Below are 57,671 nucleotides of genomic sequence, written 5' to 3' on the forward strand. Positions count from 1 at the left end.
TCTTTTTGAAATTCCTTAATGTTTTTGGCTTGAAAAAAATACGCTTGAATGTTGTCTGCTAAGCTGTTTTTAGCGTTCATCAAGGCGTTTTTAACCCTGTCGCTGATATAAGAAGAACTGCCTTTAATGTCTAAAAAATAAAAAATAAGAAAAATCCCTAAAAGCCAAAGGAATTTAAAATAAAAACGCATGCATTATTCACTAAAACCCACACGGCTGAGTAAATCCAAATCTTGTATGGCTTCTCCTGTGCCTTTGGCTACCGCCAATAAAGGCTCATCGCCCACATACACAGGGAGCTTAACCATATCGCTTAAATACTTGTCTAAGCCCTTAATCAAAGCCCCACCGCCGGTAAGCACCACGCCATTTTGCACAATGTCTTTAGCCAAATCCGGCTTCACTTCTTCAAGCACGCTCCTTAAAGCGCTAGAGATTTCTCTCACTTGATCTTTAATGGCTTCAAACACATCATCAGAGCTCAATTCAATCGTGTGCAACAACCCGCTCACTTGATCCCTCCCTGACACTTCCATGGTAAGAGGCGGATCCAATTTGATCGCGCACCCGATTTCAATCTTAATCTCTTCGCCGGTGCGCTCCCCTATCAACAGATTGAATTTCTTGCGAATATATTCCACGATGCTTTGATCCAATTTATCCCCGGCCACTCTAATGCTTTTAGAAATGACTAGCCCTCCTAGGCTAATCACACCAATTTCAGTCGTGCCACCGCCAATATCCACGATCAAACTCCCTTGAGGCTCTTTGACTGGCAAGCCTGCTCCAATCGCGGCTGCCATAGGCTCTTCAATCAAAAAGACTTCTCTAGCCCCCGCGCTTAAAGCGCTCTCTTTAACCGCATTCCTTTCCACGCTTGTCAACCCATAAGGCACGCACACCATGATGCGCGGGCGAATCCATGTTTTTCGTTTGTGCGCTTTTTCAATAAAGTAGCGGATCATTTTAGCGGTAATGTCATAATCGGCGATCACGCCATCTTTCATGGGGCGAATCGCTCTGATGCTGTTAGGGGTTTTGCCTAGCATTTCCTTAGCCTCGCTCCCCACTGCCAAAATGTCATAAGCTTTAGAATCAAACAATCCCATGCGCACCGCCACAATAGAAGGCTCATTGATAATAATGCCCTGCCCTTTGACCAACACGATCGTGTTAGCCGTGCCTAAATCTATGGCAATATCATGCGAAAACAAACCGATTAATTTGCTAAAAATCATGCCCTTTCCAATCCTTTATCGTTAAATTTATAAGCGTGTTCCTTAAGGAAGAATTTTAGAATGCGTTTTAGCAATGATCAAAGGTTCAGCCTGTTTTAAAACACAATCTTTGGTGATACGCACTTCCGATCCTTTAAGCTTGGGTAAATCAAACATAATATCCAAACAAAAATCTTCAATGATCGCCCTTAAGCCCCTAGCCCCGGTTTTTCTTTCTAATGCGAGTTGAGCGATTTCTTTAATGGCTTCTTCTTCAAAAATCAAATCCACTTCATCCATTTTGAAAAGTTGCTGGTATTGCTTGATGAGAGCGTTTTTAGGTTTTTGCAAAATATCCACCATCGCTTCTAAACTGATACTATCTAGCGTGCTTAAAACCGGCAAACGGCCGATAAGCTCAGGGATAAGCCCATAAGTTACCAAATCATGGGTTTGGACTAAATGCAAAATCGCTTCTTGCTCTTTTTTGCTCATCTTTTCTTGAGTGAAACCCAACACATTTTGCGTGGTGCGTTTTTTAATGATTTCCGCTAACCCATCAAACGCTCCAGCGCAAATGAATAAAATGTCGCTCGTGTCAATTTGAATGAAATTGCCCTCAGGGTGCTTTCTGCCGCCTTTGGGGGGGATATTCACTAAAGAGCCTTCAACGATTTTCAACAACGCTTGCTGAACGCCCTCGCCAGAAACATCTCTAGTGATGGAGCGGTTTTCTGACAAACGGCTGATTTTATCAATCTCATCAATAAACACAATGCCTTTTTGGGCTTTTTGAACATTCCAATCGCTCGCTTGCAACAATCTTGTAAGGATATTTTCCACGTCTTCGCCCACATAGCCCGCTTCAGTCAGGCTAGTCGCATCGCTAATGGCGATAGGAATATCCAAATGCTTGGCGAGAGTTTGCGCCATTAAAGTTTTGCCCGACCCTGTAGGGCCGATCAATAAAATATTAGACTTGCTCAACTCCACTTCTTCTAAATGTTCTAACTCTAAATCGCTGTCTTGGTTGTCTTGTTTTTTGAGTTTTTCTTTAAAAGATAAGCGTTTGTAATGGTTATACACGGCTACGGAAAAAACCTTTTTAGCCTGCTCTTGGCCTATCACATAATTGTCTAAAACCGCCTTAAGCTCTTTAGGGGCTGGAATGTGAGAGAGCAAAAACTCTTCTTCATAAGCACTGGATTCCATTCTTCTTAATCGGTCTCTTTTGAGCGCCAATAAAGAATCCATTCTGTCGTATTTGTGCAATTCCCCATGCATCACATCTATACAATATTCGCACACGCACACATCTTTACTCAGGTTGCTCGCAAAAATAATGCGGCGTTTTTTGGGATCTCTGGATTCTGGTTTTTTGCAAAAACTGCAATAAAGCGTTTCGTTCATGTTATTCCTCTTGTTTTTCTTCGCTAGAATATTCGCTTGACTTATACGCCACGCCCCTAGAACTCTCTAAAATAAAAGAGCAAATCTCTTTCACAAAAGGGTTATTGGCATGCTCTTCTAATTCTAATTTAGCGCTCTCTCTTAAGGAGGGGATAGGGCTAAACAATCTTTTATAAAGTGCATGGATGAAATCAATATCCTTACTCTCTAGCAATTGGCGCATCCGGTGGCGGTTTAGCCCCCTAATAAAAGCGCGATTGCCCTCTACGGTGCAATAAGGAGGCACATCTTTGCCTAAAGCGCTCTTACCGGCTATCATGCACCCTTTAGCGATACGCACAAACTGATGGATTGCGGTAAGACCGCCAATATTGACATAATCGCCTATTTCAATATGCCCTGCTAAAGTTACGCCATTAGCCAAAATGCAATGACTGCCAATCACGCAATCATGAGCGACATGCACATAAGCCATGAGCAGGTTTTTATCCCCAATAATGGTTTTTTTAATCCCCCCTTCAGTGCCGGGATTTATCATGCAAAATTCCCGAATAAGGTTGTCTTCTCCAATAATCAGTTCGCTGTATTCGCCCTTATATTTTAAATCTTGAGGCTGTGTGCCTAGCACGGCAAAAGGGAAAATTTCGGTGTTTTTCCCGATGAAAGTATGCCCTTGTAAGGTTACATTGTTATGGAGTTTCACGCCATCATTGAGCTTGATGTGATCCCCAATAACGCAAAATTCCCCAATTTCTACGCCCTTGCCTATCTCTGCTTTAGGAGAAATGATGGCTGTTTTTGCAATCTTACTCATTTTTATTCTCTTTCTGCGATCATGGCTTTCAATTCGGCTTCAGCGACCACTTTGCCATCCACTTGAGCCGTGCCGCCCACTTGCCAAATCATGCCTTTATGCTTTAAGACTTCTAAATGGTATTCTAATCTGTCGCCTGGGGTTACAGGAATGCGGAATTTAACCTTATCAATCGTCATGAAATACACGATTTTTGTTTTGGCTATTTCAGGGTCAAACCCCCACAAGCTAGTGAAGGCTAAAAACCCTCCCGTTTGCGCCATGCCCTCTACGATCAAAACGCCCGGGAAAATGGGCTTATTAGGGAAATGCCCGTTAAACACATCTTCATTAAAAGTGATATTCTTATAAGCGGCAATTTTTTTATTGGCTTGTAACTCTGTAATTCTATCCACTAAGAGCATGGGATAGCGGTGAGGTAAAATCTGTAAGATATGCTCTATAAAAAATTGAGATTGTAAGTTTTGATGATTTTGTTCCATAAAATAAACTCCTTGTTTTGGATTCAATTAAAGCGCTGTTTTTAGCGTTGGTTATTCTAAAAAATAACCGCTATTATACCATAAGAAAACCGCTCGCTTGTATTTGCAAAAACACCGATGCATTGCGCCATAAGCTTCAAGAAACGCTTTACACAGACACCGCTCATGCATTATTCATGCATCATTCATGCGTGTGGCTTAGAATATTCTCTCTTAAATGATAGTGTGGGTATTTGTTAGAATCCAAAACCACTTGCCCCATGAGTTGCTTGTCCAAATTGAAAATTAAAGGGGCTAAATAATTCACGGTGGAAAGCTCAATGGGGGTTTGAACGACCATGATATTAGCGACTAGAACGCTCTTGGCTCCCTCTAATTCTAAAAGGATTTTTAAGGGGGTAGGCACTTCAAATTCGTATTTTCTTAAAGCAAAGGGATTGACCAGCGTGAAAGACACCACGGAATTCTCTTCTGCGCTATTCAAACGCAAAAAGACTTCATCAATCTTTTGCAAACGCATTTTATGAATGGTTTCAAACCCCAAAATAGGCGCTTTCACATCAAAAATCATAGGCGATTGCATTCCCTTTAAAAAAGCACAAAATCTTCTCCTTAAAGAATAAAAGACCGCCTTAAAACCAGCGCTCAATGATTTCTAAACTAAACTCTGTATTATATCAAACAATTTTGGTAAAATCAATTTTCGCTAGTTTTGGATATAATCCCAATAACTTAACCATGATGGAAGTTTAACCGAATCATTATAAAATATAATAAGGAGTAAGAAATGAGCAAAATAAAACCACAAATCAAGAAAAATAATCCCAGCAAATCTCATTACAGCACTGGGTGGAATGTTTTTGGTGCGGTGTGCTTGATTGGAGAAATGGTTCTGACATTATTCGGTGGGAATCGGTGGGAATAAGAAAGATAAGAAAAAATAACCATGAGTTATTCAAAAATTTAATTTTATAAGACAGGTGGCATGCGTTTAAAACATTTTAAAACTTTCCTTTTTATCACAATGGCAATCATTGTTATAAGCACCGGTTGTGCGAACAAAAAGAAAAAAAAAGACGAATACAACAAACCGGCGATCTTTTGGTATCAAGGGATTTTGAGAGAAATCCTTTTTGCTAATTTAGAAACAGCGGACAATTACTATTCTTCTTTACAGAGCGAACACATCAATTCCCCCCTTGTCCCAGAAGCGATGCTAGCTTTAGGGCAAGCGCACATGAAAAAGAAAGAGTATGTTTTGGCGTCTTTTTACTTTGATGAATACATCAAGCGCTTTGGGACGAAAGACAATGTGGATTATTTGACTTTTTTGAAATTGCAATCGCATTATTACGCTTTCAAAAACCATTCTAAAGACCAGGAATTTATTTCTAATTCTATTGTGAGTTTAGGCGAATTTATAGAAAAATACCCTAACAGCCGTTACCGCCCCTATGTAGAATACATGCAAATCAAATTCATTTTAGGGCAAAATGAGCTCAATCGCGCGATCGCGAATGTCTATAAAAAACGCCACAAGCCTGAGGGCGTGAAACGCTATTTAGAAAGGATAGATGAGACTTTAGAAAAAGAGACTAAACCCAAACCATCGCACATGCCTTGGTATGTGTTAATTTTTGATTGGTAGGATATTTCAAAACCATACACATTATAACAGAGAGATGAAAAATGACTGAAGATTTTCCTAAAATTCTGCCTTTATTGGTAGAAGAAGACACTTTTTTATACCCCTTTATGATAGCCCCTATTTTTTTGCAAAATAACGCCAGCATCAAGGCGGTGGCTTACGCTAAAAACAATAAATCGTTAGTCTTTATTGCATGCCAAAAAGACAAATTGAATGACAATGAAGCCCCTTATTATGATGTGGGGGTGATTGGATCTATTATGCGTGAAGCCAACATGCCTAATGGGCGCGTGAAATTGCTCTTTAATGGCATCGCTAAGGGGCGTATTTTAGAGCCTGCTAAAGAAAACGAGCAGGGCTTTTTAGAAGCTCAAATAAGCCCTATTGAATATTTAGAATACGATAAAGAAAACATTCAAGCGATCGTGGAAGTGTTAAAAGAAAAGGTGATCACTCTAGCCAATGTCAGCTCACTCTTTCCTCCGGATTTGATCAAGGCTTTAGAAGACAATGACGATCCTAACCGCATCGCTGATTTAATCGCGGCAGCCTTGCATTTAAAAAAAGATCAAGCGTATTCTCTTTTTGCCAACAACAACACCGAACAGCGCTTGTTGGATTTGATTGATATTGTGATAGAAGAGACTAAAACCCAAAAGCTCCAAAAAGAAATCAAATCCAAAGTCCATCAAAAAATGGAGCAAACCAATAAGGAATATTTCTTAAAAGAGCAGCTCAAACAAATCCAAAAAGAGCTTGGCACAGACAAACAGCGAGATGAAGATTTAAACCAATACTACCAAAAACTAGAAAACATCAAGCCTTTTTTAAAAGAAGAAGCGTTTAAGGAGATTAAAAAGCAAATTGACCGACTGAGCCGAACCCATGCGGACAGCTCTGATAGCGCGACTTTACAAAATTACATTGAAACCATGTTAGATGTGCCTTTTGGGCAATATGGGAAAAAAGCGCTTGACATTAAGCATGTGAGAGAACAACTAGACAAGGATCATTATTCCTTAAAAAGGCCTAAAGAGCGCATTGTAGAATACTTTGCCACCATGCAGCTTTTAGAAATGCGCCACAAGAAAAAGCCAGAAAAAAAAGACAAAGCTAAAGGCACGATTTTATGCTTTTATGGGCCTCCTGGCGTGGGTAAAACGAGTTTGGCTAATTCCATTGCTAAAGCGATAGAGCGCCCTTTAGTTCGGATCGCTTTAGGGGGCTTAGAAGATGTGAATGAATTAAGAGGGCACAGACGCACTTACATAGGCTCAATGCCCGGGCGCATTGTCCAAGGGCTTATTGAAGCCAAAAAGATGAATCCGGTCATGGTTTTAGATGAAATTGATAAGGTGGATAGGAGCGTTAGGGGTGATCCAGCGAGCGCTTTATTAGAGATCTTAGACCCTGAGCAAAATACCGCTTTTAGGGATCATTATGCGAATTTCAGCATTGATTTGTCGCAAGTGATTTTTATCGCTACCGCTAATAATATTGACAGAATCCCAGCCCCTTTAAGAGACAGAATGGAATTTATCAGCGTGTCCAGCTACACGCCTAGCGAAAAAGAAGAGATCGCTAAAAACTACCTCATCCCCCAAGAATTAGAAAAGCACGCCTTAAAGCCTAGCGAAGTGGATATTAGCCATGAGTGTTTGAAACTCATTATTGAAAAATACACCAGAGAAGCGGGCGTTAGGGATTTACGAAGACAGATCGCAACGATTATGCGTAAAGTAGCTTTAAAATACCTAGAAGATAACCCGCACAAAAAAGGGCGGACCAAAAAAGGCGAAGATAAAAAAAGCGAAGATCAAAAAGGCGAGAACAAAGATTTCTGCATCTCTATCACGCCTAACAACATTAAAGAGTATTTAGAACGCATGGTGTTTGAAATTGACCCCATAGATGGAGAAAATAAAATCGGTATTGTCAATGGTTTGGCATGGACTCCAGTGGGCGGTGATGTGCTTAAAATTGAAGCGCTTAAGATTAGAGGCAAGGGGGAATTGAAACTCACTGGGAGTTTAGGCGATGTGATGAAAGAATCCGCCATTATTGCCTTTTCTGTTGTCAAAGTCTTATTGGATAACGAAACCTTAAAAGCGCCTAAAATCCCTAGCGAAACCGATGCAGAGAATAAGAAAAAGAAAAAAGCGCTGAAAGTTTATAACGCTTATGATTTGCATTTGCATGTCCCTGAGGGGGCTACGCCCAAAGATGGCCCGAGCGCTGGGATCGCTATGGCGAGCGTGATGGCGAGCATTTTGTGCGATAGGGCTACAAGAAGCGAAGTGGCAATGACGGGCGAATTGACTTTGAGCGGGGAAGTTTTACCCATAGGAGGGTTGAAAGAAAAATTGATCGCCGCTTTTAAAGCCGGCATTAAAACCGCTCTCATTCCTGTCAAAAATTACGAAAGGGATTTAGACGAGATCCCTGCTGAAGTGCGAGAGAATTTAAACATCGTTGCGGTGAAAAACATCGCTGAAGTGTTAGAAAAAACTTTGCTTTAAAAATTTGGCATGAAAGCAGGCATTATTGGTTTAGGGCTTATGGGGGGGAGTTTAGGGCTGGCCTTGCAAGAATGGGGGCGTTTTAAAAGCGTTACAGGCTATGATCATAACGCTTTGCATGCTAAATTGGCTTTGACTTTGGGGCTTGTAGATGAATGCGTGGAATTTGAAAAGATTTTAGAATGCGATGTGATTTTTTTGGCCATTCCGGTTGAGGGCATCATTGAATGTTTGAAAAAAATGACTCCCGTTAAAAAAAGCGCAACGATTATTGATTTAGGGGGCGCTAAAGCGCAAATCATTCGCAATATCCCTAAAAGCATTCGTCAAAATTTCATCGCCGCGCACCCCATGTGCGGGACAGAGTTTTATGGCCCTAAAGCGAGCGTTAAGGGACTGTATGAAAACGCTTTGGTGATATTGTGCGATTTAGAAGATTCAGGGACCAAGCAAGTAGAGCTCGCTAAAGAAATCTTTTTAGGCATTAAAGCGCGCTTGATTAAAATGAAATCCAACGAGCATGACACCCATGTGGCTTATATCAGCCATTTACCCCATGTTTTGAGCTACGCTTTAGCCAATAGCGTTTTAAAGCAAAACGATCCAGAGATGATTTTATCTTTAGCGGGTGGGGGTTTTAGGGATATGAGCCGTCTGTCTAAAAGCTCGCCTTTAATGTGGAAAGATATTTTCAAACAAAACCGAGACAATGTCTTAGAAGCGATTGAAAAATGCGAAAAAGAAATCGCGCAAGCTAAGGCTTGGATAGAAAATAACGATTATGAAAGCCTTTCAGAATGGATGGCGCAAGCGAACAAACTCCAGGAGTTCATGTAAAATAATTTAAAATTTGCGTATTGTTGTTTTTAGAGTTGCGAGAAGCAGGTAATAATCGTTTTTATCCCATTCTCCAACACCTATGAAACGCTTCCAACAAAAACCAATTTTAGCCGTTTAGGGATTTGATTCCTTAAACCTTTTTATCAAAAATACCGGTGTTTTTATAGGCATTTTAGTTTTAATACTTCTTAGCGTTGTTAAGATACTTAGGCAATTCATTCAACTCATTGTTTTTATTGTTCTTAAAAACCACCTGCTTTTCAACCCGCTCATATTCTTTACAATCTCTTCTCATTTCTTGTAAGGGATAGTTTTGGTTGTCATTAGGGATATAAAAACATTCGCTTTTAGCGTTTTCATAGCTGTCCGTTAGACTTGTATCATAGTGGTACCAAAATCCGCTAGGGATAGCGATGTTTTTAGAGCTAAAAGTCCTATAACCTTGTTTGATGATGGTGAGTTCTTCTACTAAAACTTGATGGTATTTCCTGGCCAAATTACGGCCCTCTTTTTCTACTAATAAAACAGAATGCCTGTTGGTGTTTTTGGCTTCAGGGGTGATATTAGTCATTCTGTAAGTCTCTCTTAAAGGGTTAGACGCAAAATCAAAAGAAGCGTCATTCGCCACAAAATGCCCCCTATCAAAACCGCTTCTGGTGTAATCTTGTGTCGTGGCTTGTTGGTATTTGGCTAATCGTGTGTCCGTCTTAAACTCATAGCGTTTTTCAATATTATTTTTATCCACTAAATCCCCAAACAACACGCTCACGCCATAAATAGGGTTTTTTAACTCGCTAGAATAACACACCGAATAAAAGTTATTTTTTAAGACCTTACAATCAATGTTAGTGAGCATGCCATTAGCGTTATAAGCGGTATTGCGATTTTTAGTGGGGTTAGCGCTATTGACTTGATCCTTGATTTCATTAAGTTTTTTAGCGGTGTAACTGTTAATAGCCTTAGTGAAATTATCCAACATGTCCGCTTGGAGCCAACTCATAGCGATCAGGCTAAAACAGAGAAGGTTTTTAAAGGTTTTCATGTTTTGCTCCTTGTTGGTTGGCTTGAATACTACAATAATATTTTTAATCGTTTGTTTTTACCCACTAAATAGGTTTTGATGCGTTAAATAGCGCGCATTGAATGATTGAATTTAAGAATAAAAAATTTCATTGTATTTTTTAGTGATCTTATCTATCCCCCATACGTCTTCGTCAATATCGCCCAAGTTCAAATAGTCTTCGTTAGAGTCTAAAAGCACGCAACAAATCCTTTTTTGCTCGTTTAAATCTAAATTTTGGAACTCTTCGCTATGGATTTCACCAATTTTACAATCGGCGCGTTTTAAAAAACGCTCATTAAGATCGTTAAAGATTTTTAGGCATTCACTCGCGCTGTTAGCGTTAAGGATTTGTTTTTTAATTTCTAAATTCACTTCTTTCAATTCAGCATAGACAAAACTCCCGCCCCCCTTAAAATCGCATTTTTTAGAAATGCCCCCTTGCTCGCCCTCTATGACTTTTTTTAACCTTTCTTTGGTGATCGTTTCTATATAGTCCATTTGCTCGATGCCGATGTAACGGCGTTTCATTTTGTGCGCCACCGCGCAAGTCGTCCCGCTCCCAGCAAAAAAATCTAACACGAGGTCGTTTTCGTTGGTAGAGACCTCTAAGATTCTTTGAATTAAACTTTCTGGTTTTTGACCTTTAAAATTTTCATCATCAATTACTATAGTTTCATCAACTCTTGAAACTGAACTATCAATAGCAATTGAATTTAATTTATCCCACTTATTACTATTCCATGTATCTTCTAATGGATATTTTTCACCTCTATTTTCATGATTTATAAAAGTTAAAAAATCATCTACTTTTTCTTGTGGAAAAGAAAATTTTTTAAAAGCATTTTGCACTTCATTTTTTGTTAATAGCTGTAAAAAATCTTTATTTTCTATATAAGTCTTATTAAAAAGATAATTATCACTTTTAGAATAAAATAAAATTGTATCATGGTTTCTTATATATTTTTTTGCAACCGTTTTGTAGCCCGATAAAAAACCCATTCTCCATATAATTTCACTTCTGAAATTTTCTCGTTTAAAAATTTCGCCCATTAACACCTTACAATAATGCACTTCATTATAATCTAAATTAATATAAATACTCCCATCATCGCTTAAAAACTCCCTAGCCGCTTCAAGCCTGTTTTTCATAAACACTAGCCATGAGCTGTGGTTGAAATTATCGTTGTAATTAAAGCTGTCATTACCGGTATTATAAGGGGGGTCAATGTAGATGCATTTCACTTTTTTAGCGAATTTCTTTTTTAAAGAATGAAGAGCGATCAAATTGTTGCCTTTGATAAGGTAGTTTGTGTTCTTATCTTTTAAAGCGTTTTCTAAATCGCCTTCTCCATGCATTTCAAAACGGCACAACGCCTTTTTCTTTAAAAGCGTGTCAATTTCTTTTTTATGCAATACCTCATGGTAAAAAAGCTCGTTAGATTTGGTGCTGTTATCTTTAGCACTACCCAGTAAAACATTGTCTTTAAAAGGGAAATTCAAAACGACTAATTCGCTGGATTTTATAGGACGCTTAGGATTTCCTTGTGGATATAAGCCTATTTTATTTTCAAATCGTGTGAAAGAGCGATCTAATTCTTTTGTTTCTAAACATTCCAATAACGCTTTTTGATTGAATACAAGCGAATTAGCGATAATTTTAAAAAAAGCGTTTTTGGTCGTCAGCGTTTTCATGCTCAAGCATGAAAGTTAAAAGCTTTTCATCATTCTGTAGGATTAAAGTTACTAAGCGCTCTTTAGTGAAACGATTGATTAAAATATCTAGTAGGGTTTTTAGCGGGTTTTTTAACATTTTTGATCCTTAAAAATTTGATTGAAAGCGGTTGCAAATTCGTCATTTACTACTTTATTATTATGGAGCGTGAAAAACGGCAAGCCTTTTAAATGGAGTTTTTTGTTATGGCTTTTAAGTGCGGCGTTTTCTAGCATTTCTAAAAATTCTTTTTTCCAAGCACTAGAAGGCTCTAAATGTTCGCCTTTAGCTTCCATGTAACAAGTGAAGCCTAAAAATTCATCGCTATGCGTTTGGGCAAAAAGGATAAAATCCGGCTCAAAACCTTGCGCGTAATAAGGGCTATTTTCTATATTGCAAAAAACTTTTAATTCAGTGAAATGGTCATTCCTTAAAACGCACCATTCTTTGAATTTCTTGTCTAAAATCTCTTTATTATCGTTGATGAAATTTAAAAAATCCCTTTCTAAATCGCTGTCTAGTTTTCGCATGTCTTTAAAAAGCAGCCATTCGTAAAAGGGAATGCCTTTTTCCCATTCGCTAGCGCTAAGGCTTTTATTATGCGTTTCAAATTCTTTCAATTCTAGTGCGCTCATCTCGTATTTATCTTGCTCTTTTAAAAGCGTGTCTTTTAAGTTTTCAATGATATAAACAGCGAGTTTTAAAAGGTTTTTATTGTCGTCAAACTTTTGGTCTTTATGGAAGTTTGTTTTTAATGAAGAGACATACCGCTCTATAAATCCCACTTTATTGTTAAAGGGATGTTTTGTAAAGGCTTTTTTAAGCGTCTTGAAATCCAGGTTTTTTAAATTAAGGGCTTTTAAAAAATAATTTATAGGGATTTTATCTAAGGTGTGGGGTATATAATAAGTTTTATCGCCTTTATTTTCTTCTTTAAAATCCACTTGCTTTTCACGCACATCAAAAACAAATAAGGGGACATGCAAACTTTGGAGTGTGGCTTCAACAGGGTCTGAATAGTCTTTATTGAATAGGTTTTTCTTCTTGTCTTTTGTATTGCTCGCATAGTAGCATTTGAAACGCTTGGTGGGCGTTAAAGGGATAGTCTGTTTTTCATTTACAAACCCTAATCCTAAATCTTGTAACTCGTTGTTTAATTTAGCGATAAACTCGCTGTCATAAACGGCATGGTAGTCTAACCTTTCTAACGCGCTTAAGGGGTTGGAAAAATCAAACTTGCGTTGGTAAAACTCTATGCGGCTTGGCTTGAAATCGTTGTAGCTAAAGGGGTAGTATCTCGCTCCTCGCCCTATGAGCTGGGCGTCTTTAATGGTGTCTTTTTGGCTCGCTTTATTTTTAAGCCTGACAATGTCAAACAAATTTAACACATCCCAACCTTCATTGAGCTTATCCACGCTAAAAATCACTCTTTTAGGGTTGTCTCTGTCTTCTAGGGAGTTCAATAAAAGCATGCTCTTTTCTAATTCTTTTTCGTTATTGGTGTTAATCTGGGTGCTTTTTTTGAATTTCGTTTGCAAGAATGCGGTAAGGTTAGGGGTGTATTTTTGCTTGTCAAAAAAGTTTTTAGCGTCTTTAAAAAAAGCGTTGTGGCTGTAATGGAAAAAATTTTCTAAATCTAAAGGGCTTAAATTTTCTAAAAAGGCGTTGAAGCGCTCTTGATTTTCCTTGCTGTCTTCAATTCTCTCGCTTTTAAACAAAATGCATGGTTTAAAGTTTTCAATATTATGGTGTTGGGCTAATAATTCTTTATACAAACTGGAAACGCATGCCCCTAAAAAGCGTGTTTCTAATTCTTTATTTTCATAGGAAAGGGAATAAATGTTTTTGCAAAATTTATCTTCGCTAAATTCTTTTAAGGTGTAAGTTGCCACCTTTAAGTTTTTATATTTTTCTTCAACGCTTTTTTCTTTAGGGATAGTGGCGCTAAATTCCAGCAATAAATTGTCTTTATTTTGTTCTAGCGCTAATTTCACCACGCTTTCCCAATTGCGTTTTTCACTAGCCTCACTATCATTTAATTTCTTTTTAGTCTCTGTGTTTAAATGGTGCGCTTCATCCGCTAAAAAAACCAATTTCTGATCTTTTAAATCCTCTATGGTGATAGCGTTTTCCTTAGCTTTAGTGAATAATGAAAACAAGCCTTGAATGGTGCTGAAATAAATGTTGATAGCGCCGTTGTGGCTCTCGTTTAAATTATTGATGCTTTTAATTTCTGTGTTTTCATCATTGATATTGATATTTTCACTAAAAAGGTATTTTGATGAGGCGCTGTCTGTGAAATTCAATTTCGTTTTTTCTAAAATGCTGGTGCTATTCACAAAAAAGATAAAATTTTGATAGCCTTGCTTGCAGCATTCTAAAATCAAACCCGCCATCACTAAGGTTTTACCGCTACCGGTGGCCATTTCAAACATGAAATGCTTTTGAGTTGGGTTGGATTGTCGTTTTTCTAAATAATTACATATCGCTTTTTTTTGATAATCTCTAAGCTCGTTTTTTAAATTACTGGTGATGTGGGTGGGTAGCTCTATTCCTCTATTGAGAGCGTTATTGGGTGCGTGATATTTTAGTGCTGATTGGGGGGGGGGGGGGGGGTAACCTTGAGTGAATGAATCTTGCATGAAATCCCTTAATGAAAAAGTGAGGAAATTATAGCGTAAAGTTTTGAGATTGACTTTAGAAGCGCTAGCGAACAATTAAATTAAAATCAAATAAAGTTTTAGTTTTAATATTTAATGGAATAAAGCCTTTAAAATCAAAAGCGCTTCTTTTTCTTTGCTATAATCAATCTCAAAAAACCAACTTTTTTAAAACAAAGGAATGATTATGCAAGAGATTTTTTTATGTTCCATTTCCAATGTGCGCAGTGGGGATTGTAAGGAAGATTGCGCTTATTGCACGCAAAGCTCACACCATCAAGGAGCGATCAAGCGCTATAAATTCAAAGATGAAAAAGTGGTTTTACAAGAGGCTAGAGCGTTAAGACAATTAGGGGCTTTAGGGTTTTGTCTGGTTACTTCAGGGCGCGAATTAGACGATGAAAAATGCGAATACATCGCCAAATTAGCTAAAGCCATCAACAAAGAAGAATTAGGCTTGCATTTAATCGCATGCTGCGGGCGCGCAAATTTGGAGCAATTAGAGTTTTTAAGAGATGCGGGCATTCATAGCTATAACCATAATTTAGAAACTTCGCAAAATTTCTTCCCTAAAATCTGTTCCACGCACACATGGGAAGAAAGGTTTATCACATGCGAAAACGCTTTAAGGGCGGGATTAGGCTTGTGCAGTGGGGGGATTTTTGGGCTTAATGAGAGCTGGGAAGATCGGATTGAAATGCTTAGGGCGTTAGCTTCGCTCTCTCCGCACACCACGCCCATTAATTTTTTCATTAAAAACCCGGTATTGCCCATTGATGCAGAGACTTTGAGTGCGGATGAAGCCCTAGAATGCGTGCTTTTGGCTAAAGAGTTTTTGCCTAACGCTAGGCTTATGGTGGCTGGGGGGCGTGAAGTGGTGTTTAAAGATAACGACAAAAAGGAAGCCAAGCTTTTTGAATACGGCATCAATGCGGTGGTGTTAGGGGATTATTTAACCACCAAAGGCAAAGCCCCTAAAAAAGATATAGAAAAACTGCTCTCTTATGGCTTGACAATGGCGACAAGCTGTCATTAATGAGAGAACTTTTTAAAAGCGTTAGAGGGTTTTTGCGCCTTCTTAGAATGATTTTCCCCGAGCGTCTGAAAAACGCCTTTTTGGGCTTGAGCGAATTGTTTTACTACGCTTCCAGCTTGAGTTTTTATACGATTTTGTCTTTATCGCCTATTTTGTTGTTTGTGTTTAGTCTTTTTGTGTCTCATTACATGCAAGCGCACAGCGGTGAAATGGAAGCCTTGATTTTCCCTAACGCTCCTAAACTCATTGGCGCGATTAAGGATTTTTTAGAAAATTTTAAAAAAACAGACATGACTTTAGGCACGCTTGAAGAGGTGTCTATTGTGGTGGCGTTGGTGCTTTTTTGTGAAAACTACCGCTCCATCGCGTCAAAAATTTTTGATGCAAAGCCCAGAGATTATGCGCATTTTAAGGGTAAAGAAATCTTTTTATTTTGGGGTTTTGGCACGACTTTAGTGTTTTTATTCGCTCTGCCTTTGGTGGTGTTTTTTGACATTAAGATCCAAGTGTTTTTTGAAGATAAAGATTCAAATTTGTTGCATGTTTTAAGATGGATAGGCACTTACGCGTTTTTTTTGATCCTTTTTACCATTCCCACGAATAAGGTGTTTAAACATTATTTTTGGGTGTTTTTATGGGTGTTTTTTACGAGCGTTTCTTGGCATGTGTTAAAATGGGCCTTCACTTATTATGTGTTGTATAATCGCACTTACCATGAGCTTTATGGGAGCGTTTCTATTTTGTGGTTTTTGATGAGCTGGGTGTATGTGAGCTGGCTTGTGATTTTAATTGGCATGTATGGGTGCAAGGTGTGCGATACATTCGATCCTAAAGAAGTGTTTAAGAAATTTTTAGGCTTTTTTAAAAAAGAAACTTGATGAAAAAAGTTTTCTTTTAGATCGGTTCTAAAAATCCAAAACACAAAAACCATTCAAACGCAAACCCCACAACACCCCAAACTAAAAAGTTAAAAACAAAAGAAATAAAAAGCAACACCAGTGGAATAAAGAATAAAAATCTAAAACGCTAAAAGCGTTTTTTACAATCAAACTAAAGATCTTGGTTATAAAGCGATAACTTTTTAAAGAATAAAACTTTCTAGAAACATTTCTTATCACTCTTTGGAATTTAACGCAGTTTAGGGATTTTAAAAAACTTCATAAACTTCCTTTAAAAAGAAGCTTGGATAAGAGTTTTATAAATAATTACATTCTTTAGAGAATAAAACTTTTTTCTAAATCCATGTTTAATTGGTGCGGACTCTTTCCAAAGATATTAAACTTTCTAAAAAATTGGATTTTAGATCTTATGTTATGACTTTAAGTTTTATTTTGCCATCAAACTCGCTTTCTTAAAACCCTAAAACCTTTGAATAAATCAACAAAACAACCAAAAATAAAAAAAATAAAAAAGCAACAGAAAAATAAAGCACTAAAATATAATCAATAATGAAATTAAATAAAAAGCAAGACTAAAAAACATTTCCCTATCCTTGCACCGACCTACATTCCCACTCTTGAAAAGAGCAGTATTATCAGCGATGAAGAGCTTGACTTCCAGGTTCGGAATGGTTAACTGGGTAGTTCCTCTTCTCTAAAGGCACAAGGAAAAGGGAGCTAAAGATAAAACGCATTTACCCTTAACTCCCCTTTCTCTTTATAGGGAGCTGTTTTTTAACAAAGAAGATCGTTAATAGCTTTTAACTTTAAACCATTGAGATGGTATCTCATTCCTCATTAAAGTTTAACCCTATAAAAGTCTTTATAAAACTCTAACTCTCTTACACTCAGTAAGGCAGTGGTAACCCATTCGCACTTATTGCCGTTATCTTATACAAAAAGCAAAAAACAAGCCAAACGCTCTATTAGTAGTAGTCAGCTAAACGCATTACTGCGCTCACACATCTACCCTATCAAGCACATAGTCTTTGTGCGAGCTTCAGGGAAAGTTTATCTTGGAGTTGGCTTCCTGCTTAGATGCTTTCAGCAGTTATCACATCCGTGTGTAGCTACCCAGCGATGCTCTTGGCAGAACAACTGGTGCACCAGTGACACGTCCATCCCGGTCCTCTCGTACTAGGGACAGCTCTCCTCAACTTTCCTACGCCCACGGCAGATAGGGACCGAACTGTCTCACGACGTTCTGAACCCAGCTCGCGTACCGCTTTAAATGGCGAACAGCCATACCCTTGGGACCTGCTCCAGCCCCAGGATGCGATGAGCCGACATCGAGGTGCCAAACCTCCCCGTCGATGTGAGCTCTTGGGGGAGATCAGCCTGTTATCCCCGGGGTACCTTTTATCCTTTGAGCGATGGCCCTTCCACACAGAACCACCGGATCACTATGACCGACTTTCGTCTCTGCTTGACTTGTATGTCTTACAGTCAGGCTGGCTTGTGCCATTACACTCAACTTGCGATTTCCAACCGCAATGAGCCAACCTTTGCAAGCCTCCGTTACTTTTTAGGAGGCGACCGCCCCAGTCAAACTACCCACCAAGCATTGTCCTGCCTGTGGATAACACAGGCCAGTTAGCTAACAGAAACATCAAGGGTGGTATCTCAAGGATGGCTCCATAAGAGCCAAAGCCCTTACTTCAAAGCCTCCCACCTATCCTGCGCATGATATTCCCATTAGCAGTGCTAAGTTGTAGTAAAGGTCCACGGGGTCTTTCCGTCTTGCCGCGGGTAGGAGGAATTTTCACCTCCACTACAATTTCACTGAATCTCTGGTTGAGACAGCTCCCATCTCGTTACGCCATTCATGCAGGTCGGTATTTAACCGACAAGGAATTTCGCTACCTTAGGACCGTTATAGTTACGGCCGCCGTTTACTCGGGCTTCAATTCAACGCTTCATCTTGCGACTGACGCATCCTCTTAACCTTCGAGCACCGGGCAGGCGTCACACCTTATACTTCCTCTTACGAGTTGGCAAAGTGCTGTGTTTTTGGTAAACAGTCGGGAGGGACTCTTTGCTGAGACCGCATTGCTGCGGCACACCTTATCGCGAACTTACGGTGCTAGTTTGCAGAGTTCCTTAACCAGAGTTCTTTCACGCGCCTTAGAATACTCATCTCATCTACCTGTGTCGGTTTGCGGTACGGACGACTATGGATATGCTTAGAGGCTTTTCTTGGCACGACGGTATCAGCGATTCTCCCTTTGTCCTAAAAGGACTCAAAGAGCCTGTTTGGGTTTCAAATACAGAGGTGGATTTGCCTTCCCTCCAATCTACGCCCTTAGACTAGCGCTTCCATCAGCTAGCTCGCTTAACCCTATGCGTCCCCCCATCACGCTCCATAGTCGGTATTGGAATATTAACCAATTTGCCATCACCTACCCCTTTCGGACTCGGCTTAGGACCCGACTAACCCTACGATGACGACCATCGCGTAGGAAACCTTAGATTTACGGCGGATACAATTCTCATATATCTTATCGTTACTCATTCCTGCATGCTCACTTCATACCACTCCAGCACTCCTTACCGGTATACCTTCAACGCTGGTATGAACGCTCTTCTACCACTGTGTTTAACACAATCTACAAATTCGGTGTCTATCTTAGCCCCGTTATATTTTCAGCGCATGACCACTAGACCAGTGAGCTGTTACGCTTTCTTTAAAGGATGGCTGCTTCTAAGCCAACCTCCTGGTTGTTTGAGTAGCCACACATCTTTTTCCACTCAGAATAGAACTTAGGGACCTTATTTGGTAGTCTGGGTTGTTCCCCTTTTGACGATTGATTTTATCACCCACCGCCTGACTCCCAAGATACGATAAAAGGTATTCGAAGTTTGATAGGGTTTGGTACCGCGGCGAGCAGCCCTAGCCCAATCAGAGCTCTACCCCCTTTTATTATCACTTGAGGCTATACCTAAATATATTTCGAAGAGAACCAGCTATCACTAAGTTTGTTTGGCCTTTCACCCCTATCCACAGCTCATCCCAACCCGTTTCAATGGGTACGAGTTCAGTCCTCCACGCGCTATTACACGCGTTTCAACTTGGCCATGGATAGATCACTTAGCTTCGGGTCTGCAGCATCTGACTTGTTCGCCCTGTTAAGACTCGCTTTCGCTACGGCTTCGCATTCGCTTAACCTTGCCAGATACCACAACTCGCAGGATCATTATGCAAAAGGCAGTCCATCACCCTGATAAATCATAGGGCTCTGAATGATTGTAAGCAGATGGTTTCAGGTTCTATTTCACTCCGCTCACTGCGGTTCTTTTCACCTTTCCCTCACGGTACTTGTTCGCTATCGCTCAAAGAGTAGTATTTAGGGTTGGAGAGTGGTCTCCCCGGCTTCAACCTGGATTCCTCGTGTCCTGGCCTACTCTGGATCCTGCTACCTAAAAACGCCTTGTCGCATACAAGGCTATCACTTTCTATGGCTTACCTTTCCAGGTAACTCTGCTAAAGCGTTCTCTTGGATGTTGCAGTCCTCAACCCCGAATGCAAGCACTCGGTTTGCCCTTTTCCCCGTTCGCTCGCCACTACTTAGGGAATCTCGTTGATTTCTTTTCCTCTAGTTACTGAGATGTTTCACTTCACTAGGTTCGCTCTCTATTAAAGAGTAACTAATATCTCTATTAGTTGGGTTGCCCCATTCGGACATCTACGCATCAAAGCTCCTTGACAGCTCCGCATAGCTTATCGCAGTCTAGTACGTCCTTCATCGCCTCTCTTTGGCAAGGCATCCGCCATCTGCTCTTAAAAGCTTGTTTTAAATTTTAAAATATCCTTTAAAACCCGCCCTTTTATAATGAATAACGACAATTGCACGAATATTCTTCAGCGCTACCACTGCCTTAATGAATATAAGACAGAGTTATTGTAGTTTTACTTTACTTTTACATAGGCTATTAACAATGTTAAATCAAATAACTTCGTTTTTCTTTAAAAACTTGCTACAATCGCTCTGTTAAACCCTTTAAAGAAGACTAAAAATGCTTGATCCCTAATCTTTTTTAAGTGCCAAGTTTAATCAGTCAATGAGCTTTTTATTTTTAAAAGCTTTTTGGCTTTTATGACTTGTTTAAACTTGTTTAAAAGCTTTTTGGCTTTTAGAACTTGTTTGAGTGGTTTCAAATTAAAGAACTTTTTAAAGCTTGTCTTTAAAAACGAAATGTAATTATAGACATGCAATGCTTAAAGTTTGCTTAAAGTTTTGAGAATTTTGGAAGAAAATTTAGAGTTTGAAAGGAATTTTAAAGTTTGAAAGGAATGGATAAGCGTTATTGGAAATGATGGGGGAGCGATTGGAATGGGGGGCTAAAAAATAAAGCTTTAAAGATTAAACGCATCATTAAAATAAGATAAAAACGCATCATTAAAAAACAAAACGCATCATTAAAAAATAAATACGCACCATTAACCATTGATTGAATACCACTAGATACAATGCTCCATGTCATCTTTTTTTCAAAAAGGGGTAGAAATGGCATTCAACCATTCAAGCAATCAAGCAATCAAGCAATCAAGCAATCAAGCAATCAAGCAATCAAGCAACGCTACCCTATTATTATAACTTTTACCAAAACCGATTTAAAAATCCCCTACTCTTTATTATTCCCCCTATTATTAACCCTTTTATTCCCTCTCTCATTAATCCGTGCCACAATTTTTTTAAACCATTTGATTCCATAAGCCCCATTTTTAAATCAGTGGGGCTTACAGAGTTAAATTCAAAGGAGAAGTGATGGCTCAGTTAGAAGATTTAAAAGCGCATGAAAAATACAATTTGTTGTTGTGCTTATTCCAAAGTAATTATTACAACGATCCAACAAATACGGATTTAGAAGGCAAGCCTTTCAAACAAGCTTGTGAGGAATGCACTTTGACTTTTTTTCGCCCAAGAATGGATAAAGTGGCTCAAGAAGAGGATTTTCAAAAGGTGCGTAAAGCGGATTATGCTGTTGCTATTGTGTATGAGAAATCAACTAAAGAAGCTATAGTCCAACGGAGCGTTTTTGCTCTAAAGATTGACCATGATCGCATTGGAGTTGATGGTGGGGGATCGTTAGGGATTTATGGCGTTTGCGCTCAAAAAGGGAGCCAGGAATACGAAGAATTGGTCAATAAAAACGCATATTGTTTGACAAATTACCTACAACTTCAAAATTCAATGAAATTGATTGAGCGAAAAAATGAAGGGTTATGGGTTTTACCCATAAACCTATGAAAGGATTTTAATGGAATTGTTAAATTTAGACGGAGTGATTGAAAAAGGCATGTTTGAAATCCCTAGCTATCAAAGGGGGTATGCATGGCAAATAAGGCAATTAAAGGATTTTTGGAACGATTTAGAGCATGTGTCCAAACTGGGAGATAAATTCCATTACATGCATAGCTTAACCTTAAGAGAGTCTGAAAATGAGCTTGAAAGCAGTGCTTTTGAAATCATAGACTGCCAACAACGATTGGCTACAAGCCTGATTTTACTGGGCCTTTTAGCCAAAACCACCCAAAACAAAGACCCAAAGTATTCTTTAATCAACCTTGAACCCATTTTATCCTATAGGTATTATGGTTTGAGTGAAGCTTTTAGGGCGATCATTGAAGAAGAAAAAGATTTAAAAGCGTTCAAAACTTCTTTTTACGCTAAAAATCTTATTGAGGCTTACGAATTCTTTAAAGAAAAAATCAGCGATACGCCTATGGAAACGCTTGAAAAAATGTTTGATGCCCTTATAAAGAAAATGCTTTTTAGCGTGGTGGGATTGAACGATAACCGAATCGATCCGTTCAGTTCTTTTGAAACGATTAACAATCGTGGCAAGGATCTATCCACTTTAGAATTGTTAAAAAACCGCTTGCATTTTGTGGCGCACAAGATTTGTAATGGACAAAAATTAGAAACACTTCAAAAAGAGATCAATAATACCTACACGATCATTTATTACGATTTGAGATCCTTTGAAGACGATCATTTAGAAAGTTTTTTAAAGCATTTTGTGGCGTATTATTATGGCGAGAATAGCAAGTTTAAAGAGAGATTATTGAATACAGCGTTTGACGCTCATAAAAAATATACCCATAATACACCCTTTAGCGATGAATATGACAAAATAGACGAGCTGTTATTTTATCTGTCTTATTCTTCTAAAGTTTGGAATTTCTTGCACACGCTTGATGATGAAGAGCTTAGGATTGAAATCACGCCTAAAACGCGCGGCTTGTTAGACAAAATGCGGCGCTTAAACGCTTTGAGAGATAACGCTTTTCTTCCCTTATTGCTCTCTCTTTTAACCATACAGCTTGTTGGAAGAAGCGCTAATGAACAGCCTTATACCACCCAAGAATTAGAGGGTTTATTAGAGTATTTAGAGCGTTTCGGGTTTTTAGTCTATGGGGTTGCTGGTAGGGATACAGCTAAAAATGAATGGATTGAATTGGCTTTTATAGCGTTCAGAGCGTATAGATATGGGGAAGAAAATATCGCCATTGAAGATCTTCCAACGCTAGAAAAGAGTTTTTTCAAGGGCAAGTATAGCGGCTTGGAATTGCTTGAAGAGAGTATCCTTTCTAAAAAGAATGCTGAAAAATGGTATAAATGGGACAAGGCATTGAATTACTTGCTGTATGAATACGAGCTATACCATAACCCTGAAACGACTTTGAATTTTGATGGCAGTATAGAAAGCATTGAGTATATCCTGCCTCAAAAACCCGATCAAGGCTATAGCGCTAAAGAAAAAGATTGGGCCAAAAACCCTAACATCGTGCATGCCTTAGGGAACTTGCTCTTAATCCTTAAAAACGCTAACAGCTCTTTAAGCAACAAGCCTTTTGAGGAAAAAAGAAAAGAATACCTTAAAGGCTCTTATAGCGAAAAAGAAGTGGCTAAAAACGCTTCTTTTGGGGTCGCGCAAATCAAAGAAAGAAGCGAAAAATTATTAGACTTTTTAATCGCGCGTTATCGTATCGCTGAATTGGTGGGTGAAAGTGCGCTTAAAGCTTTTAAAAACGCTCTTTTAAAGGACATTGAATGATGCGATACTCAAAAATAAAGGGTCTATTTTTAGCGCTTCACACCCCAACAAGGAGGAACAAGCCATGCCAAAAAGATAAAAACATTAAAAAAACATTGAACGGACGATTATAGCGGATTTTAAAACAAATTTTTATCAAGGAGTATTTTATGGGTTTTCAAAACGAAAATAAGTTAGAGTTAGGCGCGTCAGTCAAAGCCACGATCAATAACAAAGTGGTGGAGGCTAAAGTCATTAATATTGGGTTTAATCGTGTAACCTTAAGGAGCCAAAAAGGCAACGAAGCCACTTACGCTTTCAATAGCGACAAGTTCTTAAAATGGTTTAAGGAAGTGCCTTTGAATGAAGTTGCGAAAAATCACGCCGAAAAAAGCGCTGATGACTTGTTAAAAGGGCTTAAAATCGTTACGAGCGGACCGAGTGTTAAGGAAAGGACTTCTACTGCTAAAGAGAAAGAAAATCGTTTCAAATTGGACTTTGATTTTGCTGATGAGAATGAGGGCGGTTTTCTCACTATGGCGGAGCTTTATGCTAACGAAAAAAGAAGTATGCGACTTGGTGTGTTGTTCGCTCCGATGAGTTATAATGGGGCAGGGTTTCAAGCGAGTTTAATCATTTTACATGCGCTCTCTTATATGGCTGATTTAAAGCATCATAGCGATGCGGAGTTTAATGCTATGATTGAAAATAGGGACACTGAAAATTGTATGTTTGATAGCTTTGATGATATGCTCATGGGGGATGTCCATAGTTTCTGTCGTGTTATTGAGCATTATGCCTTAAATTTAGAGAGGAGCGACGGTAAGGGTAAAGGTATCACTTTGGAAGAGTGGGCGAAGTATTTACCTAAAAATAAAGAAGAGGCAAAATTTGTGGCACAACTCTTATGCGATGGTGGTATCAATAAATACGATTTAACATGTGCAGGCTTGACACCTAATGTGTTAGCCGACAATCTTTGGTCTTATGGATTTAGGGACGAGGATTATGATGATGAGGGAAATGTTGTTGCTAGAGGTGAGGAGGCGGTAAATTATGAGGGGTAGCCCCCCCTGTGGGGTCTCCTTTTTTAATCTCTTTTCTTGCTCTTTTCATTCTCTCTCTAATTTGTCCGTTTAATTTGGAACGGCTTTAATCTTAAAACCCTATCTTTGCACGTTATTTCGCATTCAAAAGGCGTTTTTCTTTAAATTCCTGGTATTCTTTGATCGCATAATTCACAAAGGGTTTGATCGCAATCCCGCCCCTAGAGACAAAATCCCCATACACTTCCAAATACTTTGGTTCTAGCAATTGGATTAAATCCAGTAATATCGTATTGATACAGCTCTCATGAAAACTCCCATGGTTTCTGTAACTGAATAAATAGAGTTTGAGAGACTTGCTTTCTACCATTTTATTTTTAGGGATATAGCGGATGTAGATAGTGCCAAAATCCGGCTGAGAAGTGATGGGGCAAAGGCTTGTAAATTCCTTGCACTCTAGCGTGATTAAGGGGTCTAAATTGGGGTTTGGGTTAGGGAAAGCTTCTAATAGCTGGCTGTTGTATTCAAAAATATAGGGCGTTTTAGCGCCTAAGGATTTGAGGTTTAGTTCAGGGGTCATTAATCTTTCCTTGATTTAAGTTATAATAAGGCTATTTTAACCCATTTTTTAGGAAACTCATGAACAAACGCATAGAAACGATTACGGCTTTATTAGATGAAAAAAAGGCTTTTGATATTACGCATATTGATTTGTCTAAAACCCCCTATTTGGTAGAAGATGTCATTATCGCCACCACGCTAGCGAATAAGCATGCCCTTTCTTTATTAGATGCGCTTAAAAACACTCTTAAACCTTTAGGGGAAGTCTTTTACCAGATAGATGAGTCTAATGAAGAGTGGATCATTTTGGATTTAGGGGATTTGATGATCCATCTTTTCACCGAAGAATGCCGTAAAAAATTTGACTTAGAAGGGTTTTTGAACGCTTATAAAAGGGAGCTTCCTTATCAAAACGCCTAAGAAACTCATCGCGCTTCTAGGGCCTAGCGGGAGCGGGAAAAGCGCTCTTTCCATTGAATTAGCCCAAGAATTGGACGCTGAAATCTTTTCTTTGGATTCTTTGAGTATTTATAAAAATATTGACATCGCTTCGGCTAAACCCAGCCTGAAAGAACGAAAAAACATCAAGCATTACGCCCTAGATCACCTTAACATTGATGAAAAAAATAACGCTCCCCTTTTTAAAACCCTTTTAGAGGACGCTATGAGGGTGTCTTCTAAAGAAATTTTACTCATTGTGGGAGGGAGCAGTTTTTACTTAAAATCCATTTTAGAAGGTTTGAGCGATACGCCAAAAATTAGCGGTGAGGAGGTTGTAAAAATAGAGCGAGAAATCAGCGCCCTAGCTAACCCTTACGCGTTTTTAAAATCCATTGACCCTAACATGGCTTTTAAAATCCATCCAAACGACACCTACCGCATCCACAAGGCTTTAGAAATCTTTTATTCCACCCACACGCCCCCAAGCGAGTATTTTAAGGCTAACCCTAAAAAACCCTTTGAGCATGCTATCTCATTATTCGCCCTTTCTATTGAAAAAAGCGCGCTTCATAGCAACATCAAACAGCGCACCAAGAACATGCTCCATTCAGGGCTTATTGAAGAAATCAAAGCCCTTTATGCCAAATACCCTAAAGACTCGCAGCCTTTTAAAGCCATAGGCGTTAAAGAAAGCATTCTTTTTTTAGAAAAACAACTCACTTTAAAGGAGCTAGAAGAAGCGATTATCTCTAACACCATCAAATTAGCCAAGCGCCAAAACACTTTCAATAAAACCCAATTCAATAACCTTTATGTAGGGGGCGTTAAAGAAGTTAGGCATGCGATTTTAAAACACTCAAAAAGCGATATAAGGGAGCGATAAATGGATACGCAAAATTTACCCGATCAAGTTATCCCTATTTTTATGAGTTTTGATAAGAATTACGCGCTAGGGGCAGGAGTTTGCCTTTATTCTTTACTCTCCCATGCGAGCAGACACACAAGCATGATAGACTTTAGCCCCTTAAATCAAAGCAACCAACTTTTAGGCGCTAACATCGTGTATAAAATCCATTGTTTGATTAAAGGAGTCACTTTAGAGCAGCAAAACAAGCTTTTAAAAACCCTTGAGCCTTTTAAAACATTCGCTTCATTAGAGTTTATAGACATCAATTCGCTCGATCATTCCATAGAAAGTTATCTCAATGAGTCTTGCTCCAAGCGTTATGGCGGGCTTCTCATTTTATGCCGGCTTTTGCTCGCTTCGCTCTTCCCTAATTATTCTAAAATCATTTCCATAGATGTGGATACGGTGTTTTTGGGCGATGTTGTAAGCGCTTATTTTGCGCTGGATAATGAACCCACTAAATTGCTTGGCATGGTGAGAGACACATTTTCTCACCTTCCTTTTGAAGCTTTTTGTCATTTTATTGAGCGTGCTTGTAAGAATTTTAAGATTGATTTTTCACGCTTTAGCCAAAACGAATTACAACGCATCCATCAGGGCTTTAACATGGGCTTTTTGGTAGCGAATTTAGATTTGTGGCGCGAAAATGGGTTTGAAAAGATCGCTTTAGAGTTTTTGAAAACTAGGGGGAAAGATCTTTTCTACCCTGAGCAGTGTTTAATCAATATGGTGTTTTTAGAGCGTATTTTAGAATTGCCTATTTATTATAATTGCTATTCTGATTCTTTCAGCCAGCACTACCCTAAAAATATTATCATGCTCCATTTCATCCAATACAAGCCGTGGCGTTCTGTGAGTTCTTTGAATGGGCGTTTGATTTGCTATGAAGCTGAAGCGGGTTTTTGGCTCGCCAACCTTTTTTGCACCCCTTTTAAAAACGATTTTTTTAAAGAACGCCTTGAAATGGCTAAAGACCAACAAATGCAATCTTTTAAAACCCATATCCGATCAAAAACGATTAGGGATTATTTTTATTTTAGGATAAAAAATATTTTGAAAAAAGTTTTCAAACTTTCTTAAAGGGCATTCATGGAAAAATTATTGAAGTTTTTAAAATTCTTTGCCAGTAGCGTAACTCTAGATGAAAAGTTTTTAATATTCCTTCTTTGCAACGCTCTTTCTAACGCTTACAAAAATAGCGATTTGTTTTCTTTCTCTAAAGGCTTTTTAGGCGCTTTTTTAATCGGGTTTGTGGTGTATTATGGTTGCGCGCTAATCCCTAAAAAACGCTTGCGGTATTCATTAGAATGGCTGTTTATAGGAAGCGGTATTATTTTTAGCGTGGCAGAAATTTTTACGCTGTTTATGTTTAAAATGTCTTTTTCCAAAGGCTTGATTGACACGCTTTTAGCCACAAACAGCCCTGAAACGATGGCGTTTATAAAAAGCTATAAAAATTATTTGCTTTACTACGCTTTTATTTTGATCGCTTTATTGATTGTTATTAAAATCATTCGCTTTAGAGCGCTTGTGCCTGGTGTGATAGCGGGCGTTTTAGGGCTTTCTATCCTCACCATAGGGAGCGTTCGTAACATTAAACACCTTACAAAGAACGATGCGATTTTAAAAAGATCACTCTTTTCTCTTTCTTTAACTAGGGGGTTTTATTCCGCCTATTTGAGCTTAACTGATCGCCAACAAGCCATAAAATTTTATAGCTTTTTAAATAACCTTTATTTACCAAGCGATTATCTTTCTAGCACGGGCGATGTTTCAAATGTTATCTTAGTCATCGGCGAAAGCGCGAGCAGAAATTTCATGCAACTCTATGGCTATAACGCCCCTAATAATCCCTTATTGAGCCAACTCGCCAACGAGAGAGAGAGAGAGTAACAACCTGTTCGTGTTTTCTGACACGATAAGCAAAGAAGCCCACACCTCTGATGTCTTTGAAAGCCTGCTCAATTACAGCAACGCTGAAACGAATAAGCCTTGGTATCATTATCATAACATGATAGACATTTTCAAGCGATCCCATTATGAAACTTTTTGGTTAGAAAAACAAATCGTCGATCAATGGGGGATCACACAAAATCTAGTCTCTAATCGTTCTAAAAACCGCTACTATATTTTAGGAAACTATGGTGCATACGATGAAGAGCTAGTGAAATTTTATTCTAAAAATGTCCAACCCCAATTAAAAAGCAAGAATTTTATCGTGTTCCATTTGCTTGGCTCTCATTCTTGGTATGCCGATCGTTTCCCTAAAAGCTTTGCCAAATTCAAACCAAGCGATTTGTCTTTTTCTAATTTGCATGTGAGCAATGATAGAGACAAACAAATCGTTGCTGATTATGTCAATTCGCTTTATTATAACGACTTTGTTTTGAATGGGATTTTTAACCTCTTTAAAGATAAAGACGCTATTGTGTTTTATTTGAGCGATCATGCTCAAGATATTTTTGAAAGCGGCTCCACTTATGGGCATAGGTGTTCTAAAGCGGGCTTAGAAATCCCTTTTATGATTTACGTGAGCGATATTTTTAAAGAAAAACACCCCGAGAAAGTGAAGTTGATTAAAAACGCTTTAAATAAACCTTTCATGAGCGATGATTTAATCCACTCTCTTTTGCCTTTGGTAGGCATTCACACTAAAGATGAGATAGAGAGTAAAAACCTTTTTAGCCCTAAATTTAACGCCCAAAGAAAAAGGATCGTTTGTTATGGCAGCATGGATTATGATAGGACTAAATAATGATAAGGCTCTGCTCTCATCAATAGGGGTAAGATTGATTTTAAAAAAGCTTTTCAACCCTACCTTAAAATTTTCACTTCTTCTTCCAAATGAATGCCGTATTCTTGTAACACTCTGGCTTTGGCGAGTTCTATCAGATCTAGGGCTTCTTCAAATTCTGCACCCCCCAAATTCACCAAAAAATTCGCATGCTCTTTGGCAAAGCCCACTCTTTTCAAACAATAACCTCTTAAGCCCACGCCCTCTAAAAGCCTGCCCGCATAATCGTTAGGCGGGTTTTTGAAACAGCTCCCAAAATTAGGCAATTTGGGGTGGCTTTTGCGCATGCTTTGACACGCTTTTAAAACCCCTTCTCTAAAGCCATGCGTTTTTTTAAACCTCGCCCTTAAAACAACGCCGCTAAACCCGCTGCTGCGATAGCCCAACCCCAAAGCTTCTTTTTCTAGCCATTGATTATTAATGCAAGCGCTTTCTAAAACATTTTTGATTTCAAATTCTTTCATGCCGGCATTCATTTTAACTAACGCTCCTAAAGTGCCAGGCAATTGCCCTAAAAATTCCAAACCCTCTAAATCATTCGCCCTAAAATAATTAAAAATTTTAGACGCATTGGCCGCTCCCCCTACCTCCACCCACTCACCTTGATCGCAAATATAATCGTAGTTTTTTCCTAATAAAGCGAGATTTTTCACGCTAGGAGCGATTAAAAGGTTGTTCGCTAAACCTATGATCTGGTGTTCTTGAGAAATTTCATCATCGCTTTCTAAAACGCTCACTTTTAAAGGCGCGCCGATCTTCACGCTGCTGTAACGAGAAAAATCAATAATGGTTTCTAGCATTTTCTAGCCTATGATTTTAGGAATGAGCTTGATTAAGGTTTTGGTGTAATCTAAAAGCATGTTCGTCATCCACGGCATGGTTAAAATCAACACCCCAATCACGGCTAAAATCTTAGGCACAAAAGACAAAGTCATTTCATTGATTTGAGTGGTCGCTTGAAAAATACTGACTAATAGCCCCACCACTAAGCCCGCTAGTAATACCGGTAAAGAAATCATCAAAGTGATTTTATAAGTCTCAATGGCGAGTTTCATGAGTTGTGATTCCATAACATTCCTTTTATCTTAAGATTTCTTCTAATTGCTGAAAGCTTTGTTCAAAAGGCTGTAAAGCGTTTTCATCTTGCGCTAAAAACTGCTCCATTAAAGCCTTTTTCTTAATCGCTTCATCAAGCTCTTTATCGTTCCCCATTTGATAAGAGCCGATGCGAATGAGCATTTCATTTTCTTTCAACAACGCATACAAACGGCGGAATTTTCTCGCATAAAGGTTTTGAGACTCGCTGGTAATGTCTTTAGCCACCCTTGATGCGGAGTTTAAAATATTAATAGGCGGGTAGATCCCATAATCGGTCAATTCCCTGCTTAAGACAATATGCCCATCTAAAATACTCCTAGCTTGATCGGCTATGGGGTCGCTCAAATCATCGCCCTCTACTAGCACGCTAAAAAAAGCCGTGATGCTCCCCTTATTTTCTTCCTTGCCCGCTCTCTCCATCAATTGAGGCAATAAAGAAAGTGCGGATGGGGGGTAGCCTTTGGAAGTGGGCGGTTCGCCTAAAGCTAAACCGATTTCTCTTTGAGCCATAGCGAAACGAGTCACTGAATCCATGATGAATAACACATCTAGCCCTTGGTTTTTAAAATACTCCGCCACGCTCATCGCGCAAAAAGCCCCGTATTTGCGCATCAAAGGGCTATCATCGCTCGTAGCGACCACCAACACGCAAGAGCTTAAATCCCCTTTTAAGTTTTTCTCTATAAATTCAGGGATTTCTCTGCCCCTTTCCCCAATCAAAGCGATCACTTTAATCGGCGCTAAGCAACCCCTAGTGATCATGCCCATTAGCGTGGATTTGCCCACCCCAGAGCCGGCAAAAATGCCCAGTTTTTGCCCCTTACCGCAAGTCAAAAGCCCATCAATGCTCTTCACCCCCACGCTAAAAACCTCATCAATCAAGCCTCTTTTTAAAGGGGCTATAGGCGTTGTAATGACAGGCGCTAATCGCTCATAATCTAGCGCCCCCTTATTGTCAATGACTTGCCCTAAAGGGTTAAGCACCCTCCCTAAAAGATTACGGCCCACAGGGAAATTCAACCCCTCTTTTAAAAACAGCACCTTATCGCCAGCCCTAGCCCCCTCTATAAAATTAAAGGGCGTGAAACCAAACTGCTCTTTTTCTGCCACCACCACCATTCCCACGCATTCGCTGCCATCGCTTTTTTCAATCTTCACCACATCGCCCACAGAGGGGTTAAAACCATCCGCATAAACGATATTGGGCATGATTTTTTTCACGCTCCCATAACGAGGCGATAGTTCAAAATGCTGATTCAAGCGGTTTTTTAAGGATTTTAGGGGCATTTAAAGCTCTTTAGTCCATAAGACTTCAGCGATTTGGCGCTCATTGTTGATTCTATTCACATGCACGATCACATCAATCGCGCTCTTAAAATACGCTCGCATCAAATCCTTATCCAAAGAATGCGTATAACGCATGCTTAAATTCAGTGAAAGGGCTTCTAAAGTGTTTTGAGCGCTATTAGCGTGAATGGTTGAGAGCATGCCCTTATGCCCGGTGTTTCCTAAACGCAAAAAAAGTGCTGCATTCCTGGTGTCAATCTCGCCCACAATGAGCCTGTCCGGGTTTAAGCGCATGGCCATATTGAGAGCGTCTTCATAATTAAAGCGCGTGTTCTCTTGCTTGCCCACTAAAAGCCCCACGCAATTACTAAACGCTTTTAAATCCAATTCTTGGCTGTCTTCAACGCTCACCACCCTTTCATCTTTATTGACGCAATCTAAAAGAGCGTTTAATAAGCTTGTTTTACCGCTTGAAGTTTCCCCGCTAATGAGAATGTTATGCCCTTTTAGGGCTAAATTTTTCAAACCCTTTGGATCGCTTGCTTTAAAAGTGAAATCGTCTAAACTTAAGGGCTTAAGCCTAGGCACACGGATATTGAGCGTGATTTGATTGTTCGTGGTGATGCTAAAATGATTCGCGCTCACCCTATAGCGCGTGAAAGGGATAGAGCAATTTAAAGTGGGGTGCTCTTCATCAAAAAACAACCCCCTAAAACTAGCCAATTGCTCGCAAAATCTCAGCAAAAACGCCTTATCAAAAAGCGCATGCCCTCTTTTTTCTCGTGTGTTATTGACTTTATAAAGCCAAAGCTCCTGCTCGGTGTTGATGATCAGCTCGGTGATCCCGCTTTCTAAAAAAGGGGTAAAATGGCCGATTAGGGCTTGTAAAACTCTATGGGTTTGCAAGGTTTCCAAAAGTCCTATCCTTTTATCACCACTCTTTTAAAACCTGTTCGCAACGCTTGCAAGGGGTGTTTTCTAGCTCGCTTTTAAAACGCCAACACCTGGGGCATTTATAAAAGGGGGCTTTAAAGAGCGTGAATGCTGGCGTTTCGCTCAATTTTTCTTTTGCAACCCCTACAAAGCTTACCATCAGCAATTCTTCTACTAAATTTTCACGCAACGCTTTTTCTTTCACTTCAATAGCGCATTCCAACGAATTTTTAATGACGCCTTCTTTTTTCAATCGGTCTAACTCTTCATTAAAGGCAGAACGCAAGGCTAAAACGGCTTCAAAATTTTCTGGTTTTTTAAACTCTTTAAGGTGGAGTTTTTCTAAAACGCTAATGCCTTTCAAATCAAACACATCTTTAGCTTGCAAAAACGCGCACAGCACCTGACTATGCTCTAAAACTTCTTCAATCGTGTGCGTTAAAATCGGGGCTAAAAAGTAGCACAATTGACTGGCCACAGCGAGTAAGACCATTTGAATGGCTTGGCGTTTTTCATTGTTTTTGCTATCGCAATACAAGCTATCCTTACAAGCGTCTAAATAAATCCCGCTCAATTCATTGGCAACAAACGCCATTAAAATATTCAAGCCCTTCACAAAATCATGCTCTTCAAACGCGCTATTGACTCCAGCGCTTATGGTTTCTAAAGCCTCTAATATAAAATGATCTAAAGGGCTGAAGTCATGGGGGTGTTCTAAATTCTTAAGATCCATATCGCTAAAATTGGCGAGTAAGAATTTCAAGGTGTTGCGGAATTTCTTATAATGCTGTTCTGTTTGAATGAAAAAGGTTTGAGAGACCCTCAAATCGTTTTGATAGTCATTGAACGCTACCCACAAACGCACCACATCGCTCCCATGCTTTTTGAGCAAGTTGTCCAAAGACACCACATTGCCCTTAGATTTACTCATTTTCTCGCCCTTTTCATCTACGATAAAGCCATGCGTAATGACCTTTTTAAAAGGGGCTTGGTTGTTTAAAACACAACCGATTAGAAGCGAGCTTTGAAACCACCCCCTATGCTGATCGCTCCCTTCTAAAACCACATCGCTAGGACTTCGCCCTTTTTCTCCATGATAGTCTTCTAAAACCGCCTTAAAGGTGCTACCGCTATCAAACCACACGTCTAAAATGTGCATGACTTTTTCGTAATACGTGGCGTTCTCTTGATAGCTAGGGGGTAATAAATCTTTCACGCTGTATTCCCACCACACATCACAGCCTTTTTTTTCAAAAAGATTGGCCACATGCTCTAAAACTTCGCTTTCAAAACAAGGCTTATTCGTGCGTTTGTCTATGAAAAAGGCCAGTGGCACGCCCCATTTTCTTTGCCGGCTCAAGCACCAATCAGGGCGGTTTTCTATCATGGTTTTTAGGCGGTTTTTCCCGCTGCTTGGCACAAATTCCACCTTTTCAATCGCATCTAAAGCCACTTCTCTTAAGGTTTTTTGAGAGCCATCATTTTGGATAAAAGGCTCATCCATTAAAATAAACCATTGCGTGGTCGCTCTGTAAATCACAGGCTTGTGCGTCCTCCAACAATGCGGGTAGGAATGCTCAATCTCTTGCTCTAGCAATAAAGAATCGCCCAATTGCTCTATAATGCGTTTTTGAGCCTTAAAAACATGCTCGCCCAGATAGCTTTCATCTAATAATTTCTTATGGATAATGCCCTCATCATAACAACCCTTTTCATCTACGGACATTAACACTTCTAGATTGTATTTTAAGCCCAAATAATAGTCCTCTTCACCATGCCCAGGCGCGGTATGCACGGCTCCTGTGCCATCTTCTAAACCGACATGCTCTCCTAGAGTGATTAGGGAATCTCTTTGGTTTAAAGGATTAAGCGCTTTCAAGTATTCTAAATCATTGGCATTGAATTCATGCGCAATCTCACTATCCACCACCCCTAAAGCGGCTAATTTTTCATGCAGGGCTTTAGCGACTAAGTAGCCTTTTTGGGTGAGCGCATAGATAGCGTCTTTTTTCAAAGCGATCGCCACATTCGCATACAAAGTCCAAGGCGTGGTCGTCCAAATCACTAAGCTCGCTTTTTTGACTTTTAATTTTTCTAAACTCTCCTTTTTCAAACCAAACGCTACGAAAATGGAGGGCGATTTTTTCATTTTGTATTCCACTTCAGCTTCCGCTAAAGCGCTCTCGCATGCATAACTCCAATAAATGGGCTTGTGGCGCTCTTTCAAAAGCCCTTTTTTAGCCACTTCCACTAAAGCCCTATAAATGCTCGCTTCAAATTTAAAATCCATGGTTTTATAAGGATCTTCAAAATCCCCCAAAACGCCTAATTGCAAAAATTCATTCTTTTGGATTTCTAAAAATTTTTTCGCATGATCTCGGCACTTTTCTCTAAACAGCGTGGGGTTTTCTAGGCTCGTTTTTTCTTTTTCTAATCGCTCTAAAATTTGCTGCTCAATGGGCAAGCCATGGCAATCCCAACCGGGCGTGTAATAGATTTTCTTCCCTTTAAAATATTCCCTTTTAATAACAATGTCTTTTAAAATTTTATTTAAGGCATGCCCTAAATGCAAATGCCCGTTCGCATAAGGCGGCCCGTCATGCAAAGTGAAATCCCCATGGTTATCTTTCCTATTTTGCATGCGTTTGAACGCTTGTTGCTTTTGCCATTTGGCGTAAGTTTTAGGCTCATTAACGCTCAAATTCCCTTTCATAGAAAAGGTGGTTGTGTTTAAGTTTAGGGTGTCTTTGTATTCTTTCACTGATTGATCCTTAGTCTTTTATCTTTATTCTTTTGTTTTAGGAGCGATATAAAGGTGCGTGTCTTTTCGCGGCACATTTTTTAAAGTGGGGATTTGTAAAATCGTGTATTCTTCTATCCCTTTTAAATAATGCAAGCTAATCGCATCGCCTATTTTCACTTCTTTACTAGCCTTAGCACAACTCCCATTGATCCACACCGCCCCCACATTGCACATATCTGTCGCTAAAACGCGCCGTTTCACTAAACCCACTGATTGTAAAAATTTGTCTATTCGCATGCGTTTATTTTACCCTATTCTTTAAGTTTTTATCCATAACTTATAAGGGTTTTAGTTTTAGCATGTTAGCATTCAGCCACCACTCTTTTTAAGGAATTTGTTTGAAGTTTCAAATCGTGATTTTGTTAGCCGCTCTTTTATTAGCCTCTTGCTTGCCCCCTAAAGGCCATCATTCTGGTTTGGTGAATCTTTATATCGCTCATCAAGGCCAAAGCGTGCGCACTTATTGGCGCAAAGTGGATAGAGGAGTTATCGCCAAACACAATGAAACGCTTAAAAAAAACCCTAAAGCAAAGCTCAAAGACCCTAGGGGGCCTTTATTCATGCTAGGGAGTGAGCGCTTCATGCTTTTATGGAAAAACCGCTACGCTTTAGCCAAAGTTCAATCGTTCAAGCTAGAGCCTGGATTTTATTACTTGGATTCTTTTAGCGTGGAAACTCAAAAAGGCATCTTGCAGAGCGCTCCTGGCTATTCATACACCAAAAATGGCTACGATTTTAAGAACAACCGCCCCTTTTTCCTGGCCTTTGAAGTCAAACCTGATGGCAAAATCATTCTTCCTAGCGTGGAATTGAGCCTGATTAAAACCCCTAGAGGCTTTTTGGGGGTGTTTTTATTTGACAACAACGAAAAGGGGGCTAATACCCAATGGATTGAGGGAAGCTTGAATTTAAAGCTTAAAAACGCTTCTTTTAAAGACGCATGGGGGTTGGAACCATAAAGCATGAAATGATCGCTCGCTTTTCGTAAGCTCTTTATGTATGATTAGATTGTAAAAAACGCTTTAATCATTTTTTAGATTTTATCACCCCTATTCAATTGGAACAAAGCCATTAAATTTTTAAAAACTTTTAAAAACGATAAACATAATCCGCGCTCCAAGTAACATAGCTTTCAAAAAAGCTGTAAGTTGACATTGTTATCATACCACCAGTAAAAAAAGAAACAGGACTTATTATGCCTATAGGCACTCCAAATAAGTATTGTTGGTATTTATCTTTTTCCATGTAATTGCCTGCTTTATAGGAATATTGGAACCCTCCCCTAACGCCAAAACCCATTTTTTTAATCTTAACAGGAGCGGCATACTGATACCCCACTTTAAAATTAAAGCCGTTTAAGATTGTGCTGGGATCTTTTCTTTCTAAGAGTCTTCCACCAAAGAAGTGAGAGTGAGGCAGCAAAACAAAACTATCTTTATAAGCTAAATTCCATGAAAACATCCCGCTATAGCCAAGACCGGCAAAAAAAGCGCTTTTATCCGCTCTTTGATGTTTAGCCTTAGCTTTTTCTTTCGCTAAAGCTTCTTGAACCTTCTTTCCAACGAGCTCATTAAGCCCGCTCTCATCTATAGCGTGGCTAAGATTAAACCCTAGCATAGAATAAAAAGCCAAAAATAAAAATTTGGGTTTTAAAAAATGGGGGGGTAACTTGCATACCCTTTCCTTGATTGAAAAATTGTTTTAATATTTTGAATATTGTAAAACATTGAAGCTTAAATTAAAAGTCTTAACAATATTATTGGATAAAAAATTACTTTTTATAGGCATTGATGAGCATTAATGAGCGTTTGTAACGATAAAAACCAAGTGCGTTGCGGTGGTTGGATTGGATTTAACGGGTTTGATTAGAATGGGTTAGATTTGAATGATTGTGTTTTGAAGTCAAAACCAGAGACAACCCTAGTCAAGTTGCCCCTAGCCACACCGATACTACTCGTGATGCCCGTGGCAACAACCTTCTTCTTGATGATGACTATCGCTAGTGCTGCAACAACCTTCTTCATGATGAGAGCTGTGGTGGTGATGGTGGTGTTCACCGCCGTGATAGTGGTGGTGGTGTGTGTGGTGGTGATGGTGGTGGTGCCCGCCGTGTTGTTCTTCATGGTGTGCCATGATGACTCCTTTGATTAAAAATTTAAATTCTAGCTCACTGGCTAGAATTTCATTCTACAATATAAAATCTAATTAATTGTTAATGAAAGAAAATTTAGCGCTAATTTTTAATCCATATTCCCTAAATTTTGAATTATCGCTTGAGTAAAATCAACGCCCCCTATTAGAAAAAAGACAAACGCTACAAAAAAGTTTTCAAATTTGTTGGGAGAGTTTTTTCTCTCTCAATTGCCCACAAGCCGCTTCAATATCCAAGGCTTTAGACTCTCTAATGGTGCATAATAAGCCTTTGGAGTTTAAAAAATCCGCAAACATTTTAGCGCTCTCTAAACTGGGGCGTTCAAACTTAGAGCCTTCATGCGGGTTGAATAAAATCAAATTCACTTTGGATTTAATGCCGTTTAAAAGTTTTAGAAGTTTTTTAGCGCAGTCTAGGCTATCGTTCAAATCTTTGATCAAAAGGTATTCAAACATCACTCTTTTTCGTTGCTCTAAAGGCCATTTCCTCACTTCATTCAAAACGCATTCAATATTGTATTTTTTATTCAAGGGCATTAAAGATGAGCGCGTTTTGTCATCTACGGCGTGTAAGGATATGGCTAATTGCACGCCTAAATTTTTGCCCGCTAAAATAGGGATTTTATCGGCTACGCCGCTAGTGGAAATCGTGATTCTTTTAGGCGAAATTTGCATGCCGGTATTAAAAATCTCAATCGCTTTACACACCTCATCTAAATTGTTCAAAGGCTCACCCATTCCCATAAAAACAATATTGAGCGCTTTTTCAAGGGGGAGGTTATTGTCTTCTTTAATGAGTAGGGCTTGCTGGATGATCTCGCTCGCTTTTAAGTTTCTTACAAAACCGCCTTTTTGAGTGAAACAAAACGAGCAACCCACTTGACAGCCGATTTGACAAGACACGCATACGGTGTATTTTTCCCCCTCTAAAACGGCGTTCGTTTCTTCATCAATCTTTTTGTCTTTCATTTTCAACAACACCGCTTCAAAAGTGTGGTTGTCTCTTAAAGATTTAAAAAGGTATTTTTTAGAGCCATCAACACTCTTTCTCACATGCGTGATTTCTATCGTGCGCAAAGTAAATTCTTGCTCTAAATAAGCGATAAAATCTTTTGAAAAATTATTTTGCATGTCTTTAAAGCTTGTTTTATACTTCGCATAGAGCCACAAATAAAGCTGTTTAGCCCTAAAACTTGGTTTTAAAAGCTGACTCAATTCATCTAAAGTGAAATCATAAATGCTCGCTTTCATGCTTTAAGCCCTAATTCTAAAAGTTGGTGCAAGTGCAAGACCCCTAAAACCTTATTACAATCATCCACGCACACCAAAAGCTGGATCTTATGGCGCTCTAAAAATTCTAACGCCTCTAAAAGAAGAGCGTCTAAATTCTTAAAGCTTTTAGGCTTTAAAGTGGCAAAATGCCTCACTTCGCTCTTTAAACTCACCCCTTTTAATAACGCCCTACGGACATCGCCATCGCTTAACACCCCCACAAGCTCGTTAGCCTCATTGACTAAAATCGCGCTGCCTAGACGTTTTTCACTCATTTCTATGAGCGCGTCTTTAAAGCTTGTGCTAGGGGCGATTAAAGGGAGATTTGTGGTTTGCAGCAAGTCTTTAACCTTGACAAAAAGTTTTTTGCCCAAAAGCCCGCCCGGATGAAAGGAGGCAAAATCTTCTTGGCTAAAGTTTTTCGCTCGCATCAAACATGCCATTAAAACATCGCCTAAGGCTAGAGTTAGGGTGGTAGAAGTCGTTGGAGCGGTGTTAATCGGGCAAGCTTCTTTTTTAATTTTCAAGCTCAAATAATAATCGCCAAGTTTAGAGATCGAACTATTAGGGCTTTTAGTGAAAGTGATGATTTTATGGCTTAAGCGTTTTAAATGACTCACCAGATTCAACAATTCTAAAGACTCGCCCCCATAGCTAATCATTAAAATCACATCGTTTTTTTCCACCATGCCCAAATCCCCATGCATGGCTTCTGTGGGGTGTAAAAACGCGCTCCTGTTACCGGTGCTTAGCATGGAAGCAGCGATTTTTTGCGCCACTAAAGCGCTCTTGCCCACGCCCACTATCACAAGCTTACCCCCTTTTTCTTGGCTTTTTAAAATGAGCTTGACAATCGCTCCTAAATCGTTAGGTTTTTGAAATTGTTTAACGCTTTCTAAAAGCGCGCTCGCTTCATCTTTTAAGACTTGTGCGGCGATAGCGTTGTAATCAAGTGGCATGGACATGACAAATGATAGCCGGGTATTTTCTAAACTTTTTAAAGAGCGCTTTTCTGATGAAATTACGAGTGTGATCTTCTAATTTTTTAGGGTTATTCAAAGTTTCGGCGTTGCTGGATTTTAATAACACCTCTAAGTCCCCTTGAATTTCTTTCATCAAAGGCTTTTCATCTTTAAAGCCCACAAGCCCTAAACTGGAAAATTGAGAGCTTTCCAAAAGCGCTTGTTTGTTTTTATTCACAAAAATCGTAGCCACAAACACCCCGGCGCTAGCGACTTCTTCTCTTTGTTGGACGATGCTAGTGTCAATACTCAAATTGCTTTGGTTATCCACATAGCTTTTCCCGCTTTTAATGGTGCCGACTTTTTTAATGAACGCAGGGCCAACTTCCACTTGATCGCCATCTTCCATTAAATAGATATTTTTTTCAGGCACCCCGCAAGCAATAGCAGTTTGCTTGTGGCGCGCGACATGGTTATATTCCCCATGCACGGGTAAGAAAAACTTAGGCTTAATGAGTCTTAACATGAGCTTTTGCTCTTCTTGGGCGGCATGCCCGCTCACATGGATATTGTCAAATTCTTGATAAGCCACTTTAGCTTCTTTTTTGATCAAAAAATTCAATACCGCTGAAACGCTCGCTTCATTGCCAGGAATGGCTTTAGCGGAAATGATGACTAAATCGTTGGGTTTGATAGAAATGTGGCGGTGCTCATCAGTCGCCATGCGATAAAGCGCGCTCATGGTTTCGCCTTGTGAGCCGGTCGTTACGATTAAGACTTCATTGTCCGGGTATTTAGCGACTTCATTGGCTTCAATAAAAGATTGATAAGGCAAATGGATATAGCCTAATTCTCTGGCGATGTCTAGGTTTTTTTCCATAGAGCGCCCGATCACAGCAATCTTGCGGTTGTATTTAATGCCGTATTGGATGGCTTGATAGACCCGGTGGATATTGCTAGAGAAGGTGCTCATAATCACCCTCCCTTGCGCTTCTTTAAAAAGCGTGTCAAAAGCCGGCGCTATGGTGCTTTCACTCGGTGTGGTCCCGGATTTATGGGAGTTAGTGGAATCGCTTAAAAGAAGCATCACCCCCTTTTCGCCATAGTGTGCTAAACGATACAAATCCGTGGGCAAATTATCCACTGGGGTGTGATCGATTTTAAAATCGCCGGTGTGGATGATGGTTCCGGCTTTAGTTTGGATCGCTAAAGCGCTGCTGTCAATGATAGAATGCGTGATGTGGATCCATTCAATGATAAATTCGCCCACGCTAATAGGGCAACGCTTTTCTACGATTTTAAAATACGAGCGGTATTTTTTCAAACCATGTTCATCAAACTTGCTCCCGATCAACCCCAAACTCAAGGGCGTGCCATAAAGGGGGAATTGCAACTCTTTAAACAAATAAGGCGTGGCCCCTATGTGATCTTCATGGGCATGGGTGATGATAATGCCAGCGATTTTGTCCTTGATTTGGTGCAAGTAGGAAAAATCCGGGATTAAAATATCCACGCCAAATAGCCCCTCTTTAGGGAAGCTCATGCCCGCATCAATCACGATCGCGCTTTTTGGGGTTTCAATGACCATCATATTCCCCCCAATCTCACCCAAGCCCCCTAAAGGCGTGATTTTAACGCTCGCTTTAGAGTTTAAATTCATCTTATAATGCGGGTTTAAATGCTCCACCTGAATCTTGTTATTGGCTTCAACGCCCTTTTTGAGCTCCTTATGAAAGCCTAAAGTCCCTCTCTCATTCACATGCAAAATTTCCGTAACGCCCTCTACTTTGTTGCTATCTAGCTCTTCTTGGGCGTAATTTCGTGTTTTTTGGGGGGTGTGTTTAGCTTTGTGGTGGTGGTTTGGTTTTTTGTTGGGGTGGCGTTCTTTTTTATGGTGTGAAGGTGCTTCATGGTGTGAAGACTCTGCGTTTTTTTGCGCGTTTTCTCTAAAACGCTTTTTGCGGTTGGTGAATCGCTCAAACGTTCCGGCTCGCACCTCATGGTTAGCTTTTGGATTTTCACTGCTACTTTCGTTGTTTTCATTATTTTGGTTGTTATCAGTCATAACGATTATTCCTTTATTTCAATTTTTATCTTTCAATTTTTAAAAAGGCACTAGCCTTTTAAAACGGATTTTAAGAGCTTGAGATAATCTTTTACCTCAGACGCCCTCACGCTTGTTGGTTGGTTTTCTAACGCTAAAAAATCTAACACCTTATCAAGCTTTTCTTTATAAGAAACGCTTTTTTTAAGATTGTTTGAAAGCGTCTTCCTGGGAGATGAGAAACAGGCTTTCAAAAAATCTTCTAATGTTTCAAACCCTTTTTGTAGGGCTTCTTCAAAAAATGGCGCTTGGAGTAATGAAGCCAACGCCTTTTCTTTCAGCGGCTCTTTAATCACTTCAAACACGCTAGAAAACACCTTTGGAGGCGGGCTAAACGCGCTAGGTGGCACATCAAACAAAAGGGTAGCGTTCCCTATTGCTTGTGCTAAAACGCTTAAGGCGTTCTGTGAATCTTTAGCGCAAAACTTGAGTGCCACTTCCTTTTGCGTCATCACCAATAAACCCCTGCATTTAGGGTCTTTGAGCGCGTTTAAAACAAGCCTGGTAGCGATATAATAAGGCAAATTAGAAATCAAAAAATAAGGCTCTTCTTCTTTTAAAAAAAGAGCGTCTTTTTCCACTAATTCTAATTTAAAAGGCTTTTTTTGCGCCTTTAGTTTTGATCGCATTTTCTCGCACAAGTTGCTATCTATCTCATAAGTCTTTAAAGGATAGCGATCCAACAACTTAAGAGTCAAATCCCCTAACCCCACGCCAATTTCAATTAGCTTTAATGGGTTTAAGGGAGGCAAAGCATTAACAATTCTGTCCAAAAACGACTCGTCCGTTAAAAAATGCTGTCCTAAAGACTTTTTAGCTACTACCATAGCACGCTTTTAATTCCTCATATTATACCTTAAAAAGGGGATTTGTCTTTCCTTTTTAATGCAACTTCTTTATTATAGCTTTTTTCATTCAAAGATGTTGGTAGTTTTGACAATAGGAACGCTTAAATTGGCGCTCGTATTAAAAATTAGTATTAAAATCTTTTTCGTTAATAATTGGTTAGATTTTGCATTATAGAATGAAATCCTAGCCAATGAGCTAGAATTTAAATTTCAATTAAAGGAGTCATCATGGCACACCATGAACAACAACACCAAGCGCAACAACAGCAACAACAACAGGCTAACAGCCAACACCACCACCATCACCATGCACACCACCACCATTATTATGGCGGCGAACACCATCACCATAACGCTGAACAACACGCCGAACAACAAGCAGAGCAACAAGCTCAACAACAACAAGCACACCAACAACAACAACAAAAAGCGCAACAACAAAACCAACAATATTGATTGGGGCGTTTGTGGGGGCGGCCTTAGGGCTACTCCTGGCTTTTAGCTCTTTTGATCCAGTAAATCTATCAATTCGAACCAACCCTTTTAATTCCATTAGATTTTTGAACTTTTAAAATTCCTCTTTTTGATGCTTGACAAATGGCTCTGTTTTCTATCCAATAAAGATAAGCTTATTCATTGAGTGGTCATTGGGGCGTAGAACTTTGCCATGCGTATTTGGTGCGTTCTAGGGGTGTTTTAAGGGGGTTTGTTGTAGGATTTCATCACGCCCCATAGTTGCAATATGGGGCAAACCAACATTGTAAGGAGCATGCCATGAAACACAAAAGTGGCAAACGCTCTTGGAAAACATTATACTTTGAGTTTGCTTTTTTGGGGCTTAAAGTGATCGTTTCTGTGAAACGCTGATTTTCTAAGAGCGTTCCCTTAAGCTTTTAAGCTTAAGGGTTTCCTTTATAAGCGGGTTTGTCCTTGACTTTTGGGGCGTTTATTTTTTTATCTTTCCATTCAATTTTTTAATCTTGTTTTAGCGTTTGTAAAATTAAAAGTTTTAAGGGGGTTTGTTGTAGAATTTCATCACGCCCCATAGTTACGATATGGGGCAAACTACCTTAAAAGGAGCATGTTATGCCTAAGACACATAACAAACGCTCTTGGAAAACATTATACTTTGAGTTTGCTTTTTTGGGGCTTAAAGTGATCGTTTCTGTGAAACGCTGATTTTCTAAGAGCGTTCCCTTAAGTTTAAAAACTTAGGGGTTTCCTTTATAAGCGGGTTTGTCCTTGACTTTTGGGGCGTTTTATTTTTTTAAAACCCTGATTTTAGCGCTCATTAAATCGTGGTTTAAAGCTTTTTTGATGTTGTCAAATTGGCGTTTTTTGTTTTTAAGGCTAATGATTTCACTATCCAAATCGCTTAAAATGTTAGCGATAGCGATTTGTTCGTTTAGGGGGGGTAAAAAAATAGTCTTTTCTTTATAATCTTTGAAATAAATATGCGGTATTATGCTACCGCTTGTGAAATTTTTAAAATCAAAATTAGATAACAAATAAAATAAAAACTCTGTTGTTGTCTTATGATTAGCAATTAACGCTCCCATAGTAGATAAAATATTTGTTTTAGGTGGCAAAATCCTTACTCTGCCTACACTTCCATCTTTAACAATAGAAATATAAGGCTTATCACTAATGAAAGTTGTATTTGTATAGCCTATGAAATTATTCACATCATAGACTTTAATTTTTCCTTGTTGCGTGATTTGTTCTGCACTTAAATTTGATGGTGAAGCACCCAAACGCTAAAGCGATTGGGCTTCCTCGGCTGATGTTGCCCATAGGGAAAGTTTGGTTCTCACTTTGTGTCCCTAATCATAGGGATTTTACAGAGTTTGATCTCCAACGCATTCCCTACAGGTCTCACACATCATATCTCCAAAGGCGTAACTTTGCGTACTTCCTACGCTAGATACAAATGTATGGAGATATTATACTACAAATTAGCAGCATTCATCCCAAACACTAAAGATGTTTGGGATTTCTGCTTGGGTGGTTTAAATAGTTGGCAATATCCCCAAGCCTTACTCTTTGCCAATTTTGATTGAAGCCTTTCAAGCGTTTTCTTTGGCTCAATAGTTCAAAGCTTAAAGCTTTTTTAACGCTTTCTTTTTTAAGAATGAGGGCGTCTAAAGAATAAAGATAATGATCTACATCGCTTAAAATGTTAGCGATAGCGATTTGTTCGTTTAGAGGGGGTAGGGGAATTAAAGTATTTCTAAAATTATCGTTATAAAGTCTTAAGATAGTTGTATGCTCTGTATTCCATTTAATATTAGAATAAGCATAAAATAAAAAATCATTTTTTACTAATGTTTCATCGTTGTCAATCCAAACAATATTTGAGTCTTGAAAATAAGCGGGTTTTCCGTCATAAATGACTGCCCTACCAATAGTTCCGGAAGCAGAAATTAAAATATCGCCTTTTTTTGGAAAAGAATATTTTGTTTTGTATTCTAAAAATAGCTTTTTTGAAATAAAGGCATCAGCGGTGTTGCCAAATGTGCCTATTTTATAAAATGGAATTTCACCATATCGTGTTGTTTGATGTTTCATAACTCTTTTACACATGCATGGTTTGCCAATATCCCCAAGCCTCACTCTTTGCCAATTTGATGGCGTTGTTAATGCGTCCATGCGTTCTGTCCAATAATCCTAAAGGGTGCTAATGGAAGCGTTCAAAACACCACCGTTTTGTTTTCATGCACAAACACCCGATCCTCTAAAACTAGTTTTAAAGCCCTAGCCAAAACCAGTTTTTCTATATCCTTACCCGCTAGGCGCATTTTTTCCACGCTGTAATTGTGGTTAATGGGTAGAGTGTCTTGTAAAATAATCGGCCCGGCATCAAGGCTTTCATTCACAAAATGCGCCGTGGCCCCGATGACTTTTACGCCCCTTTCAAACGCTTGCTGGTAAGGGTTAGCCCCGATGAATGCGGGCAAGAAACTATGATGGATATTTAAGATCTGATTTTCATAACGCTTCGTAAAATCATGGCTTAAAATGCGCATGTATTTGGCTAAAACGAGCAAGTCTGCGCTCACTTTGTGTTTTAATTCCAAGTTTTTAATGATGGCTAAAACTTCTTTTTCATGCAAAGCTTGATTATCGCAAGGCGCATAAAAATAAGGGATGTCAAATTTTTCCACTAAAGGGCGTAAAATCTCGTAATTGGAAATAACGCCTAAAATTTGGGCGTTCAATTCCCCTCCATACACCCTTAAAAGCAAATCCCCTAAGCAATGGCTCTCTTTAGTAGCGAGCAGAATGATGTTTTTTTTATGCGTTAAAATGACTTCAATCAATAGCTCGTTAAAGTTTTCTAAGGCTTTAAAAAGAGCGGTTTTTAAGGATCGCTCTTCTTGCTCTTTAATTTCAGTATTCAAGGGCTTGATTTCTTTTTGGATTTTTAGCCGCATGAAAAAGCGCTGTTTTAAGGGATCAACAAATTCATCGTTTTTGACGATGTTATAGCCCTTGTTAGCGATAGTGGTGCTTATTGCGCTCACCAAGCCTTTAGAGTCTCTAGCTTGAATTTTTAAAATAAATTCTAACATCTTTATCTCATTAATAATTGATAGCCAAACGCTTGCGTGATGATATTTGTGGCTGATTGCGTGGCTTTTTCAATGAAGCGCTCCATAGGGCTTTTTTCCAGCCAATAAGCTTTTTTAACCTTACTCAATTCCATTAAGCGGTTTTGGGCTTGCTTGATCGTGCTGATTTTATCAATGAGTTTCAATTTTAGAGCCTTTTGAGCGCTAAAGACCTTCCCTTCAGCAAAATCCTTATAATCCTTAGCGTCTAATTTCCTGGCTTTTGCGACATCATTCACAAACATTTGGTATTGCTCATTGACTAAATTTTGCAAAAAATCTTTTTCGTTAGGTTTCCATGCCCTGGTGAAAGTGCCTATTTCTTTATATTCGCCCGCATGCACGCCTTGAGTGGCTACGCCGACTTTATTGAGCAAATTTTCCACATTCGCGCCCGAAAAAATCACCCCAATGGATCCGATTAAACTCGCTTTAGAGGCATAAACTTCGTTCGCTTGCATGCCCGCATAATAACTCCCGCTCGCCATAACCCCCCTAGCATACGCTAAAACGGGCATTTTTTGCTTCAGATCAGCGATTTTTTCGCTCAATTCCACGCTCGCTGACACCGCCCCACCAGGAGAGTCAATCAAAAGTAAAACGCCCTTAATGCTAGGGGTTTTTAAGATTTTATCCACTTCTTTGTCAAAATCCTCGGTGCTAAAAATTGCCCCATTTAAATAGAGTTTAGCGAGATTGGGCGGGGCGCTTGGGGTGCTTTCTTTAGTGCTAAAAAAGACTAATACAATGAGTAACAGCACAAACGATTTGAAATACTTCGTGATAAAATCTAAAGGCATAATCACTAAAGCCTTAAAGATTTTTTGAATGAAACTCCACATGCAACTTTTCCTAGACTTAAAAATTTGACCATAAGAGTGTATTATACTTCAAATGTTTTAAGGATTAAATCATGGCGTGTAAATTTTGCCCCAAGATCAGAAAAACAGATTGGATTTTTATTTTAATCGCCGCTTTAGGCTTTTATGCAGTCAATAAACTAGGGTATGTGCCCCAATTCAATACCCCCACTTCAAAGATTTCACACTCTCTTTCACGCCCTCTTCCACACCCTATTGAAAAGCCTGATAATATGACCGAAGAAGAAAGGAAAAAGCGTTTTATAGAGCTGCAAAAAGCATGCTTACTCCATAAAGACAAAAAGGCATGCGAAGAGGTTTTTTAGATTGTTTTTGTTGTTTTTGCGCTTTTAAGGTCTGCCGCTTGTAAGTTTTAACGCTCTTTTTGTTTGCAAAAAGGCTTTTTTAGCGGTGGTTTTTTAGCTATTCTAACACCCCCCGACACCCCAAAATTCAAGCACTCTTAAGCTAAGTCTAAGTCTACTATAATCAAAGGATTTTAAAGAAAACTTAAAATCGTGTTTATAAAGGTTTGAAAATTTCATAAAAATATTAAAGGAAAATATATCATGAAAGCTTTTAAGGTTGATTTAGATGAAAGAGAAAATCGTGAAGTTTTATGCAAGTTTCATTTTGACAGAGGGGGGGAAAATAAGCTTGAATACGCTTATTACAACAATCAAGCTGTTTCAAACATACATAAAGTGGCTAGTAAGATTGAAACTCTCATTCAAAAGAGTCTAAAAAATAATGAATACACTTTGCTAAATCGCAATGAAATTAAAGAAGCCTTTTTTAACCCCTTACAAGAGCGATTGAATAAAACTAAGGTTTTTCTTTCTCATTCGCATATTGACATGAAAAATAATGGTTTTTTAGGCGTTAAAAATATCAAGTCCTTTTTAGAACCATCCGATCGTTCTAATTTAATATTTATAGACTCTCTCTTTTGGGATTATAAAAATGATATTCTAAAAGAAATAAAAAAACATCATATTGATGTTAGCAAGATTGAAGACGCTTTCACGCTCATTCTCAGGGAGTCTTTACAAGACATGATTGAAAAATGCCCTTATTTCGTGTTTTTACAAAGCAAGAACAGCGTTTCCAATCAAGATCTATTAAAAATCACTTATTCCGCATGGATTTATGAAGAATTAAAAATCACTCATTCTATTAGTGAGAGTCGCCTAATTCCAATGATGGAAAGCATGCAACTCTTTCATGATATATCGCTATTTTTAAAAAGTTTTGAGACCATAACCCTTAAAAAACTATCACAACAAATCAATTCGTAGGAGCAAACATGTTTTTTTAAAACTTACCAAAAATTACTGGGTGCAAGCTGTTTGGCGTTGTATTTAGCGGGCTGTGGGAGTGATAGTAGCGAACCATTGGTTGAGGTTGAAAAAAATTTCTTCAATTCTACCGTGAAAATCATTTCTAAAGCCGATAACATAGAAATCCAAGATTTGAAGCTCAATCGTGGGAATTGCAAACATGATAAAAATCTATTAAAAAAGTTAATACAAGAAACAGCCAATGCGCACCTGTTTGTATCAGAAAAAGAAAAAGCGATTAAAAACCACCAAGCAAAAATCGCAAGACTTCAAAAAGATTTAGAAGAACTCACGCAGTGGGTGCAACAATTCAACAGCCTTGATAAATTCTGGGAAAATATAATCAACTCTCCCCCAAAGTCAGAACACGATAAAATCCCTGGAAAATTCAAGCTTCTTTCCCGAACACTTGGTTCAGATTCTATGGTAGTGTTCCCCTCTTCCATAGAGGCCGACTCACTATCCACGGAGATCTACTTACTAGGACTAGGAGAGGATTTCAACGACCTTCATAATCCAATATCTCTCGCTAAAAAGCTACTTAGCCCTACATCCAAGAATACACTCGGGAAGCGCGCTTTGAGAATACTGAGTTTTTTTCTCACAAAGAGGATAGAATTTGCTATTGAAGACACTAAAAACCCTAAAGACTACCCCTATATCAACCTTAAAGAACTCAAAAAATTAATAGATAGTATTGTTGATAAATATGGCTCAGCCGATGGCTTTCTGGTTGTAGATGATGTTGGGAATTATAAGGTGTCAAAAAAAGGTCTCCAAAGCCTTGCTAAACTAAAATCCATGTGGCCTAGCGTAGAGAAATTTTATTTCGCTTATTTGAAAGAAGCTATCCCTAGACATGCCAAAGAAATTACTGACAAGCTAATTAGCTCTGAAGAAAAATCTATCAAAGCCAATCAAGTCAAACTCACTGAAGCGACGCAAAATATTGACAAAATGGAAAAAATCATTAAAAATCTAGAAAGAAAGAAAAACACAATGGCAGTGGATTTAAAATTTGGAGAAACTTTCACAGCGCATTATAAATGTCAAAACCTTATAGAAGTTGAAATCAAAACCGACAAAGGGACTTGGACTTTTAACTTTGACAGATGAATATCAAACATGGAAAATACCCCAAAAGACAGAGCAAAAATCCTTATAGAAGAGCTTAAAATCTTGCAAGGCATTATCAACAGAATGGCACAAAATTCTTTGGAGTGCAAAAAATGGACTCTCGCGCTCGCTGTGGGTGTCTTATCCCTCAAAGTAGAGGCGATCTCTCATCTTTATGGGTTATGCGTTTTAGGGGTGTTGTTGGCATGCTTTTATCTTTTAGACGCTTATTATCTCATGCAAGAAAAATTATTCAGGGAGCAATACCAATGGCTCATAGAAAACAGACTTAAAACCGATGAAAGGTTATTTGAAGTCTTTCCTGCTCATCAAACTTGCCGGTGCGCGCAATTCTTATGCTCCATGTTTTCGTTTAGCCTTTTCCCTTATTGGGTGTTAGGTCTTTGCTTGGTGGGCTATGGTTTTTGTTTTTGATTCTGTTTCAATGGAGTGTTGGCTATAAAATAACTTAACTTCAATCAAACGATAACTTTTGAAGCGTTTTAGGATTTAGGGTATCGCAAAATAACCCCTACTCCCTTATGATTTTCACTATAAAATAAAACTTTAGACAAAAAGCAAGATCTAAGAAACCAACACAAGCAAACTAAACACATTAAACATTAAATATAAAGACACTAACAACTAAAAATATAAGCATTAAGAAATAACAAACAATAAGCAAGCAAATATTAAAAACAATCAAGAAGTAAAAAAGAAAGAATAAGCCCAATCTTTCAAAACTAAGCAACAAGAAGTTCTTTTGTTAGGTAATACTCTTTGGCTTTTAACAAGCGAATGTTAAAAGCTTTTCTCTAGAAAGGAGGTGATCCAACCGCAGGTTCACCTACGGTTACCTTGTTACGACTTCACCCCAGTCGCTGTGTGTGCCGTGGGCAGTAGCCAATTTAGCATCCTGACTTAAGGCAAACACAACTCCCATGGTGTGACGGGCGGTGAGTACAAGACCCGGGAACGTATTCACCGCAACATGGCTGATTTGCGATTACTAGCGATTCCAGCTTCATGCAGGCGAGTTGCAGCCTACAATCCGAACTGAGAGGTGTTTTGAAGATTGGCTCCACTTCACAGTATTGCTTCTCTTTGTGCACCCCATTGTAGCACGTGTGTAGCCCTAGGCGTAAGGGCCATGATGACTTGACGTCGTCCCCACCTTCCTCCTCCTTACGGAGGCAGTATCCTTAGAGTTCTCAGCATAACCTGTTAGCAACTAAGAAAGGGGGTTGCGCTCGTTGCGGGACTTAACCCAACATCTCACGACACGAGCTGACGACAGCCGTGCAGCACCTGTTTTCAAGGTCTAGCAAGCTAGACACTCCACTATTTCTAGCGGATTCTCTCAATGTCAAGCCTAGGTAAGGTTCTTCGTGTATCTTCGAATTAAACCACATGCTCCACCGCTTGTGCGGGTCCCCGTCTATTCCTTTGAGTTTTAATCTTGCGACCGTACTCCCCAGGCGGGATGCTTAATGCGTTAGCTGCATTACTGGAGAGACTAAGCCCTCCAACAACTAGCATCCATCGTTTAGGGCGTGGACTACCAGGGTATCTAATCCTGTTTGCTCCCCACGCTTTCGCGCAATCAGCGTCAGTAATGTTCCAGCAGGTCGCCTTCGCAATGAGTATTCCTCTTGATCTCTACGGATTTTACCCCTACACCAAGAATTCCACCTACCTCTCCCACACTCTAGAATAGTAGTTTCAAATGCAGTTCTATGGTTAAGCCATAGGATTTCACACCTGACTGACTATCCCGCCTACGCGCTCTTTACGCCCAGTGATTCCGAGTAACGCTTGCACCCTCCGTATTACCGCGGCTGCTGGCACGGAGTTAGCCGGTGCTTATTCGTTAGATACCGTCATTATCTTCTCTAACAAAAGGAGTTTACAATCCTAAAACCTTCATCCTCCACGCGGCGTTGCTGCTTCAGGGTTTCCCCCATTGAGCAATATTCCCTACTGCTGCCTCCCGTAGGAGTCTGGACCGTGTCTCAGTTCCAGTGTGTCCGTTCACCCTCTCAGGCCGGATACCCGTCATAGCCTTGGTAAGCCATTACCTTACCAACAAGCTGATAGGACATAGGCTGATCTCTTAGCGATAAATCTTTCCCCCGTAGGGAGTATCTGGTATTAATCATCGTTTCCAATGGCTATCCCAAACTAAGAGGCACATGACCTATGCGTTACTCACCCGTGCGCCACTAATCAGCACTCTAGCAAGCTAGAAGCTTCATCGTTCGACTTGCATGTATTAGGCACGCCGCCAGCGTTCACTCTGAGCCAGGATCAAACTCTCCATAAAAGCGTTTGTCCTAAAGCTCTTTTTGTTTTTTGATAGGCTGTTGTTATTCCTAACAACAGCTTTAGCGTATCACAAGAACTCGTTTTATTTGATGATTGAATAAAACGGGTTGTGTTCTTAAGTATTACAACAACAAAACAGAAAGAAACTTTTTAAAAAGGTTTGGCTAAACGCTAACCTGAATAAAATACTCTCATGCCATTCAGTCATCAATCATAATGATATAATCATCATAATCAATGAAATCAATTGGCAGATTGGATAAGAATTCCTTATCCAAGAATGGGAGTTATAAAAACCCCCACTCCACTTGATAAGTCATTGCTTATTGTTTTAGAATATCCCTTTAAAAAGAACTTCTATCAATTTGCTTAGTTTTCAAAGATCGTTTGCTTTTAATCAGCTATCCTTGTAAGGTATCAAGCGACTTTTTAAAAGCCCTTGCTGAAACAAGGAAATGAAAGTATAGTCATAGAAAGCTTAAGGTTTGCTTAAATCTAGGGAATGTTTTGAAAAATATTTTGATTTTTTAAAGCGCTTAAAAATCGCGCGATCTTTTCTTTAGGGATAATCACCAAACTTTCTTGGCTTTCTAAAGTGCTACTAGCCATCCCCATAAACTCCCCCACTTCGCTAAAATAAGGCCTCCCTCCCCACAACACGCTCCCCTTTTTAAAAGAAGCATCAAGCGAAAGGAATTTTTTAGACTTTAAAAGTTCAGCCACAGAAATGTCCGTTGTCTGTATAGAAAAAGAATTCCCCTCATTTAACGCTGGGTAGTAGAGATCAGAATTGGGTGTTTTTTGATTGGTATAGGGATTTGAATGAAAAGTTTGAGCGTATTTTGTGTAAATCCTTGCATGATAATAGCTCTCTTCTCTTTTATGGCAATAATCGTCTCTAAAATCGGCGGTTTTTAAAAGCGAAAGCCCTTGATTTCTATCCATCGCTTCAAGGCGTAGGCTAGCTATACAAATCAGTTCTTTAGCGCTGCTGTCTTGCATTTTGGCTAAAATCGTTTTAGGGTATAAGCCGTTAGAATAGAGCGTTTCAGAAGAAGCAATATAACGCCCGTTTTTGAGCAAAGTCGCATAGCCTTCTTTATAAGTCCCATCGCTAAAATACACTTTCAATAACGCCACAGAATAAACCCATGCAGGGAGCGTTGGATCAAGGGGCGGATCGTCTCTAACGATTTGAATGTTATTAGCGTTCATCATGCATGAAAATAAAACGATACAACAACCAACCGCTAATCTTTTACGCCAAAACGCCATTATCCAACTTACCGCTTAAATTTCAAAAGTATCCTACGGCACTATCGGCTAAAATACCATTTGTTTTAATTTGTTGCTATAATAGATCACTTGAATGACAAAAGCTTATCGCAAAGGTTTATGATGGATCCAATTAAAACTTATGAAATTAAAGAAGAAGAGCTTGCAAAAACCGCTTACGCCACAATCAAAACCAATAAAGGCAATATCGCTCTAGAGCTTTTTTACAAAGATGCGCCCCAAGCGGTCAGTAACTTTGTAACTTTGGCTAAAGAGGGTTTTTATAATGGGCTTAACTTCCATCGTGTGATCGCCGGCTTTGTGGCTCAAGGAGGCTGCCCTTATGGCACAGGCACAGGCGGGCCAGGACACCGCATTAAATGCGAAGTGGCCCACAACCCCAACAAGCACAAAAGAGGCTCTATTTCTATGGCGCATGCCGGAAGAGACACAGGGGGGAGTCAATTTTTCTTGTGTTTTGTGGATTTGCCCCATCTAGATGGCGAGCATACCGTGTTTGGCAAAATCACTAGTGCAGAAGGCCTTAGCGTTTTGGATAAAATCAAGCAAGGCGATATTATAGAGAGCGTTGTGTTTGGCTCTTCTCTATAAGGAACAAGAAATTAGACATGCTCATACTCAGCCGCAAAGTTAATGAAGGGATTGTCATTGATGATAACATCCACATTAAAGTCATTTCTATAGATAGAGGGAGTGTGCGTTTAGGGTTTGAAGCACCTGAAAGCACCCTTATTTTGCGCGCTGAACTCAAAGAGGCCATTGTGAGCGAAAACCAAAAAGCTTCTGCGTGCGTAGATGAAAGCGTGTTAGAAAACATCAAAAAGGTCATTAAGCCTTGATGCATGTTTTTGAAGTTTATCCTAAAGTCAATATTTTTTTAAAGATCCTTCACAAAGAAGGGGCTTATCATAAGCTCATTTCTCGCATGTGTTTAGTCAAAGATAAGCTAAAGGATATTATTAGCGTCAAAAGTGCGCTTTCCTTTTCGCTAAAAGGGGATTTTGACTGCCCTTTAGAAGAAAACTCGCTCTTTAAAGCCCTCCAAATTTTAAAGAATTTTTTAAAATCAAAAAATTTTTCTCATTCTGCCATCAAATCCCTAGACACCCTAGCGATTGAAGTGGAAAAAAATATCCCCACTCAAGCCGGATTAGGCGGTGGGAGCGCTGATGCTGGGGGGCTATTGTATCATTTAAATCAGATTTTTGACTGGCGTTTGAGTTTAAAAGAGCTTTATAGCATAGGATCTTTAGTGGGTGCGGACACCAACTTTTTCATCTCGCAATACAAAAGCGCTAACGCCACTTCTTATGGCGAAGTCATTGAAAATTTTGAAGAAGAGCCTTTAGAAAATCGCCTAGAAATCTATGCACCAAATCATGTTTTTTGTAGCACTAAAGCCGTTTATCAAGCTTATAAACCTGAAACTTGTTTTTCTCAAGCTAAAGAATGGCTTAAAAAGCCGAGTTTGGAATGCCTAAAGACTTGCGACAGAAACGGATTAAACGATCTTTTAAAGCCGGCTTTGCTCACTAACCAAGCCTTAAAAAATATAGAAAGCGAATTAGGCAAGGAGTGGTTTTTTAGCGGGAGCGGGAGTGCGTTTTTTAGGCTAAAAAATACTCAAAAGGGAGCGAATGAAACTCATTGCCAGCAATAAAAAAGCCTATTTTGACTATGAAATTTTGGAAACTTTGGAAGCGGGATTAGCGCTTTTAGGCTCTGAAGTGAAGGCTTTGAGGCAAACTAGGGTGAATTTAAAAGATAATTTTGTTAAAATAATCAAAGGAGAAGCTTTTTTATTTGGTGTTCATATATCATATTTAGATACAATCCATGCGTATTACAAGCCCAATGAAAGGCGAGAGCGTAAGTTGCTTTTACACAAAAAGCAATTATTGAAATGGCAGATTGAAGCGTCTAAAGAACGCTTGAGTATCGTAGGATTGAAATTGTATTTTAACCAAAGAAATAGAGCTAAAATCCAAATTGCTTTAGTGAAAGGAAAAAAATTGCACGATAAAAGACAAAGTCTTAAAGAAAAAGCGCTCAATAAAGAAATTCTTGCTGATTTAAAACACCACTTTAAAGGATAATAATGAAAGAAATGGTAGATTATGGGATTATAGGGTTTTTGATCTTTTTATCAGTCATCGTTATAGCGATCGCAATAGAAAGGTTGTGGTTTTTTGCCACTCTTCGTGTAGATGACTACACAGACAGGCGTAAACTGGAATTAGCCTTACACAAACGACTGACTTTAGTGGCCACGATTGGTTCTAACGCCCCTTATATCGGTCTTTTAGGAACGGTTATGGGGATCATGCTCACTTTTATGGATTTAGGATCCGCTTCTGGCATTGACACTAAAGCGATCATGACTAACTTAGCCCTTGCTTTAAAAGCGACTGGAATGGGGTTATTGGTAGCGATCCCTGCGATTGTGATTTATAACTTGCTAGTGAGAAAAAGCGAGATTTTAGTCACTAAATGGGATATTTTCCACCACCCGGTTGACACGCAATCCCATGAGATTTACAACAAAGCCTAAGGATTGAGCGGTGAAAAAAGTAGAATCCATGAATGTGGTGCCTTTCATTGACATCATGCTTGTGTTGTTAGTGATCGTGCTTACAACGGCGTCTTTTGTGCAAACTTCAAAGCTCCCTATTAGCATTCCTCAAGTGGATAAGGATAGCACTGATTCTAAAGACGTGTTGGACAAGAAACAAGTTACGATCGCTATTTCTAATAAGGGTTCTTTTTATTTTGACGATAAAGAAATCAGCTTTGAAAATTTAAAACACAAGGTTTCCACTTTGGCTAAAGACACCCCTATTGTCTTGCAAGGCGACAAGAAAAGCAATTTGGATAACTTTATCAAAGTCGTGGATTTATTGCAAACGAACAATTTGAAGCAGCTTTACATTCTTGTTGAAGATAAAAAGAATCAAAAAAATTAGTTTTAGTCAATTTTTAGCATTCTTTAGCTAAAATCTGTGTTTATGTTTAATTTTTATCAAGGGAGTTTTAAATGAAACGCACTTACCAACCACACAACACACCAAGAAAGCGAACCCATGGCTTTCTTGTGAGAATGAAAACCAAAAACGGGCGCAAGGTGATCAATGCCAGACGAGCTAAGGGCAGAAAAAAGCTTTCCGTCTAAACCCTATGACTCTTTAAAAAACAAGAGTGAGTTTGACAGGGTTTATCAAAAGGGGTTTAAAAAACATAACCCTTTTTTTTCGCTCTTTGTTTTGGATTTGTCAAAAGATCCGCCAAAAGAAAAAGAGGGTTTTAAAGATCCGCTCTCTTGTAGGCTTAAAGACAAAAAAACGCTTTATTTATTAGGCTTGAGCGTGTCCAAAAAAGTCGGCAACGCCGTGAAACGAAACCTTATCAAACGCCGTTTGCGTTCGCTTACATTAAAGCATGCCACTCTTTGTCAAGGGCTTGCTTTGGTGTTTGTGCCTAGAAGCGATTGTTGCCATTTAGATTTTTGGGCTTTAGAAAAACATTTTTTAGAAATGCTAACTTCCATTAAAAACTATATGAACAAAGCCTTAAAAGACTTGAAAAAAGGAATAACTCATACCTATGCGAAACAATAAAACGCCTTTTTTGAGCGCGATTTTTACGGCATCAATTAGGGGTTACCAACGCTTTTTTTCGGCTTTCACCCCTTCAAGCTGTCGGTTTTATCCCACTTGCTCCAACTACGCTCTATGGTTGCTCTCTTTTGAAAGCCCCCTAATTGCCATAGGTAAAATCGCTATAAGGATACTCTCATGCAACCCTTTTTGCTCTGGAGGCATTGCTTACCCTACCACTCGTTTGAAACGCCCAAGCCTGATCCAATCTCATAAAGATTTTAAGCGCAATTTTAAAACCATTACTTTTTGGCTCGTTCCCACAAAAAGCCACGCAACTTACTACATCATTAAGGTTTAATCACAATGGATAGAAACAACAATAATAATCTCCGCTTGATTTTAGCGATCGCTCTGTCTTTCTTGTTTATCGCTCTTTATAGCTATTTTTTCCAAAAACCAAACAAAACAACAACCCAAACCACAAAGCAAGAAACAACCAACAACCATACAGCAACAAGTCCTAACGCACCCAACGCCCAACATTTTAGCGTTACTCAAACCATCCCCCAAGAGAGTTTGTTAAGCACGATTTCTTTTGAGCATGCCAGGATTGAAATTGATTCTTTAGGGCGCATCAAACAGGTTTATCTCAAGGATAAAAAGTATCTAACCCCTAAACAAAAGGGCTTTTTAGAGCATGTGGGCCATCTTTTTAGCTCCAAAGAAAACGTGCAACCCCCCCTAAAAGAGCTCCCCCTTTTAGCAGCCGATAAACTCAAGCCTTTAGAAGTGCGTTTTTTAGACCCCACGCTCAATAACAAAGCGTTCAACACCCCTTATAGCGCTTCAAAAACCACTCTTGGGCCTAACGAACAGCTTGTTTTAACCCAAGATTTAGGCGCTCTTACTATCATTAAAACCCTGACTTTCTATGATGATTTGCA

Annotated in this window: 54 protein-coding genes, 3 rRNA genes and 6 pseudogenes (2 of these 63 cut by a window edge); 30 read left to right on the forward strand and 33 right to left on the reverse strand. The window is 39.2% G+C overall.

Translation table 11 applies throughout. The features are described from left to right. The 5 genes in view from mreC to fabZ are tightly spaced (at most 42 nt apart) and all read right to left on the reverse strand, a layout consistent with a single transcriptional unit that may run on beyond the window. Positions 1-191, reverse strand: partial view of a rod shape-determining protein MreC gene (gene mreC / locus DQL14_RS08030; RefSeq protein WP_108169350.1) — the beginning only. 556 nt of this gene lie to the left of the window's left edge; 191 of the gene's 747 nt are visible here — the first part of the coding sequence; its start codon is at positions 189-191; its stop codon lies beyond the left edge, outside the window. A gap of 3 nt (positions 192-194) precedes the next feature. After that, positions 195-1,238, reverse strand: coding sequence for a rod shape-determining protein (locus DQL14_RS08035; protein WP_000577744.1), 1,044 nt, complete (start codon positions 1,236-1,238; stop codon positions 195-197). Positions 1,239-1,280: 42 nt separating this feature from the next. Further along, positions 1,281-2,627, reverse strand: a complete 1,347-nt coding sequence (clpX, locus tag DQL14_RS08040) for an ATP-dependent protease ATP-binding subunit ClpX (RefSeq protein WP_108169351.1) — start codon at positions 2,625-2,627, stop codon at positions 1,281-1,283. Between the two features lies 1 nt (position 2,628). Then, positions 2,629-3,441 carry an acyl-ACP--UDP-N-acetylglucosamine O-acyltransferase gene (lpxA, locus tag DQL14_RS08045; protein WP_108169352.1) on the reverse strand — a complete coding sequence of 271 codons (813 nt, stop codon included), beginning with the start codon at positions 3,439-3,441 and terminating at the stop codon, positions 2,629-2,631. Positions 3,442-3,443: 2 nt separating this feature from the next. Next, a complete protein-coding gene (gene fabZ, locus DQL14_RS08050; RefSeq protein ID WP_108169353.1) occupies positions 3,444-3,923 on the reverse strand; it encodes a 3-hydroxyacyl-ACP dehydratase FabZ in 480 nt (159 codons plus the stop codon). A gap of 17 nt (positions 3,924-3,940) precedes the next feature. On the opposite strand from fabZ, the gene DQL14_RS08885 reads away from it, so the two are divergent. Next, positions 3,941-4,144, forward strand: coding sequence for a flavoprotein oxidoreductase (locus DQL14_RS08885; protein ID WP_108169354.1), 204 nt, complete (start codon positions 3,941-3,943; stop codon positions 4,142-4,144). On the opposite strand, the gene fliW is transcribed toward DQL14_RS08885, so the two are convergent. Continuing rightward, positions 4,105-4,494 (reverse strand): flagellar assembly protein FliW, encoded by a 390-nt coding sequence (fliW, locus tag DQL14_RS08060; RefSeq protein ID WP_050841227.1) that lies wholly within the window; start codon positions 4,492-4,494, stop codon positions 4,105-4,107. The two genes, DQL14_RS08885 and fliW, sit on opposite strands and share 40 nt — an antisense overlap. A 414-nt stretch (positions 4,495-4,908) precedes the next feature. On the opposite strand from fliW, the gene DQL14_RS08065 reads away from it, so the two are divergent. Genes DQL14_RS08065 through DQL14_RS08075 form a run of 3 tightly spaced genes read left to right on the forward strand, consistent with a single transcriptional unit; the run spans position 4,909 to position 8,927 of the window. After that, entirely contained in the window at positions 4,909-5,571 is a 663-nt protein-coding gene (locus tag DQL14_RS08065) for an outer membrane protein assembly factor BamD (protein ID WP_024751417.1), read from the forward strand. A gap of 41 nt (positions 5,572-5,612) precedes the next feature. After that, entirely contained in the window at positions 5,613-8,090 is a 2,478-nt protein-coding gene (lon, locus tag DQL14_RS08070) for an endopeptidase La (RefSeq protein WP_108169355.1), read from the forward strand. A gap of 9 nt (positions 8,091-8,099) precedes the next feature. Continuing rightward, positions 8,100-8,927, forward strand: a complete 828-nt coding sequence (locus DQL14_RS08075) for a prephenate dehydrogenase (RefSeq protein WP_108169356.1) — start codon at positions 8,100-8,102, stop codon at positions 8,925-8,927. 181 nt (positions 8,928-9,108) lie between these two features. Here DQL14_RS08075 and DQL14_RS08080 read toward each other — a convergent pair whose 3' ends face one another. The 5 genes and pseudogenes from DQL14_RS08080 to DQL14_RS08090 all read right to left on the reverse strand — a co-directional run bounded on the left by DQL14_RS08080 (position 9,109) and on the right by DQL14_RS08090 (position 14,346). After that, complete coding sequence (locus tag DQL14_RS08080) at positions 9,109-9,972, reverse strand: DNA/RNA non-specific endonuclease (RefSeq protein ID WP_162296895.1); 864 nt, start codon at positions 9,970-9,972, stop codon at positions 9,109-9,111. Between the two features lie 111 nt (positions 9,973-10,083). After that, positions 10,084-11,349: a site-specific DNA-methyltransferase gene (locus DQL14_RS08085; RefSeq protein WP_414973497.1), complete on the reverse strand. Its 1,266-nt coding sequence runs from the start codon at positions 11,347-11,349 to the stop codon at positions 10,084-10,086. A 255-nt stretch (positions 11,350-11,604) separates the two neighbouring features. Continuing rightward, positions 11,605-11,685, reverse strand: a pseudogene (locus DQL14_RS08905) (hypothetical protein); the annotation flags it as partial. Next, positions 11,651-11,803, reverse strand: a complete 153-nt coding sequence (locus tag DQL14_RS08910; protein WP_231952848.1) for a hypothetical protein — start codon at positions 11,801-11,803, stop codon at positions 11,651-11,653. The gene DQL14_RS08910 and the pseudogene DQL14_RS08905, both read right to left, overlap by 35 nt. Continuing rightward, positions 11,797-14,346, reverse strand: a complete 2,550-nt coding sequence (locus DQL14_RS08090) for a DEAD/DEAH box helicase family protein (protein WP_231952850.1) — start codon at positions 14,344-14,346, stop codon at positions 11,797-11,799. Before DQL14_RS08090 ends, DQL14_RS08910 begins: the two co-directional genes overlap by 7 nt. Positions 14,347-14,551: 205 nt before the next feature. Here DQL14_RS08090 and DQL14_RS08100 point away from each other — a divergent pair, with 205 nt between their 5' ends. Both DQL14_RS08100 and DQL14_RS08105 read left to right on the forward strand, forming a co-directional pair. Then, positions 14,552-15,400, forward strand: coding sequence for a biotin synthase (locus tag DQL14_RS08100; RefSeq protein WP_108169359.1), 849 nt, complete (start codon positions 14,552-14,554; stop codon positions 15,398-15,400). Beyond that, positions 15,400-16,278, forward strand: a complete 879-nt coding sequence (locus DQL14_RS08105; RefSeq protein WP_108169360.1) for a YihY/virulence factor BrkB family protein — start codon at positions 15,400-15,402, stop codon at positions 16,276-16,278. The genes DQL14_RS08100 and DQL14_RS08105 overlap by 1 nt, the downstream gene beginning before the upstream one ends. Before the next feature lie 611 nt (positions 16,279-16,889). On the opposite strand, the gene rrf is transcribed toward DQL14_RS08105, so the two are convergent. Beyond that, positions 16,890-17,007: ribosomal RNA gene (gene rrf / locus DQL14_RS08110) — 5S ribosomal RNA — on the reverse strand. Between the two features lie 236 nt (positions 17,008-17,243). Continuing rightward, a 23S ribosomal RNA gene (locus DQL14_RS08115) occupies positions 17,244-20,130 on the reverse strand. A gap of 974 nt (positions 20,131-21,104) precedes the next feature. On the opposite strand from DQL14_RS08115, the pseudogene DQL14_RS08125 reads away from it, so the two are divergent. The 3 genes and pseudogenes from DQL14_RS08125 to DQL14_RS08135 all read left to right on the forward strand — a co-directional run bounded on the left by DQL14_RS08125 (position 21,105) and on the right by DQL14_RS08135 (position 24,443). Beyond that, a pseudogene (locus tag DQL14_RS08125) lies at positions 21,105-21,598 on the forward strand (hypothetical protein). Continuing rightward, positions 21,598-23,397 carry a DUF262 domain-containing protein gene (locus tag DQL14_RS08130; protein WP_108169362.1) on the forward strand — a complete coding sequence of 600 codons (1,800 nt, stop codon included), beginning with the start codon at positions 21,598-21,600 and terminating at the stop codon, positions 23,395-23,397. Before DQL14_RS08125 ends, DQL14_RS08130 begins: the two are co-directional and overlap by 1 nt. Before the next feature lie 149 nt (positions 23,398-23,546). Continuing rightward, positions 23,547-24,443 carry a hypothetical protein gene (locus tag DQL14_RS08135; RefSeq protein WP_108169363.1) on the forward strand — a complete coding sequence of 299 codons (897 nt, stop codon included), beginning with the start codon at positions 23,547-23,549 and terminating at the stop codon, positions 24,441-24,443. A 112-nt stretch (positions 24,444-24,555) separates the two neighbouring features. Here the strand turns inward: DQL14_RS08135 and queF are convergent, their stop codons facing one another. Then, positions 24,556-25,002, reverse strand: a complete 447-nt coding sequence (queF, locus tag DQL14_RS08140) for a preQ(1) synthase (RefSeq protein WP_108169364.1) — start codon at positions 25,000-25,002, stop codon at positions 24,556-24,558. 59 nt (positions 25,003-25,061) lie between these two features. Here queF and rsfS point away from each other — a divergent pair, with 59 nt between their 5' ends. The 5 genes from rsfS to DQL14_RS08165 are packed head-to-tail and all read left to right on the forward strand — an operon-like array spanning position 25,062 to position 29,086. Beyond that, positions 25,062-25,403, forward strand: coding sequence for a ribosome silencing factor (rsfS, locus tag DQL14_RS08145; protein ID WP_108169365.1), 342 nt, complete (start codon positions 25,062-25,064; stop codon positions 25,401-25,403). A gap of 7 nt (positions 25,404-25,410) precedes the next feature. Then, positions 25,411-26,307, forward strand: a complete 897-nt coding sequence (miaA, locus tag DQL14_RS08150) for a tRNA (adenosine(37)-N6)-dimethylallyltransferase MiaA (protein ID WP_108169366.1) — start codon at positions 25,411-25,413, stop codon at positions 26,305-26,307. After that, on the forward strand, positions 26,308-27,411 hold the full coding sequence (locus DQL14_RS08155) for a glycosyltransferase family 8 protein (RefSeq protein ID WP_108169367.1): 1,104 nt from the start codon (positions 26,308-26,310) through the stop codon (positions 27,409-27,411). Between the two features lie 9 nt (positions 27,412-27,420). Further along, positions 27,421-28,224 (forward strand): sulfatase-like hydrolase/transferase, encoded by an 804-nt coding sequence (locus DQL14_RS08160; RefSeq protein ID WP_108169368.1) that lies wholly within the window; start codon positions 27,421-27,423, stop codon positions 28,222-28,224. Positions 28,225-28,234: 10 nt separating this feature from the next. Next, positions 28,235-29,086: a phosphoethanolamine transferase gene (locus DQL14_RS08165; RefSeq protein WP_108169369.1), complete on the forward strand. Its 852-nt coding sequence runs from the start codon at positions 28,235-28,237 to the stop codon at positions 29,084-29,086. A gap of 59 nt (positions 29,087-29,145) precedes the next feature. On the opposite strand, the gene DQL14_RS08170 is transcribed toward DQL14_RS08165, so the two are convergent. From DQL14_RS08170 to DQL14_RS08195, 6 genes are read right to left on the reverse strand one after another with little or no spacing between them, the layout of a single operon-like run. Beyond that, entirely contained in the window at positions 29,146-29,925 is a 780-nt protein-coding gene (locus DQL14_RS08170) for a UDP-N-acetylmuramate dehydrogenase (RefSeq protein WP_108169370.1), read from the reverse strand. 3 nt (positions 29,926-29,928) lie between these two features. Then, positions 29,929-30,195, reverse strand: coding sequence for a flagellar biosynthesis protein FliQ (gene fliQ, locus DQL14_RS08175; protein WP_000445741.1), 267 nt, complete (start codon positions 30,193-30,195; stop codon positions 29,929-29,931). 10 nt (positions 30,196-30,205) lie between these two features. After that, complete coding sequence (gene fliI, locus DQL14_RS08180; protein WP_078215900.1) at positions 30,206-31,510, reverse strand: flagellar protein export ATPase FliI; 1,305 nt, start codon at positions 31,508-31,510, stop codon at positions 30,206-30,208. Beyond that, positions 31,511-32,425, reverse strand: coding sequence for a CpaF/VirB11 family protein (locus tag DQL14_RS08185; protein ID WP_108169371.1), 915 nt, complete (start codon positions 32,423-32,425; stop codon positions 31,511-31,513). A gap of 16 nt (positions 32,426-32,441) precedes the next feature. Next, positions 32,442-35,204 (reverse strand): isoleucine--tRNA ligase, encoded by a 2,763-nt coding sequence (ileS, locus tag DQL14_RS08190; RefSeq protein WP_108169372.1) that lies wholly within the window; start codon positions 35,202-35,204, stop codon positions 32,442-32,444. A 24-nt stretch (positions 35,205-35,228) separates the two neighbouring features. Next, entirely contained in the window at positions 35,229-35,483 is a 255-nt protein-coding gene (locus DQL14_RS08195; RefSeq protein WP_001217143.1) for an RNA-binding S4 domain-containing protein, read from the reverse strand. A 101-nt stretch (positions 35,484-35,584) separates the two neighbouring features. Between DQL14_RS08195 and DQL14_RS08200 the strand changes: the two genes are divergently transcribed. Next, the gene (locus tag DQL14_RS08200; protein WP_108169373.1) at positions 35,585-36,205 is read left to right on the forward strand and encodes a hypothetical protein; all 621 of its coding nucleotides are present in this window, start codon (positions 35,585-35,587) and stop codon (positions 36,203-36,205) included. A 163-nt stretch (positions 36,206-36,368) separates the two neighbouring features. Here DQL14_RS08200 and DQL14_RS08205 read toward each other — a convergent pair. The 7 genes and pseudogenes from DQL14_RS08205 to rsmA all read right to left on the reverse strand — a co-directional run. After that, positions 36,369-36,863, reverse strand: a pseudogene (locus DQL14_RS08205) (outer membrane beta-barrel protein); the annotation flags it as partial. A 248-nt stretch (positions 36,864-37,111) separates the two neighbouring features. Further along, on the reverse strand, positions 37,112-37,312 hold the full coding sequence (locus DQL14_RS08210; RefSeq protein WP_366664004.1) for a hypothetical protein: 201 nt from the start codon (positions 37,310-37,312) through the stop codon (positions 37,112-37,114). Then, positions 37,260-37,379 (reverse strand): annotated as a pseudogene (locus DQL14_RS08915) (hypothetical protein); the annotation flags it as partial. The pseudogene DQL14_RS08915 and the gene DQL14_RS08210, both read right to left, overlap by 53 nt. A 195-nt stretch (positions 37,380-37,574) precedes the next feature. Beyond that, the gene (gene rlmN, locus DQL14_RS08215; protein ID WP_108169375.1) at positions 37,575-38,648 is read right to left on the reverse strand and encodes a dual-specificity RNA methyltransferase RlmN; all 1,074 of its coding nucleotides are present in this window, start codon (positions 38,646-38,648) and stop codon (positions 37,575-37,577) included. Then, positions 38,645-39,634: a KpsF/GutQ family sugar-phosphate isomerase gene (locus DQL14_RS08220; RefSeq protein ID WP_108169376.1), complete on the reverse strand. Its 990-nt coding sequence runs from the start codon at positions 39,632-39,634 to the stop codon at positions 38,645-38,647. The genes rlmN and DQL14_RS08220 overlap by 4 nt, the downstream gene beginning before the upstream one ends. Next, entirely contained in the window at positions 39,618-41,696 is a 2,079-nt protein-coding gene (locus DQL14_RS08225) for a ribonuclease J (protein ID WP_108169377.1), read from the reverse strand. The genes DQL14_RS08220 and DQL14_RS08225 overlap by 17 nt, the downstream gene beginning before the upstream one ends. Before the next feature lie 50 nt (positions 41,697-41,746). Next, complete coding sequence (gene rsmA / locus DQL14_RS08230; RefSeq protein WP_108169378.1) at positions 41,747-42,562, reverse strand: 16S rRNA (adenine(1518)-N(6)/adenine(1519)-N(6))-dimethyltransferase RsmA; 816 nt, start codon at positions 42,560-42,562, stop codon at positions 41,747-41,749. Positions 42,563-42,811: 249 nt separating this feature from the next. Between rsmA and hpnL the strand changes: the two genes are divergently transcribed. Next, positions 42,812-43,039, forward strand: coding sequence for a nickel-binding protein HpnL (hpnL, locus tag DQL14_RS08235; protein ID WP_108169379.1), 228 nt, complete (start codon positions 42,812-42,814; stop codon positions 43,037-43,039). A gap of 803 nt (positions 43,040-43,842) precedes the next feature. Here the strand turns inward: hpnL and DQL14_RS08245 are convergent. The 4 genes and pseudogenes from DQL14_RS08245 to sppA form a co-directional block, all read right to left on the reverse strand. Then, positions 43,843-44,322 (reverse strand): annotated as a pseudogene (locus DQL14_RS08245) (restriction endonuclease subunit S); the annotation flags it as partial. A gap of 271 nt (positions 44,323-44,593) precedes the next feature. Continuing rightward, positions 44,594-45,232 (reverse strand): annotated as a pseudogene (locus DQL14_RS08255) (restriction endonuclease subunit S); the annotation flags it as partial. Positions 45,233-45,273: 41 nt separating this feature from the next. Continuing rightward, entirely contained in the window at positions 45,274-46,155 is an 882-nt protein-coding gene (gene purU / locus DQL14_RS08260; RefSeq protein WP_108169381.1) for a formyltetrahydrofolate deformylase, read from the reverse strand. Positions 46,156-46,157: 2 nt separating this feature from the next. Beyond that, entirely contained in the window at positions 46,158-47,036 is an 879-nt protein-coding gene (gene sppA / locus DQL14_RS08265) for a signal peptide peptidase SppA (RefSeq protein ID WP_108169382.1), read from the reverse strand. Positions 47,037-47,107: 71 nt separating this feature from the next. Between sppA and DQL14_RS08270 the strand changes: the two genes are divergently transcribed. The 4 genes from DQL14_RS08270 to DQL14_RS08285 all read left to right on the forward strand — a co-directional run bounded on the left by DQL14_RS08270 (position 47,108) and on the right by DQL14_RS08285 (position 49,945). Beyond that, positions 47,108-47,380 carry a hypothetical protein gene (locus DQL14_RS08270; protein WP_108169383.1) on the forward strand — a complete coding sequence of 91 codons (273 nt, stop codon included), beginning with the start codon at positions 47,108-47,110 and terminating at the stop codon, positions 47,378-47,380. 243 nt (positions 47,381-47,623) lie between these two features. Then, positions 47,624-48,352 carry a TIR domain protein gene (locus DQL14_RS08275; protein WP_108169384.1) on the forward strand — a complete coding sequence of 243 codons (729 nt, stop codon included), beginning with the start codon at positions 47,624-47,626 and terminating at the stop codon, positions 48,350-48,352. A gap of 51 nt (positions 48,353-48,403) precedes the next feature. Then, the gene (locus DQL14_RS08280; protein ID WP_162296896.1) at positions 48,404-49,510 is read left to right on the forward strand and encodes a hypothetical protein; all 1,107 of its coding nucleotides are present in this window, start codon (positions 48,404-48,406) and stop codon (positions 49,508-49,510) included. Between the two features lie 9 nt (positions 49,511-49,519). Then, entirely contained in the window at positions 49,520-49,945 is a 426-nt protein-coding gene (locus DQL14_RS08285; protein WP_015643665.1) for a hypothetical protein, read from the forward strand. Positions 49,946-50,329: 384 nt separating this feature from the next. On the opposite strand, the gene DQL14_RS08290 is transcribed toward DQL14_RS08285, so the two are convergent. Together DQL14_RS08290 and DQL14_RS08295 are read right to left on the reverse strand one after the other, a co-directional pair. Further along, positions 50,330-51,833 (reverse strand): 16S ribosomal RNA (locus DQL14_RS08290). Positions 51,834-52,330: 497 nt separating this feature from the next. Continuing rightward, the gene (locus DQL14_RS08295; RefSeq protein ID WP_108169386.1) at positions 52,331-53,110 is read right to left on the reverse strand and encodes a hypothetical protein; all 780 of its coding nucleotides are present in this window, start codon (positions 53,108-53,110) and stop codon (positions 52,331-52,333) included. Between the two features lie 123 nt (positions 53,111-53,233). Here DQL14_RS08295 and DQL14_RS08300 point away from each other — a divergent pair, with 123 nt between their 5' ends. From DQL14_RS08300 to yidC, 10 genes are all read left to right on the forward strand, one after another. Further along, positions 53,234-53,722, forward strand: coding sequence for a peptidylprolyl isomerase (locus DQL14_RS08300; protein ID WP_162296897.1), 489 nt, complete (start codon positions 53,234-53,236; stop codon positions 53,720-53,722). Positions 53,723-53,739: 17 nt separating this feature from the next. Next, the gene (locus tag DQL14_RS08305; protein ID WP_000906442.1) at positions 53,740-53,970 is read left to right on the forward strand and encodes a carbon storage regulator; all 231 of its coding nucleotides are present in this window, start codon (positions 53,740-53,742) and stop codon (positions 53,968-53,970) included. Beyond that, entirely contained in the window at positions 53,970-54,791 is an 822-nt protein-coding gene (locus tag DQL14_RS08310; RefSeq protein ID WP_162296898.1) for a 4-(cytidine 5'-diphospho)-2-C-methyl-D-erythritol kinase, read from the forward strand. The genes DQL14_RS08305 and DQL14_RS08310 overlap by 1 nt, the downstream gene beginning before the upstream one ends. Then, a complete protein-coding gene (gene smpB / locus DQL14_RS08315) occupies positions 54,769-55,227 on the forward strand; it encodes an SsrA-binding protein (RefSeq protein ID WP_000766478.1) in 459 nt (152 codons plus the stop codon). The genes DQL14_RS08310 and smpB overlap by 23 nt, the downstream gene beginning before the upstream one ends. 2 nt (positions 55,228-55,229) lie before the next feature. After that, complete coding sequence (gene exbB, locus DQL14_RS08320; RefSeq protein ID WP_000661837.1) at positions 55,230-55,682, forward strand: TonB-system energizer ExbB; 453 nt, start codon at positions 55,230-55,232, stop codon at positions 55,680-55,682. Positions 55,683-55,692: 10 nt separating this feature from the next. Beyond that, the gene (locus tag DQL14_RS08325) at positions 55,693-56,094 is read left to right on the forward strand and encodes an ExbD/TolR family protein (RefSeq protein ID WP_000755082.1); all 402 of its coding nucleotides are present in this window, start codon (positions 55,693-55,695) and stop codon (positions 56,092-56,094) included. Between the two features lie 71 nt (positions 56,095-56,165). After that, positions 56,166-56,300 carry a 50S ribosomal protein L34 gene (gene rpmH / locus DQL14_RS08330; RefSeq protein WP_001847286.1) on the forward strand — a complete coding sequence of 45 codons (135 nt, stop codon included), beginning with the start codon at positions 56,166-56,168 and terminating at the stop codon, positions 56,298-56,300. Then, positions 56,260-56,745 carry a ribonuclease P protein component gene (gene rnpA, locus DQL14_RS08335; protein ID WP_108169389.1) on the forward strand — a complete coding sequence of 162 codons (486 nt, stop codon included), beginning with the start codon at positions 56,260-56,262 and terminating at the stop codon, positions 56,743-56,745. The genes rpmH and rnpA overlap by 41 nt, the downstream gene beginning before the upstream one ends. After that, positions 56,732-57,085 (forward strand): membrane protein insertion efficiency factor YidD, encoded by a 354-nt coding sequence (gene yidD, locus DQL14_RS08340; RefSeq protein ID WP_108169390.1) that lies wholly within the window; start codon positions 56,732-56,734, stop codon positions 57,083-57,085. The genes rnpA and yidD overlap by 14 nt, the downstream gene beginning before the upstream one ends. A 5-nt stretch (positions 57,086-57,090) precedes the next feature. Beyond that, on the forward strand, positions 57,091-57,671 hold the 5' portion of the coding sequence (yidC, locus tag DQL14_RS08345) for a membrane protein insertase YidC (RefSeq protein WP_108169391.1). It continues 1,066 nt past the right edge of the window; the window shows 581 of its 1,647 coding nt (coding positions 1-581); the start codon lies at positions 57,091-57,093; its stop codon lies off the right edge, out of view.

The sequence above is a fragment of the Helicobacter pylori NCTC 11637 = CCUG 17874 = ATCC 43504 = JCM 12093 genome (assembly GCF_900478295.1).
GTDB lineage: Bacteria > Campylobacterota > Campylobacteria > Campylobacterales > Helicobacteraceae > Helicobacter > Helicobacter pylori.

Bases quoted from the DNA above. Each gene is read 5' to 3' on its own strand.
- DQL14_RS08035 (WP_000577744.1), bottom strand. From the start codon at position 1,238: ATGATTTTTAGCAAATTAATCGGTTTGTTTTCGCATGATATTGCCATA.
- clpX (WP_108169351.1), bottom strand. From the start codon at position 2,627: ATGAACGAAACGCTTTATTGCAGTTTTTGCAAAAAACCAGAATCCAGA.
- lpxA (WP_108169352.1), bottom strand. From the start codon at position 3,441: ATGAGTAAGATTGCAAAAACAGCCATCATTTCTCCTAAAGCAGAGATA.
- fabZ (WP_108169353.1), bottom strand. From the start codon at position 3,923: ATGGAACAAAATCATCAAAACTTACAATCTCAATTTTTTATAGAGCAT.
- fliW (WP_050841227.1), bottom strand. From the start codon at position 4,494: ATGATTTTTGATGTGAAAGCGCCTATTTTGGGGTTTGAAACCATTCAT.
- DQL14_RS08065 (WP_024751417.1), top strand. From the start codon at position 4,909: ATGCGTTTAAAACATTTTAAAACTTTCCTTTTTATCACAATGGCAATC.
- lon (WP_108169355.1), top strand. From the start codon at position 5,613: ATGACTGAAGATTTTCCTAAAATTCTGCCTTTATTGGTAGAAGAAGAC.
- DQL14_RS08075 (WP_108169356.1), top strand. From the start codon at position 8,100: ATGAAAGCAGGCATTATTGGTTTAGGGCTTATGGGGGGGAGTTTAGGG.
- DQL14_RS08080 (WP_162296895.1), bottom strand. From the start codon at position 9,972: ATGAAAACCTTTAAAAACCTTCTCTGTTTTAGCCTGATCGCTATGAGT.
- DQL14_RS08085 (WP_414973497.1), bottom strand. From the start codon at position 11,349: ATGCATGGAGAAGGCGATTTAGAAAACGCTTTAAAAGATAAGAACACA.
- DQL14_RS08910 (WP_231952848.1), bottom strand. From the start codon at position 11,803: ATGTTAAAAAACCCGCTAAAAACCCTACTAGATATTTTAATCAATCGT.
- DQL14_RS08090 (WP_231952850.1), bottom strand. From the start codon at position 14,346: ATGCAAGATTCATTCACTCAAGGTTACCCCCCCCCCCCCCCCCAATCA.
- DQL14_RS08100 (WP_108169359.1), top strand. From the start codon at position 14,552: ATGCAAGAGATTTTTTTATGTTCCATTTCCAATGTGCGCAGTGGGGAT.
- DQL14_RS08105 (WP_108169360.1), top strand. From the start codon at position 15,400: ATGAGAGAACTTTTTAAAAGCGTTAGAGGGTTTTTGCGCCTTCTTAGA.
- DQL14_RS08130 (WP_108169362.1), top strand. From the start codon at position 21,598: ATGGAATTGTTAAATTTAGACGGAGTGATTGAAAAAGGCATGTTTGAA.
- DQL14_RS08135 (WP_108169363.1), top strand. From the start codon at position 23,547: ATGGGTTTTCAAAACGAAAATAAGTTAGAGTTAGGCGCGTCAGTCAAA.
- queF (WP_108169364.1), bottom strand. From the start codon at position 25,002: ATGACCCCTGAACTAAACCTCAAATCCTTAGGCGCTAAAACGCCCTAT.
- rsfS (WP_108169365.1), top strand. From the start codon at position 25,062: ATGAACAAACGCATAGAAACGATTACGGCTTTATTAGATGAAAAAAAG.
- DQL14_RS08155 (WP_108169367.1), top strand. From the start codon at position 26,308: ATGGATACGCAAAATTTACCCGATCAAGTTATCCCTATTTTTATGAGT.
- DQL14_RS08160 (WP_108169368.1), top strand. From the start codon at position 27,421: ATGGAAAAATTATTGAAGTTTTTAAAATTCTTTGCCAGTAGCGTAACT.
- DQL14_RS08170 (WP_108169370.1), bottom strand. From the start codon at position 29,925: ATGCTAGAAACCATTATTGATTTTTCTCGTTACAGCAGCGTGAAGATC.
- fliQ (WP_000445741.1), bottom strand. From the start codon at position 30,195: ATGGAATCACAACTCATGAAACTCGCCATTGAGACTTATAAAATCACT.
- fliI (WP_078215900.1), bottom strand. From the start codon at position 31,510: ATGCCCCTAAAATCCTTAAAAAACCGCTTGAATCAGCATTTTGAACTA.
- DQL14_RS08195 (WP_001217143.1), bottom strand. From the start codon at position 35,483: ATGCGAATAGACAAATTTTTACAATCAGTGGGTTTAGTGAAACGGCGC.
- rlmN (WP_108169375.1), bottom strand. From the start codon at position 38,648: ATGAAAGCGAGCATTTATGATTTCACTTTAGATGAATTGAGTCAGCTT.
- DQL14_RS08220 (WP_108169376.1), bottom strand. From the start codon at position 39,634: ATGTCCATGCCACTTGATTACAACGCTATCGCCGCACAAGTCTTAAAA.
- DQL14_RS08225 (WP_108169377.1), bottom strand. From the start codon at position 41,696: ATGACTGATAACAACCAAAATAATGAAAACAACGAAAGTAGCAGTGAA.
- rsmA (WP_108169378.1), bottom strand. From the start codon at position 42,562: ATGGTAGTAGCTAAAAAGTCTTTAGGACAGCATTTTTTAACGGACGAG.
- hpnL (WP_108169379.1), top strand. From the start codon at position 42,812: ATGGCACACCATGAACAACAACACCAAGCGCAACAACAGCAACAACAA.
- purU (WP_108169381.1), bottom strand. From the start codon at position 46,155: ATGTTAGAATTTATTTTAAAAATTCAAGCTAGAGACTCTAAAGGCTTG.
- sppA (WP_108169382.1), bottom strand. From the start codon at position 47,036: ATGTGGAGTTTCATTCAAAAAATCTTTAAGGCTTTAGTGATTATGCCT.
- DQL14_RS08270 (WP_108169383.1), top strand. From the start codon at position 47,108: ATGGCGTGTAAATTTTGCCCCAAGATCAGAAAAACAGATTGGATTTTT.
- DQL14_RS08275 (WP_108169384.1), top strand. From the start codon at position 47,624: ATGAAAGCTTTTAAGGTTGATTTAGATGAAAGAGAAAATCGTGAAGTT.
- DQL14_RS08285 (WP_015643665.1), top strand. From the start codon at position 49,520: ATGGAAAATACCCCAAAAGACAGAGCAAAAATCCTTATAGAAGAGCTT.
- DQL14_RS08295 (WP_108169386.1), bottom strand. From the start codon at position 53,110: ATGGCGTTTTGGCGTAAAAGATTAGCGGTTGGTTGTTGTATCGTTTTA.
- DQL14_RS08300 (WP_162296897.1), top strand. From the start codon at position 53,234: ATGGATCCAATTAAAACTTATGAAATTAAAGAAGAAGAGCTTGCAAAA.
- DQL14_RS08305 (WP_000906442.1), top strand. From the start codon at position 53,740: ATGCTCATACTCAGCCGCAAAGTTAATGAAGGGATTGTCATTGATGAT.
- DQL14_RS08310 (WP_162296898.1), top strand. From the start codon at position 53,970: ATGCATGTTTTTGAAGTTTATCCTAAAGTCAATATTTTTTTAAAGATC.
- smpB (WP_000766478.1), top strand. From the start codon at position 54,769: ATGAAACTCATTGCCAGCAATAAAAAAGCCTATTTTGACTATGAAATT.
- exbB (WP_000661837.1), top strand. From the start codon at position 55,230: ATGAAAGAAATGGTAGATTATGGGATTATAGGGTTTTTGATCTTTTTA.
- rpmH (WP_001847286.1), top strand. From the start codon at position 56,166: ATGAAACGCACTTACCAACCACACAACACACCAAGAAAGCGAACCCAT.
- rnpA (WP_108169389.1), top strand. From the start codon at position 56,260: ATGCCAGACGAGCTAAGGGCAGAAAAAAGCTTTCCGTCTAAACCCTAT.
- yidD (WP_108169390.1), top strand. From the start codon at position 56,732: ATGCGAAACAATAAAACGCCTTTTTTGAGCGCGATTTTTACGGCATCA.